The sequence below is a fragment of the Mycobacterium sp. ITM-2016-00318 genome (genome assembly GCF_002968285.2).
GTDB lineage: Bacteria > Actinomycetota > Actinomycetes > Mycobacteriales > Mycobacteriaceae > Mycobacterium.
The window spans coordinates 4,442,678-4,499,475 of record NZ_CP134400.1; the positions used below are offsets into that span (position 1 = coordinate 4,442,678).

The window sequence follows — 56,798 nt, forward strand, 5'->3', positions numbered from 1 at the left end:
TGCTGCACGCGACGAGCCTAGTCGTCAGCCCTGCGGCTCTTGTCGCCGATGGGGCCCGGCGTGGCGTCGTCGTCGTCGATGTATTCGAACTCCTCGGGATCGGGCAGGTCGTCCTCGAAATCCGGGTCCGAATCGGGGTCAGGATCCGGGTCGGGATCGGCTGGCGCGGTGCGGACGATCCGCGGGGGCCGCACGTCCGCGGGCTCGTCGTCGAGCAGCGGCTCGACCTCGGGCACTAAGGCTTCCGGTTCTTCGGGCCGGTGTGGCTCGGGTTCCTGCGGTTCGAACGCGGATTGGAGGTCGGGCTCGGGCTCGAATGCGTCCTCGAACTCGGGTTCGGGCTCGATGTCGTCGTCGAGATCGACGTTCTGGCGGGAACTACTCGCACTTTCCCGCCCAGTTGTCGGTTTGGGCGCACGGAGTGGGCGGGCGATCCCGCCGGCCATCGCGATCGTCAGACCGCCGATCGCCATGAACCATAGGAACACGGCCGGTGCGAACGTCGCCTGGTCGACACCGACGTGGCCGAAGTTGCCCAGCTCGCCGCCGCCCGCGTGGCCCAGCAGTGCCATCGCCACCGCCGCGAGCGCCGACGCCAGCGTCAGCTTGCCCAGAGCGGGCAGCAGCGGAAGCGGCCGTCGTCCGCACTGTTGACCGACCACCACGCCTGCCGCCGCGCCGATGATCAGCAGCACGACCCAGATCGGGCCGAGCGGCGGCGTCGGCACCGCGGCGAGCACCGGCAGCGCGGGGATGTCACCACCGAACACCGTGAACGAGCTGAACGTCGCAATCCCGACGTGCGCGCTCGACCCGACGGCGACGGCCGAGGTGCCGACGATGACGTTGGGCGCGTACAGCGCCGACAACGCCGTCAGGCTGAACTGGCCGAACACCGAATCGGTGATCGCGTACAGGTCATGCATCGTCGACCAGTGCACGACCAGCGACAGCGCCGTCACGGCGCCGGATAGCCCGAGCAGCGCCAGCACACCGGCGTATGCCGGCCGCCCGGCGTCGGCCACCCACTGCGGCAGCCCGGATGCGGTGAGCAACCGCCTGCCTGCGCGTGACCCGACGCCGATCACGGCGCCGATCGCATGCACCGCCAACACACCGGTGAACGCCCGCAGCGCGTTGGGTGTCTGCAACTGCGTCAGCACCGAGGAGGCGTCGTGGATCACGGCCAGCGAGATCGCGGCGATCAGCAGCGGACCGCCGAGCGCAGACGCGACGATCCACCGGATGAGAAACCAGGAGCCCTGCGGCGGAGTGGCGGCCGCAGTGGTGCGCGCGGTGCCCCACACCATCGCGAGCACCGGCAGCAGCGGCATCACGCCCAGCTCACGGCCGCCGATCGAGATCGGCACCTGGTGCACGCCGAGCCACATGGTGGCGATCGCACCCGGCGCCCCGAACATGTCACTGTTCGCGATCAGCAGCTGCAGCAGCACCACCGCGGCGATGACCACCAGCGCCACGGCCGACGGGCCGAACGCGACGCGGAACAGGTCGCGTGCCTGGCGACTGCCGACCGACCTGTTCTCCACCACTAGCGGTATAGCAGTTCTTTGCTCACGCGCGCGGTATTCACGCGTGTGAGGTTTGGACTACGACGTCGAGTTGCCGGACTGGTTCGACGACGACGGCGGCTGCTGCTGCGCCGGCTGGCCGCTCTGCCCCGACTGCGACGACTGCGGCTGGCTGTAGGTCGGGAAGCCGGTCGGAGGGGTCGGCGGGCCGCCGTGCTGACCGATCGCGGAGAAACCGCCCGTCGAGGAGCCCGCGCCGGAGTAGCCGCCGCTGTACTGGCCCGGATAGGGCGGACGCTGCTGCCCCGGGCCCTGGCCCTGCCCCTGCGGGGCGGCGTGCTGGCCGTAGTACTGGTTCGGCTGGCCGTAGGGGCCGTAGTTCGGCTGCTGCTCGTGCTTCGGCTTCGGCACCGGCGCCTTGATGATGCCCGAGTCGAGCAGCAGGGCGCCGATCGCGACTGCGGACTGCAGGAGCGTCAGCAGGACGACGACGTAAAGCGCCCAGCCGATGCTCACGCCTTCGGGCTTCTGGATGATCTCGGCGAGCACGAGCAGGAACGACAGCACCGCGACCGCGGCGATGACGCCGATGGGCGCCTTCTGCCTCGGCAGCAGGCTGGCGGCGGCGATCAGGCCGGAGACCAGCGCGGCGACGACGGCCATCACGACGCCCTGCGAGGTGCCGCTGGCGCTGCCCATCTGCGGGAAGTCGCTGCTTTCGATCGTGAACACGTCGCCGAAGCTGAACAGGTACACGAGCAGGCCGAGCACTGCGACGGCAGTGAGCAGGATGAACGGCAGTCTGCTCGGGCCTGAGGGCGTGATAGCGGCGGGCGTCTGAACCGACCCCTGCTGATGCTGCTGCTGCTCGACCTTGCCGAACTGCTGGGTCGGAGCGCTGAACTGAGTCGTGGGCTGCTGGCTGGGCGGATATCCCGAGCTACTGGGCGGGTAGGTCATGACCTCTCCTGCTTTGGGTTGGACGCCGCTTCCGGCGACGCTGCGTGCGCTCACGAACCGATGAACTCATGAACGGCGACCGCATAGGCGAATCGACAACCACGCTAGCGCACGCTGCGTTATGCGGACACGAGCACAGTAGCGTCGGCCCCCTTATCTTCGGCGTTCTCGATCTCGCGGACGAGTGGAAGCACCCGCGAACCGAAGTAGGAGATCTCCGCTGGAAGTGCAGGAAGCCGCCGAGAATCAGGTCAACACCTCGTTTGCGGTACGCCGCAATGCGTTCCGCGATCTGCTCGGGCGTGCCGATCAATTGTGTGCGGAACCCGTCGTTGTACTGCACCAAGTCGTCGAACGAGGAGTCCGCCCACATGCCACGTTTGTCCGCGGTCGAGTTGCCAGCTTGTTGTACGGCGGCTTTGAACCCCTCCACAGCCGGGCGGTTGGCCTTGGCGACGATTTCGCGCAGCGTCTCCTTCGCCTCGGCCTGGGTGTCGCGGGCGATGATGAAAGCGTTCAGCCCGAATTTCACTTCGCGGCCTGCGGTGCGCGCATGATCGCGGACGTCGACGACCTGTTCGGTCACGCCGTCGAAGTCCTTGCCGTTCGAGAAGTACCAGTCGGCGTAGAGGCCGCCGTTGCGCCGCGCCGCCGTCGAGTTGCCGCCTTGGAAGATCTCCGGATTCGGGCGGGCGGGCGTGTTGACGGGCTTGGGCTTGAGCGTGAAGTCGTGGATGCGGTAGAAGTCGCCGCGGAAATCCACGTCGTCCTCGGTCCAGATCTTGCGCAGCACCTGCAGGAACTCCGCGCTGCGGCGGTACCGCTCGTCGTGTTCCAGCCACGGCTCGCCGAGATGGGTGAACTCGTCCTTGAACCAGCCCGACACCACGTTGACGGCGAAGCGGCCGTTGCTCAGCTGATCGGCGGTCGCGCCGAGTTTGGCGAGCACGCCTGGCTGCCAGAGCCCGGGGTGGACGGCGGCGATCACCTTGAGTCGTTGGGTGGCCAGCAGCAGCGCGAGGCTGAAGCTGGTCGACTCGTGCTGGTACTCGGCGCCGTAGCTGGCCTCGTAGCGGACCTGGGACAGCGCGTAGTCGAAACCGTTGTTCTCCGCCGTCTGGGCGAGCTTGACGTTGTAGTCGTAGCCCCAGTCGGTGCGCTGTTCGATGTCGCTGGTGACGAGTCCCCCGCTGACATTGGGCACCCAGTACGCGAATTGGATGTTCTCTGCGATGCGTTCAGTCGTCATGGTCTGCACCCAACATCGAGCGCGGTCGATCGTCGCGGGTAACGCTCTCGGTGACGGAAAGTCAGACCTCGATGATCGGCGTCGCCGGGATGCCGTTGAAGCGTGACGACGTCACCGACGTGTAGGCGCCCATCATGGGGCTGACGACGACGTCGCCGACGTTCAGAGTCGGCATCGGGTAGTCGCGTGCGATCACGTCGGCGCTGTCGCAGGTCGGTCCGGCCAGCGTCACGGGATCGTGGCCGGTGACGTCGTCGACGATCTCGCGCAGCGCAAGGATCGGCGGGTGCACGTCCTCGGTCATCACGTTCGAGTAGCTGCCGTAGATGCCGTCGTCGAGGTAGTGCCACTGGCGGCCGTCGCGCACAGCGCTGCCGACCACGCCGGTCAACAGCGTCATGCTGTCGGCGGCCAGGAAGCGGCCCGGCTCGGCCATCAACGTGAACTCGTCGCGCCGGTCCCCGAGCTCCTCGTCGACGACGGCCGCGATGGTGTCGATGGCCGGCATCGTCTCGCGATAGGTGAGAGGGAAGCCGCCGCCGATGTCGATGATTCGCGTTGGCATACCGTTTGTTTCGTCGATGTGGTCGATGAGGTCGAGGGTGCCGCGCAGAGCGGCGCGGTACGGCTCGGCGGTCGTGCCCTGGCTGCCGACGTGAAAGCTGAACCCGGCGAACTGAACTCCGCTCGCCAGTACGTGTTTGACGACGAGTTCCGCGTCGGCGGGATCGACGCCGAACTTCGTCGACAGATCCGACTTCGCGCTCGGGTTGCGGAATGCGAGCCGCACGAGCACCTGGATGTCGGTGGGCAGGCCCGCGAACTTCTGCGCCTCCGCGGCATTGTCGACGACGAACGTGCGGATACCCGCGATATAGGCGTGGTCGATGTCGGTCAGCTTCTTGATCGGGTTGGTGTGGAGGCAACGCTCGACGGGAAGACCAAGCGCGGCAATGAGATCGGTCTCGCCACGCGTGGCCACGTCGAACCCGCACCCAGCGGCGGCGACAGCCCGCAGCACCGCCGGGTGGGACGATGTTTTCGCCGCGTGATGCAGCCGAAAACCCGTCAGCTGCGAGGCGAGGAGCCGGGACTGCTCGACGACGCGATAGGGGTCGAGCACCAGCAGCGGGGTGCCGTGCTGCGCGATGAGCGAGCGCCAGCCCTCGGTTTCGCATCGGATGCGCAGGTCCTCACGCAACCGCGACCGCAGCGACGGGTTCACCGTCGACCTCCTCGATTGGCTGGCTGCGGACTGCCAACAGGTGTGCGGCGTACGAACAGCGCACCCCGTTGACGTAGGCGGTTGCGGCGCCGAGTTCGCCTGCTGCCCAGCCCGCGAGTTCGTTGGGCAGGTAGCGCCGCACCCACTCCATGAGCTTCTGGCGGTTGGTGCGCGTGGCCTCCATGTCATGGAGTTTCGCGAGCACCAGCCCGCACGTCGCGAGTAGCCCGCTACCTCAGTTGTCAACGTCGTGGCACCCCGGCCTTGCCCCCCAGACTGGAACACGTTCTAATTCGGGGTATGGATTATGGGCTCGTACTCTTCACCAGCGATCGTGGGATCGCCCCTGCTGCGGCGGCCAAGCTCGCTGACGAGCACGGCTTCACGACGTTCTACGTGCCCGAACACACCCACATTCCGATCAAGCGCCAGGCCGCTCACCCGACCACCGGCGACGAGTCGCTGCCCGACGACCGCTACATGCGCACCCTCGACCCGTGGGTATCGCTCGGCACCGCCTGCGCCGTCACCTCGCGGGTGCGGCTGTCGACGGCAGTGGCCCTGCCCGTCGAACACGACCCCATCACGCTGGCCAAGTCGATCGCCACGCTGGACCACCTCTCCGGCGGCCGCGTCAGCCTCGGCGTCGGATTCGGTTGGAACACCGACGAACTGGCCGACCACAACGTGCCGCCGGGCCGTCGGCGCACCATGCTTCGTGAGTACATCGAGGCGATGCGCGCGCTGTGGACGCAGGAGGAAGCCGAATTCGACGGCGAGTTCGTGAAATTCGGGCCGTCGTGGGCATGGCCCAAGCCGATCCAGTCGCACATCCCCGTGCTGGTCGGCGCGGCGGGCACCGAGAAGAACTTCAAGTGGATCGCGCGCTCGGCTGACGGCTGGATCACCACGCCACGCGACTTCGACATCGACGAACCCGTAAAGCTGCTGCAGGACACCTGGGCTGCCGCGGGTCGCCACGGCGCACCGCAGATCGTCGCCCTTGACTTCAAGCCCGACCCCGACAAACTGGCTCACTGGCGCGAACTCGGCGTCACCGAAGTCCTGTTCGGCCTCCCCGACAAGACCGAGGACGAGGTCGCCGGTTACGTCGAACGGCTCGCGGGCAAGCTCGCCGCGCTGGTCTGAGCAGCGCGCAGCAGTTCGACGAACGCCGCAGCGGCGGCGTCGACGCCCTCGTCGTCCTCGGTGGCGACCAGGTCAAGCAGCAGCCCGCGGATGACCGCCAGCCCGAGCCGGACAAAAGCGGGATCGGCTGTCGTCGCGTCGACCTCCGCCAGCCACGACTCGACCGCGCCCGGCACCATGCGCGCGTACGGCTGCTCGCCCTGGGCGCCGCGGGCGTAGCACTCGAAGAACAGTCGCTCGAACGGGCGCAGCTCGGGCCTGCGAACGTCGGCCCACATCGCCGCCACCGCATCGGCGGGCTCGGTGTCGGCGTCGGGCAGCGTCGACATCTGCCTGCGCTCGATCTCGTCGACGATGGTGAGCAGCAGCTCGTCACGTGACCCGAAGTGATGCAACAGCATTCGATGACTGGTGTCGACGGCTTCGGCAATCTCGCGCAGTGAGCGGTCGCCGATGCCGCCGCGGGCGAAGTCGTCGATGAGGGCGTCGAGCAGGTGCTGTCGCCGCTCGAGGTCAGGAGGTCGAGCCACGCAGTTGCTCGCTGCGCGCCTTGAGCCCCTTGGCCTCGAGGTCGAGGTAGCGCTTGGTGGTGCCGCGCATCAGCCGGGCAACGAGCCCACCGACCGGGCCCTGCTGGTCGAGGCGCTGCTTGACCTGTGCCCGGTCGCCGTCGGGATGGACCTCGTGCATGGCGATCGTCCGGCCGCCGGGTGAGCGCTGCTCCCACGTCCACGACCGGCCTTCGTCGAGCGCGGTGACCGTCCACACCAGCCTCGGCAGCCGCGGTTGCTTGATCTCGAACCGCTTACCGACCGCAAGACCCGGCCCGTCGAGCGCCTTCAGGCTGGTCACCGATGCCGTCCAGGCAGGCCAGCGCTCCACGTCGGAGAAGACGTCCCAGACGAGGTCCGCGGATGCGTCGATGTCGATGCCGCACTCGGTAATCATGTACCAAATGGTACATCACGGCCCGGCACGACCGGCGCGTCAATCGCACCCGTTTCGAGTCCAGAGGACGTGTGGCCAAACGTCGGTGACGGTGACGCGGGCCCCGCGACGGTCGATTTCGACTCATCACTGCCTGCGTGGGATTGGCTTAGGTCAGGCGCGCGCGGTTGCCCTGCTCGGCCGACGTCACGACGATGCGCGCACCGAGCGGATCTCCATCGGACATCAGCCCGACGAGGTCATCGTCTTCCGTGAGAGCCATGAACCGGGAGCGATCGGCGTCGAGCCTGCCGATGATGACACCGGTACGCACCGGCCAGTCGTAGCGCACAGAGTAAGTCTCGATCGTCGCGGGGCCGTCAGCGCGCTCCGTCACCGAAATCGTTGGTAACGAGGCGACCTCGTCGTTGAGTTCGGTGCTGCGATCAGATCGCCAATCGACCGGCAGAGTCGAGTAGATTCCCACCGAGTACTTGCTCATCGTTCCGCCGTTTGCGCCGACGAAGCCGAATTGACCCGGCTTGTCGCGCATCTCGGCCACCGTCTCGGCGATCGCGTGCAGCGAGTAGCTGTTACCGGGTCCGCCGAAATAGGGCAGCCCGCCTGTCAGCGTCAACCCGCGCGGGTCGTCGCCGTCGATCCCCAGCGCCTCGCACATGACGAACACCGGGAACGGGAAGCAGCTGTACAGATCGAACGTTGAGATGTCGTCGACACCGATATCCGCCACCTGCAACGCTTCCCGCGCGGCGTGCACGGTCGCGGGGCTCGCGCCGAGGTCGACGCGATCCAGCAGCGGCTGTTCGACCATGTCGGAGTGTCCGTGGACGTACACCCACTTCTCCTCCGGCACTCCGAGTCGCCGCGCGGCATCCACCGACATCATCACCACCGCCGCACCCTGATTCACCTGATCGCGCGCGACGAGCAGACGCGGATACGGATCGCAGATCATCCGGTTGTCGTCGGTGACGGTCACGACCTCGTCGACCGAGCGCTCGACCGGCGATGACGAGAACGGGTTCTTCGCAGCGACTTTCGACATCGGCGCGAACAGCTTGGCCATGTCCGCCCGGTAGTCCGCGACACTGCGCCCGAGCCGGCTGCGACGCGCGTTGTCCAGCAGCCCGTACTGCACGGGGGCGCCGGTCAGCCCGTGCTTGATGGTGTACTCGCTGATGTAGTTGAAGATCTGGTGGCCACGGTCTTCCATCTGGCCGTCGATGTGCTCGCTGTGGTCGGGCTTGTCGTCCCGCTTGGCGAAGGTCCGCAGCGTCGACCCGTTCTCCGAGCCGATGATCACCACCACGTCCGCCGTGCCCGCGGCGATCTCGTTGCCGAATTCCGTGACGAGCTTCTGCGGGCCCTGTCCGCCGACGGGTTCGATGACCGACCGCCCGGGCTGCACACCGAGGCGCTGCATCACCGACCGCGGATAGTTGTTGGACTTGCCGAGCAGAACGGGCATGCCAGCCGAGATCTCGAACTGCCGCAGGCCGACGACCGCGTCGACCGCCTCGGCGACGGCGTCGGCGTCCGCGCCGGTGTCGGCCAGCGCGGCCCTGACCGCCTCGGCGGCCAGTTCGACCGCGGACATGCCGCGATAGCGGGGATCATCGATGTTCTCGGTGAACTGGCCGACACCGACGATCACCGGGGTGCGCGGATCAACCATCACAGACCTCCTGGCGACTGTTAATTCGTCAGGCTAACTGAATACTGGAACGTGTTCCTAATCGACAGCGGCGTCCGTCACATCCGTGACAGCTACTGGCCCTGCAGGATCTCCCGAGCCAGGTTCGCGGTCTCCGACGGCGTCTTGCCGACCTTGACGCCCGCGGCCTCCAGCGCTTCCTTCTTGGCGGACGCGGTACCCGACGAGCCGGACACGATCGCGCCAGCGTGCCCCATCGTCTTGCCCTCCGGCGCGGTGAATCCCGCGACGTAGCCGACGACCGGCTTGGACACGTTGGCCTTGATGTAGTCGGCCGCGCGCTCCTCGGCGTCGCCGCCGATCTCGCCGATCATCACGATGACCTTGGTGTCGGGATCCTTCTCGAACGCCTCGATGGCGTCGATGTGGGTGGTGCCGATGACCGGGTCGCCGCCGATGCCGATCGCCGTCGAGAAGCCGAAGTCGCGCAGCTCGAACATCATCTGATAGGTCAGCGTGCCGGACTTCGACACCAGGCCGACCGGGCCGGGGCCGGTGATGTTGGCAGGTGTGATGCCCGCCAGCGCCTCGCCCGGCGTGATGATGCCCGGGCAGTTCGGCCCGATGATCCGGGTCTTGTGACCCTTCTCGACGTTGTAGGCCCACGCATATGCACTGTCCTGCACCGGAATTCCCTCGGTGATGACGACCAGCAGCGGGATCTCGGCGTCGATGGCCTCGATGATCGCGTCCTTGGCGAACTTCGGCGGCACGAAGACGACCGACACGTCGGCGCCGGTCTCCTTCATCGCCTCCGCGACGCTGCCGAACACCGGCAGCTCGACATCGTTGCCGCCGGAGTCCTTGTGCGACACCGTCGTTCCCGCCTTGCGGGCGTTGACGCCGCCGACGAGCTGGGTGCCTGCCTTCAGCATCAGCGCCGTGTGCTTGGTGCCCTCGCCACCGGTGATGCCCTGGACGATGACCTTGGAGTTCTTGTTCAAGAAAATAGACATGTCAACAGTCCCTTACTTGCTCGCCAGCTCGGCGGCTTTGTCGGCGGCTTCGTCCATCGTGCCGACCTCGGTCACGAGCGGATGGTTGGCTTCGGCGAGGATGCGACGGCCTTCCTCGACGTTGTTCCCGTCGATCCGGACCACCAGTGGCTTGTTGGCTTCGTCGCCGAGGATCTTCAGCGCGTTGACGATGCCGTTGGCGACGGCGTCGCAGGACGTGATGCCGCCGAACACGTTGACGAACACGCTCTTCACCTGAGCGTCGTTCAGGATCACGTCCAGGCCTGCGGCCATCACCTCGGCCGACGCCCCGCCGCCGATGTCGAGGAAGTTGGCCGGCTTCACGCCGCCGTGCTTCTCGCCCGCGTAGGCGGTGACGTCGAGCGTCGACATGACAAGGCCCGCGCCGTTGCCGATGATGCCGACCTCGCCGTCGAGCTTGACGTAGTTGAGGTCGTGCTCTTTTGCCTTGAGCTCCAACGGATCTGTGGCGTCGCGATCCTCGAACTCCGCGTGATCGGGATGCCGGAAGTCGGCGTTCGCGTCCAGCGTGACCTTGCCGTCGAGCGCGAGGATCTGGTCGTCGGGGGTACGCACCAGCGGGTTCACCTCGACCAGGGTGGCGTCCTCGGCGACGAAGACCTCCCACAGCTTGGCGATCGTCACGGCGGCGGCGTCGAGCACCTCGGCGGGCAGGTGACCCTTCTCGGCGATCTCACGGGCGAACGCCTCGTCGACACCCTTTGTCGCGTCGACCGGCACCTTGGCCAGCCGGTCGGGTTTGGTGGCGGCGACCTCTTCGATCTCCATGCCGCCCTCGACCGAGCACATCGCCAGGTAGGTGCGGTTGGCGCGATCCAGCAGGAAGGAGATGTAGTACTCCTCGGCGATGTCGCTGGCCTCGGCGACCAGGAGCTTCTTCACGACGTGGCCCTTGATGTCGAGGCCCAGGATGTTCTGCGCGTGGGTGAACGCGTCGTCGGCGGTGGCCGCGTACTTGACGCCGCCCGCCTTACCGCGGCCGCCGGCCTTGACCTGGGCCTTCACCATCACCGGCTTACCGATCTCCTCGGCGATGGCCTTCGCATCGTCGGCGGATGTGGTCACCCGGCCGGGCGTGGTGGGAACGTTGTGCTTGGCGAACAGCTCCTTCGCCTGGTACTCGAAAAGATCCATCAGCTCGCTGTCTGTTAGAAACCACTGTCTATTTGACTTTGACTCGTCCACCCGACGGGCTCGGGGGAACTTTATCGACACCAGTTGAGATCGCCGACATCGCCCACCGCTCATGTGGCAGATGTCACCGGGGGCCGCAGGGTGATACGAGTCACAATCGGCGATGGAATACTCTCTCCGGTTGCAACGGGCATTGGGATTTGGTTAACGTCGTCCGGTCTAGATCACGTTTAGGTCACGACTAGAAGGATATTTCAGCTTGGCGGGGCAACGGGCGTTCACATCTCCACACGGAGGCGCGACGAACGCTCGGCTCAGGTGGGTAGATCCCGAAGCCACTGAAATCACCGACATCATTCCGTTCAACGAGTTCGGGAAGCTTTCTGACCTGGAGTTTCATCACAGCTCCGCATTCGATCGCGAGGCTCAGGTCGTTCACGCCCCCGAGCTGGACGACATGCACCACACCGACGATCTGATCCCGTTGCGGCTCGCCGTGCCGTCGCGGTTCCGGCCGGAGGCCCGCGACGAGCGCCGCTCTTCTTCCTCGCGCGGTGCGCGAAATGCAACACACGCTTACCGCGACAGCAATACCGATGTCAGCAATGGCGTCGCGGCCACTGACATCTTCGACCTGAGCACCCGTCGCGCCGCCCAGCACCGCAAGGAGACCGCCGGCGCGGTCAAGGGCAGGCTGATGATCGCGGCGATGGCCGCAGGCGCCACCGCGGCGGCCGCGCACTCCGTGATCAACAACGACGACACCGCGACCGGCGACACCGTGCTCGCCGCCGACCAGTCGGCCATGGCGGGCGGTGCGATCACCGGCTCCTCCGACGGCATGCAGGTCGTCACTGTCGCGTCGGCGGTCGACTCAGTGGTGCACGCGGAGGAGATCACCAAGGCCGCCGCATTCGCCCAGGAGCGGGCCGATCGCGAGGCCCGACTGCAGCGGCCGATGTTCGTGATGCCGACGAAGGGCGTCTTCACATCGGGCTTCGGTTACCGCTGGGGTGCGCTGCACGCCGGCGTCGACATCGCCAACTCGATCGGCACGCCGATCTACGCGGCCGCCGACGGAGTTGTCGTCGACGCGGGCCCGACTGCGGGCTACGGCGCGTGGGTCAAGCTACGGCACGCCGACGGCACCGTCACGCTCTACGGCCACGTCAACACCTGGAACGTCAGCATCGGTCAGCGCGTGTGGGCCGGTGACCAGATCGCCACCATCGGCAACCGCGGCAACTCCACTGGTCCGCACCTGCACTTCGAGGTGCACCAGAACGGCACCGACCGGATCGACCCGGTCGGATGGCTGGCCAAACGGGGCATCAGCCTCGGCGGCTACTCTCCGTAATGTGAGTGACGCGGACCTTCCCGACAAGTCCGTCGAGAAGTCGTCTCCGTCATCTGATGGGCTCGCCGCGCCCAAAACGGGCATCATCCGGCGTACGCCAACGGGATCGTTGCCGACGCTCGACGAGCCGCAGACCACTCACATCGGGACCCACACCCATCCGGAATCGCAGACCACCTATATTCCGCAGGCCAAGCCGGTTTCGATCCGGGGCCGCAACGCAATGCGGCCGAAGATGGCCGCCACGACAGCGGTCTCTGCGATCCTCAGCGGATGGGCGACCGCCGTCATCGCCACCGACCTCATCACCGGCTGGTGGGCGTCTGACCGGCTGTTCTGCGTCGCGGTCGGCTTCCTGACGCTGGTGTCGGCGGGCGCGCTCATCGGCGGGGTGATCGCGCTGCTGCTTCGTCGGCGGATGGCCAGGGTTCTCGTCGTCGTCGGTTCGGTGATCGGGCTGTTGATCTTCGCGAGCCTGTTCGTGGCGGGCGCCAAGCTGGCGCCGGTGGTCTATGCGATCCCCGCGCTGCCGGTGATCACGATCGTGCTGGCGCTGCTTCCGGCCACCGCCCGGTGGGCCCGGTCCTAGAGCTTGCTGATCGGCGCGTGGTTGTGCATCAGCTTGACGCGGCCTGCGCTGCCGAAGTCGATCAGCGACATCGCCGATTCGCCCATGCCGGACACCTCCTCGACGCGGCCGAGGCCGTACTTGTCGTGGGTGACGCGGTCGCCGGCCTCCAGCACGATCAACGGGCGCTTACCCGCCGACGAACGCGCCGGCGACGGCCGGGGCGTGCCGAAGCGGCCCGCACCGCTGAGCGGTGCCGACAAGGACGGCGCCGGGTCGGTGCGACGCCAGTTGATGAGCTCCTGCGGAATCTCGCGGAGGAACCGCGACTCGGGATTGAGCATCGGCTGACCCCACGACGACCGGACCTTCGCCCGGCTCACGTAAAGGCGTTGCCGCGCACGGGTTATACCGACGTAGGCCAGCCGCCGCTCCTCGGACAACTCGGCGGGATCGCCGAGCGCCCGCATGTGCGGAAACATGCCGTCCTCCCAGCCCGTCACGAACACGACGGGGAACTCCAGGCCCTTGGCGGTGTGCAACGTCATCATCGTCACCACGCCCGCACCGTGCTCGGGTAGTTCGTCGGCGTCGGCCACCAGCGATACCCGCTCGAGGAACTTCGCCAGCACGCCCGTGTCGGGGATGTCCTCATCGTCGAGGTCGGTGCCCAGCGCCTCGGCGTTGGCCAGGTCGGTGCTGAACTCGTGTGCGACGCTGACCAATTCGTTCAGGTTGTCCAGCCGTGCGAGATCCTGCGGATCGCTGGACGCCTCCAGCTCCGCGCGGTAGCCGGTGCGGTCCAGCACCGCCTCGACCAGTTCCCCCAGCTCGCCGTCGAGACGGCCCCGCAGATCGTCGAGCAGTTCGACGAAGCCAGCGATGCACTTCTCGGCGCGGGTGTTCAGCATCGGCACCCTGCCCTCGGCGGCCGCCTGCAGCGCATCGTTGAAGCTGCCGCCGGTGTTCTCGGCATAGACCGCGACGCACGCCTCTGCGCGGTCGCCGATGCCGCGTCGCGGGGTGTTCAGGATGCGTCGCATGCTCACCGAATCGCCCGGATTGTCGAGCACCCTCAGATAGGCGACGATGTCGCGGATCTCCCTACGCTCGTAAAAGCGAACGCCGCCAACAACTTTGTAGGGGATGCCGGCGCGGATGAACACCTCTTCCAGCGCACGCGACGAGTTGTTGGTGCGGTAGAACACCGCGACGTCGTTGTACGTGATCTCCTTGCGGTCGGCCAGCGCGTCGATCTCCTCGGCGACGAACCGCGCCTCGTCGTGCTCGTTGTCGGCGACATAGCCGACGATCAGCTCACCCTCGCCCGCGTCGGTCCACAACCGCTTCTCGCGGCGCCCCGCGTTGCGGGAGATGACGGAGTTGGCCGCCGACAGGATGTTCTGCGTCGAGCGGTAATTCTGTTCGAGCAGAATCGTTCTGGCATCGGGGAAGTCGCGCTCGAAGTCCTCGATGTTGCGGATGGTGGCGCCGCGGAACGCGTAGATCGACTGGTCGGCGTCGCCCACCACGCAGAGTTCGGCGGGCGTGATGCCGTCGATGGTGGTCTCTGTGCCGACGAGCTCGCGCACCAGCACGTACTGCGCATGGTTGGTGTCCTGGTACTCGTCGACGAGGATGTGCCGGAAGCGGCGCCGGTAGTACTGGGCGATCTGCGGAAAGGCTTGCAGCACAGCGACTGTCTCGCCGATGAGGTCGTCGAAGTCGAGCGCGTTGGCCGACCGCAGCCTGCGCTGGTACTCCCCGTACACCTCGGCGATGATGCGGGCCAGGTCGTCCTCGGCCTCTGATGCCTCCGCGGCGGCCTGCTCGGGCCCGATCAGCTCGTTCTTCAGGTTGGAGATCCCGTTGGCCAGCAACCGCGGGGAGTGCCGCTTGGTGTCCAGGCCCATGTCCTTGCCGATCATCAGCAGCAGCCGCCGCGAGTCGTCGGCGTCATAGATCGAGAAGTTGGAGTTCAGCCCCGGCAGCAGCGAGGCCTGGTTGCGCAGGATCCGCACGCAGGTCGAGTGGAACGTCGACACCCACATCGCGCGGGCCCGCGGACCGATCAGCCCCACCACCCGCTCGCGCATCTCGGCGGCGGCCTTGTTGGTGAACGTGATGGCCAGCACCTGGCCGACGCCGACGTCGCGGGCGGCCAGCAGGTAGGCGATCCGGCGGGTGAGCACGGCCGTCTTACCCGAGCCCGCCCCGGCGACGATGAGCAGCGGCGAGCCTTCATGCAGCACCGCCTGGCGCTGCTGGGGGTTGAGCCCGTCAAGAAGCTCGTCGGCCTGCGAATCGGTCACGTGCACACTCATGTCTGCCCCAACTTACCGCTGCGATGGGACATTCTTTGCGCTGGCGGCGGGCCGGATGGCACACTTATTTCGTGCTCATCACGCAGCGTCGATTTTTCTACGGGTACCGGCCAGCGGTGCCCGTGGTCTAGCTGCTTCGTCAGAGCCCCGCGGTCCGCTTCCGGATCCGGGGCTCGTCTCTTGTGTGAGGCCCGAAACCGGATGGATCGCAGCCCACACAATGAGGAGTCCAACAATATGTCTATCGAAACGGAACCCGTGGCCGACATCGACGATCTTCGCCAGGAGATCGACCGACTCGACGCCGAGATCCTTGCCGCAGTGAAGCGTCGCACCGAGGTGTCGAAGCTCATCGGCAAAGCCCGGATGGCCTCCGGCGGCACCAGGCTGGTGCACAGCCGCGAGATGAAGGTGATCGAGCGCTTCAGCGAGCTCGGCCCCGAGGGCAAGGACCTGGCGCTGCTGCTGCTCCGCCTGGGCCGCGGCCGCCTCGGCCACTGACCGTTCGCGATTTCGGCGCGCTGGCGTGCGCTGAGCGTCGATTACCGCGCCGAAATCGCTATTTGCGCAGCGCGTCCTCGAGCCACGGCGTCAGCCACTCCACCGCTTCCGGCGTCGGGTGAAGGCCGTCCATCCGCATCTTGATGCCGTCGACCCGGTTGGTGTAATAGCCGTTGGGGCACAGCTTCTCGTTGAGGTCGAGCACCGTCGCGTTCTTGCGGCCTGCGACGGTGCGCCGCACCAACGTGTTCCACGCGTCGACGCGATCGGGCTCGTCCTCCGGGTACAGCGATCCGTCGGGTTGTTCGCCGCGCCGGTTGTACGGCGTCGTCGTCACCACGACGGGGGCGCCCGTCGAGCCGAGGATGTCGATGGCACGCCGGAGTTCACCGCCGAGGTACGCATTGAAGGCCTTGTCGCCGACATGCGTCCAGTGCCCTTCGTTGACGCGGTCGACGGTCTCCCAGCGGCCGATGATCAGCAGCGCGACGTCGGGCTTGGCGTGGCTGATCCGCTGCGCCCAGCGGGAAGGCCAGCTCTCGCACTCAGGTTTCTGGGTCAGGGTCTCGCCCGTCGACCGGTACGGCCCGCCGCGCGCGACGCCGCAGCCGATGGTGGTGAAGTCGACGAACTTGAAGCCCGGCGTCGGCGGCAGATAGCGCATCATCGTCCACGCCATCGAGTCCCCGAACACCGCGACGGTGCGGGTGCCCGGCGTCAGCCGCGCGGTGCCGCCGATCTCGACCGGCACCTCCGGATGCGCGGCAGCGGCGAGCACGTCGGGGCCGATGGGACGCTCGCCGTCCTGCCTGATGCCGACCGGGACGACGACCATCGTCGCAACCGCCGCGGTGGCCAGCGTCGCGGCGGCCAGCCGCAACTGCGGCACGTGCACGGGGCGCCAGCGCTTGATCGGCTGCTCGATCAGCCACCACGAGATCGCCGCGACGGTCACCGTCGCCACCGCCCGGATCGCGAACAGCGACATCCCCGTCAGCCCGGTGCGCTCGCCGTTGAGCGCCAGGAAGATCGGCCAGTGCCAGAGGTAGACGCCGTAGGAGATGACGCCCAGCCAGACCAGCGGCGGGAAAGCCAACACGCGCGCCACCAGCCCGCGCTGCTCAAGCGCGACCGGGGCGACGATGAAGATCGCCGCGAGCGCCACCACGATCAGCAGGCCGCGACGGAACTCCGGGACGCTGCCCGTCGCGAAGTGCGCCACCACGCCGAGCATCGTCAGCCCGATCACCGGGAGGATCTGCGCGATCCAGCGGCCCCACCGCGCCCGAATCTGCGAGCCGTAGCGCGCCAGCGCGGGCCAATCCTGGACCAGCAGCGCGGCCGCCGCAGCACCGACGAGCAGCGCCTGCACGCGGGTGTCGGTGCCGAAGTAGACACGGTTCAGCGAGTCCTCCGACACCATCAGGCATGACGCGACCGCTGACGCCGCCGCACCCGCGAGCGCGACGCCGACGACGACCATGCGGACCGTGCGCAGCGTCGGCTCGCTGCCGCGGCGCCTGACGAGCAATGCGACTGCGACGGCGACGGCGAGCAGCACCAGCGGCCATAAGACGTAGTACTGCTCCTCCACCGCAAGCGACCAGGTGTGCTGCAGCGGCGACGGCGGATCGCCCTGGGTGAAGTAGTCGGTTTCGCGGAACACGAAGACCCAGTTGGCCACCCAGAAGAAGGCGCCGACGGCGTCGTCGCGCACCGCGGCGACGGCATTCGAAGGGAACAGCTCGCGCAGCACGACGACCGCCAGCACCATCACGATCAGCGCGGGCAGCAGCCGCCGGGCCCGACGCACCCAGAACCCCGGCAGATCGATCGTGCCGGTGCGGCCGAGTTCGTCGAGCAGCAGCGACGTGATCAAAAATCCGCTCAGCACGAAGAACACGTCGACGCCGATGAAGCCGCCCGAGACACCCGGGATGCCAGCGTGATCGGCCAGCACGAGCCCGACGGCCACCGCGCGGATACCGTCCAGCGCGGGGATGCCGTTACCGCGCCGGGGCCGCGCAGATGCCCTCGGCGCGCCGCGGTCGATGGCGCGTTCGGGCGCCGCGACCCACCGGTGGCCACTCACCGATTGAATCTTTCCCGCGCGAGCAGACGCAAAAGTCCCCGACACGCCGGGCGCCGGGGACCTTTTGCGTTCCCCAGCTTCGCGTGGGCCCAGCTCGCGGGCGACTATTTAGTCAGCGCGATGTACTTCGTGTCGAGATACTCGTCGATGCCCTCGAATCCACCTTCGCGGCCGAAACCGGACTCCTTGACACCGCCGAACGGCGCAGCGGCATCGGAGATGACCCCCCGGTTCACACCCACCATGCCGGAGGCGACGCCCTCGGCCGCGCGCAGCGCCCGGTCGAGGTCGCGGGTGTAGATGTAGGCGGCCAGGCCGTACTCGGTGTCGTTGGCGGCCGCGATGCCCTCCTCCTCGGTGTCGAAGCCGGTGATCGGCGCGACGGGCCCGAACACCTCCTCCTTGAGGATGCGCGCGTCGACGGGCACGTCGGCCAGCACGGTGGCGGGGTAGAAGTTGCCGGGCCCCGAGGGGGCGACGCCGCCGACGGCGACCGTGGCACCCTTCGACACCGCGTCGGACACCAGATCCGACACCGTGGCCACCTGCTTGGCGTTGATCAGCGGCCCGAGGGTGGCCGACTCGTCGATGCCCTTGCCGAGCTGGAACTCACTCATCCGCTTGACCAGCTTCTCGGTGAACTCCTCGCGCACGGAGTTCGCGACGTGGAACCGGTTGGCGGCCGTGCATGCTTCGCCACCGTTGCGCATCTTGGCAAGGATCGCGCCTTCGACGGCGGCGTCGACGTCGGCGTCGTCGAATACGACGAACGGCGCGTTGCCGCCCAACTCCATCGAGGTCCGCAGCAGCGCGTCCGATGACTGCTTGACGAGCGCCTTGCCCACGCCCGTCGACCCGGTGAAGGTCAGCTTGCGAAGGCGCCCGTCGTCGATCAGCGCTGTGGTGACCTCGCGGGGGTTGTTGGTGGGCAGCACCGACAGCACGCCCTTGGGCAGGCCCGCGTCGTCCATCAACTTGGCCAGCAACAGCATCGTCAGCGGGGTCTCCTGTGCCGGCTTGACGATCATGGTGCAGCCCGCCGCGACCGCGGGCCCGATCTTGCGGGTGCCCATCGCGAGCGGGAAGTTCCACGGCGTGATCGCGTAGCAGGGGCCGACGGGCTGCTTGGTGACGATGATGCGGCCGGTTCCGGCGGGGCTCGGGGTGTAGCGGCCGTGGATGCGCACCGCTTCTTCGGCGAACCAGCGGAAGAATTCCGCGCCGTAGGTGACCTCACCCATGCTCTCGCGCAGCACCTTGCCCATTTCCAGGGTCATCAGCGTCGCGAGATCTTCGGCGCGTTCGGTGATCTTCTCGAAGACCGCCCGCAGCACCTCGCCGCGCTTGCGCGGCGCCGTGTCCGCCCACTCCTCCTGCGCCGCGGCGGCAGCGTCGAGTGCGGCGATCGCGTCCTCGGCGGTGGCGTTGGCCACCGACACCAGAACCGAGTCGTCGGACGGGTCGAGGACGTCGAACGTCGACGAACCCTTGCGCTCCTCACCGCCGATCCAGATGCCGGTGGGGACGGATTTCAACAGAGCGGAGGTATCCATGACTCTCTCTTACACCTTTGTTCAAATGGCCGCACTAGGGTCGGAGGAATGACCGCCGACGAGCGCTCGCGCGAGGAACAGACGAGCACAGTAACCGAGCAGATCCCCGACATCTCAGCCATTCCAGCATGGCAGGCCCTGCAGCGGCATCACGATCAGATCCGCGACAAACACATCCGAGATCTCTTCGACGAGGACCCCGCCCGCGGAACCGAACTGGCGCTGACGGTCGGCGACATGTACATCGACTACAGCAAGCACCGGATCACCCGCGAAACGCTGACACTGCTGGTTGACCTGGCGCGAGCCGCACATCTGGAACAGCGCCGCGACGCCATGTATTCCGGTGTGCACATCAACACCTCGGAGGATCGCGCCGTCCTGCACACCGCCCTGCGTCAGCCGCGCGGAGTCGGGCTGACCGTGGACGGCCAGGACGTCGTCACCGACGTGCACGAGGTGCTCGACCGGATGGGCGAGTTCACCGACAGGCTGCGCAGCGGCGAGTGGACCGGTGCGACGGGCCAGCGGATCGCATGCGTGGTCAACATCGGTATCGGTGGTTCCGACCTCGGCCCGGTGATGGTGTACGAGGCGTTGCGGCACTACGCCGACGCGGGCATCGCGTGCCGGTTCGTGTCCAACGTCGACCCCGCCGACCTAGTGGCCAAGCTCGACGGACTCGACCCGGCCACAACGCTTTTCATCGTCGCATCGAAGACGTTCTCCACCCTGGAGACGTTGACGAACGCGACCGCGGCGCGGCGCTGGCTGACCGAGACGCTCGGCGACGCGGCGGTGGCCAAACACTTCGTCGCGGTGTCGACGAACAAGAAACTGGTCGACGACTTCGGCATCAACACCGACAACATGTTCGGCTTCTGGGACTGGGTGGGCGGCCGCTACTCCGTCGACTCGGCGATCGGGCTGTCGGTGATGGCCGCGATCGGCAAGGAGCGGTTCGCCGAATTCCTCGCAGGCTTCCACATCGTCGACGAGCACTTCAAAACCGCGCCGCTGGAGGCGAATGCGCCTGCGCTGCTTGGCCTCATCGGCCTCTGGTACAACAATTTCTTCGGCGCGCAGTCGCGGGCGGTGCTGCCGTACTCGAACGACATGTCGCGTTTCGCCGCCTATCTGCAGCAGCTGACGATGGAGTCCAACGGCAAGTCCGTGCACGCCGACGGGTCACCGGTGACCACCGACACCGGCGAGATCTTCTGGGGCGAGCCGGGAACCAACGGCCAGCACGCGTTCTACCAACTGCTGCATCAGGGCACGCGGTTGATCCCCGCCGACTTCATCGGGTTCAGCCAGCCCACCGACGACCTGGCCACCGCCGACGGCACCGGCAGCATGCACGATCTGTTGATGAGCAACTTCTTCGCGCAGACGCAGGTGCTGGCGTTCGGCAAGACCGCCGAGGAGATCGCCGCGGAAGGCACACCGTCAGAAGTGGTGCCGCACAAGGTGATGCCGGGCAACCGGCCGTCGACGTCGATCCTCGGAACACAGTTGACACCGTCGATCATCGGCCAGCTGATCGCGCTCTACGAGCATCAGGTCTTCACCGAGGGCGTGGTCTGGGGTATCGACTCGTTCGACCAGTGGGGCGTCGAGCTGGGCAAGACGCAGGCCAAGGCGCTGCTGCCGGTGCTCACCGGTGACGCGTCGCCGCCGAAGCAGTCGGACAGCTCGACCGACGCCCTTGTGCGGCATTACAGGGCGGAGCGCGGTAGATCAGCCTGAGAAACCTCGCCCGCGAAATGGCATTCCGGCAGACAAATGTCGAGAGGGGGCCTGCCGGTATGCAATCTCGCGAGAAAGACTAAGCGAAAGGCTTCGTGAGCCGGGGCGGCAGCACCTTCATCAGCTGCACCAACGGCGCCCACGGCCAGAAGGGCACAGCGGCGCGGCCGCTCTCCTTCTCGATCGCATTCACCATCGCCTTCGTGCCGGATTCGTTGTCGACCATCAACATCGTCGACGCCGACTTCGCCGTCATCTCCGACTCGATGTATCCCGGCTCGAGCACCGTGATCTTGACGGGGCCACTCGGGTACTCGGCGCGCAGCGATTCGCCGAGCGACGACACACCCGCCTTGCTGGCGGCGTAGGCGGCCTTGACGCCCGGCACCCCTTTGTTGCCCAGCACCGACGAAATCAGCACCAGATGTCCACCACCGGAGTTCTTGAACATCTCGATGGCGGTTTCGATCTGCACAAGCGCCGCCACCAGGTTCGTCTCGATCGTCTGCTTGTTCGCCCACAACTTGCCCGACCCCAGCGGCGCACCCTTACCGATGCCCGCGTTGACGATCACGCGGTCGATGCCGCCCAGCTGGTCCTCCAGCTCGGCGAAGACCTTGGGCACCTGGTCATGGTCGTTGACGTCCAGTGCCGCGACGGCCACGGTGATGCCCTGGTGTCGCGCGGTCAGCTCGGCCTTCAGTTCGTCGAGGCGGTCGACGCGCCGGGCGCACAGCGCGAGGTCGCGCCCCTTGGCGGCGAACGCCCTTGCCATGCCCGCACCAAGGCCCGAACTGGCGCCCGTGATCAAGATTTTCTGCCGTGTCACCCGGACAGCCTAAGCATGATGGACGAATGAGCCGTAATCGAAGTGCTGCCGTGCTGGTAACCGGGTCGCTGCTGGTGGGCGCGCTGCCCGTGGCCGCAAGCGCCGAGCCCGCCAGCCCGCTGTACCTGCTGGTGGACACCGCCGCCCAGCGGCTGGCGACCGCGGACCCTGTCGCGGCCACGAAGTGGATCAACCACGGGCCGCCGATCGACGATCCGCCGCGAGCCGCCGCCGTGCTGGACAGCGTCGGCGCCGACGCCACCGCCCACGAGATCGACGCCGGCTACGTGCGGAGGATCTTCACCGACCAGATAGACGCGACCGAAGGCGTCGAGTACACGCGATTCGCGCAGTGGAAGTTCGACCCCTCAACCGCCCCGACGACCGCGCCCGACCTGTCCGAATCGCGAAGAGCCATCGACGGGTTCAACAAGACCATGGTTAACGAGATTGCGCTGCACTGGAATTCGCTGCGCGGGCCGTCCTGTCAGGCTGAGATTCAGGAGGCGACGGACGCCGTCGCCTCTGCCCGTGCCCTCGACCCGCTGTACCGGCAGGCGCTGTCATCGGCGACACGGTCTTACTGCCTCACGTGAGCAGCCGCGGCATCCGCAGCGCCGCTGGTGCGCTGTCGGGCACCACGGGATCCGTCGGCATGACGGGCGCCACCGGCTCGTAACTTTGGCTGAGAGCCGGCCGGTTGTCCGCGGATCCCTTGTTCGGCCAGAAGGCGACGGCCCGTTCGGCTTGCGCGGTGATCGTCAGCGAAGGGTTGACACCGAGATTCGCCGAGATCGCCGAGCCGTCCAGCACGTGCAGGCCGGGATGGCCGTACACCCGGTGGTAGGGATCGATCACGCCTGTCTCGGGCGAGTCCCCTATCACCGCCCCGCCAAGGAAGTGCGCGGTCATCGGGACATCGGCGATCTCGCCCAGGCTGCTGTAGGGCAGTCCGTCGATGTCCTCGGCGAGCCGGCGCACGGCCTCGTTGGCCGCCGGTATCCACGTGGGGTTGGGCACCCCGTGACCCTGTTTCGACGTCAGCTTCATGCCGCCGAGGCGTTTGCGCTTCAGGAACAGCGTGAGCGAGTTGTCCTCGGTCTGCATGACCAGCGCGATGATGGTGCGCTGCGACCAGTCGGTGAGCCCGATGTAGAGGGACGCCGCCTGGGCAGGGTGCCTGACGATCTGCCCCAGCCACTTCACCCAACGCGGCACGCTGCCACCGCCGTCGGTCATCACGGTCGTCAGGAGCCCCATCGCGTTCGACCCCTTGCCGTAGCGAACGGGTTCGATGTGGGTGTTCTCGTCGGGGTGTATCGACGAGGTGATTGCGATGCCCTGGTGAAACGCCGCCTGTTTGCGGTTGCGCAGTTTCACGCTTGCGCCGCACAGCGCTTCGGAGTTCGTTCGGGTGAGCACGCCAAGGCGGTCGGAGAGACGCGGAAGGACGCCATCGTGCTTCATTCGGTGCAGCAGGCTCTGAGTCCCCCAGGTTCCCGCGGCGAAGACCACCTGCTCCGCTGTGACCGTCTTCGCAGATTTCTTGGCTCGCCACGCCCCGGTTCGCACCGTCTCGACGGCGTAGCCGCCTGCGTCCAGCGGGCGGACCGCGGTCACGGTGGTCAACTCGTGGATGCGCGCGCCCGCCCGCTCAGCCAGATACAGGTAATTCTTCAGCAGCGTGTTCTTCGCGTTGTGCCGACAGCCGGTCATGCACTCACCGACCTCGATGCAGCCTCGTCGCCGCGGCCCGACGCCGCCGAAGTACGGATCGTCGAATTCGACACCGGGCGCCTTGCGGTTGTCCGGCCCGAAGAACACGCCGACGGGGGTGAGCCCGAAGGTGTCCTGGACGCCCATCTGTTCGGCGACCTTGTGCAGCGCCCGGTCCGACGGCGTCATCGTCGGGTTGGTGACGACGCCGAGCATCCGCTTGGCCTGGTCGTAGAACGGCGCCAATTCTGTTTTCCAGTCGGTGATGTGCGCCCATTGGGCATCCCGGTAGAACGCGTCGGACCGCGGCTCGTAGAGCGTGTTGGCATACACCAGCGACCCGCCGCCCACGCCTGCACCAGCGAGCACGATGACGTCGGGCAGTACGTGGATCCGTTGAATTCCCGTGCAGCCCAGCTTCGGTGCCCAGAAGAACTTGCGCGCCTGCCAGCTGGTCTTGGCGAAGTCGGCGTCGGCGAACCGCCGCCCCGCCTCAAGGACGCCTACCGAATAGCCCTTTTCGGTCAACCGCAGCGCAGCCACAGACCCACCGAATCCGGAGCCGACGATGACGACGTCGTAATCGAACACGGCTCGCCCCTACTTCACACCGGGGATGCGGCGAAGCGCCCGCAGCCCCGTCGTCATCACGCGGGCGTACCGGTCTGCCCGGATCCACGGCGGTGCGCCGACGGGCAGCACCCGCTCGGTGGCGATCGTCTGCGACTCCGTGTATTTCGTGATCCCGTGCTCGCCGTGGCGGCGGCCCACACCGGAGTCCTTCATGCCGCCCATCGGCGCGTCGACCGACGCCCAGGCCGCAGCGTAGGCCTCGTTGACGTTGACGGTGCCCGCGTGCAGTCGCGCGGCGACCCGTCTCCCGCGCTCCCGATCCGAGGTCCAGACACTGAAGTTCAGCCCGAACCGGCTGTCGTTCGCCTTCGCGATCGCCTCCTCCTCGGAGTCCACCGGGTAGAGCGACACCACCGGTCCGAACGTTTCGTCCTCGTAGACGTCCATCCCCTCCCGGACGCCGGACAGGATCGTCGGCTCGTAGAAGTACGGACCGATGTCAGGGCGGGCGCGACCGCCTGCGAGCACCGTCGCACCCTTGCCGACCGCATCGTCGACGTGCTGGGTGACGGTCTCGAGTTGCTTCGCGTTGATCAGCGAGCCCATGTCCGCCGAGTAGTCGAGCCCCGCAGCCAGTTTCATGGCCTTGGTGGCGGTGACGAAGCGATCGACGAAATCGTCCCACATCGCCGTCGGCACGTAGATGCGTTCGATCGAGATGCAGAGCTGCCCTGAGTTCGAGAAGGCAGCCCGCACGGCACCTCGAGCGGCCTTGCCGACGTCGGCGTCGTCCAGCACGAGCAGCGCGTTCTTCCCGCCGAGCTCCATGGAGTAGTCGATCAGCCGCTCCGCGGCCTGCTTGGCGACTGTCCGACCGGTGCTGGTCGAACCGGTGAACATCAGGAAGTCGGATTCCTCGATGATCGGTGTGCCGAGCTCCGATCCCGGCCCGGTGACCGTCTGCACCAGACCGGGCGGCATCCCTGCCCGCTCGAGCATGCGGACGGCCCACAGATGCGAAAACGGTGTCCGGTCATCGGGTTTGGCCAGCACCGCGTTGCCTGCGACGATCGCGGGCAGCGCGTCGCTGATCCCGAGGGTGAGCGGATAGTTCCACGGCGAAATCACGCCGACCAGACCCTTCGGGTGATGGTGTTCCCACACCTCGGTCAGCATCAGCTGCACACCCTGGCGACGCTTCGGGCGCAGATAGTCCTCGGCCGTGTGCGCGTAGTACCGCGACGTCAGGGCGACGTCGATGACTTCTTCGAACGCGTGCCTTCGCGCTTTCCCGTTCTCCAGCTGGATCAGGTCGAGCACCTCGTCTTGATGCTCCAGCACGAGGTCGTGCAGGCGCAGCAACACTTCGGCGCGTTCGGCCACCGGCCTGGCCGCCCACTGCGCCTGTACTTCTCGGGCGCGGCGCGCCGCCGCGGCGACGTCCTCGGCGGTGCAGTGCGGCACGTGTCCGAGCGGTTGCCCGGTCATCGCGTCGGTGACCTCACGGCGACGGGAGGCGTCTGCCGCCTCCACTCGCCGCCCCAAGTCGTTCAGCAGCGGGGCGAGGCGGGTGCTGTTATCGACCGCCTGCAGTGTCGTCATGGTGTTGCCTTCCAGCTAGGGCCGGTTCGGGTGTCGACGCGGCGTCTGTGGTGAAGTGGACGGGATCGAAATAGCGGGTCTGGCGGCGGTATTCAAACGTGAAGCCGGGCCAGTTGTTGGTGTTCTTGCCGGCCTCGGTGACATACCAGCTGTCACATCCGGCCTGCCACACCGTCTGCTTGAGACGCTTCTGCATGTCTGTGTTGAACTCGGCGTGCGCCTGTTGGCGAACGTCGAGCCACCGTGCCCCGTGGCTGGCGGCATGCCTCAGCGCTTCGAGTACGTAGTCGGTCTGGCTCTCGATCATGTAGACGATCGAGTTGTGCCCGAGGTTGGTGTTCGGCCCGTACAACATGAAGAGGTTCGGAAAGCCGGGGACCACAACACCTTTGAAGGCCTCCGCACCACCACGGTCCTGCCAGGTCTCGTGCAGGCTCTGCCCGCCGCGGCCCGTGACGGCGACCGGTGCGAGGAAATCGTTCGTGACGAAGCCGGTCCCGAAGATGATGGTGTCGACGTCGCACGTGGTGCCGTCAGCAGCGACCACACCGTCGGGCCGGACCTCGGTGAGGCCGGCGGGGACCACCTCGACGTTCGGCCGGTTCAGCGCGGGATACCAGTCGTTCGAGATCAATACCCGTTTGCAGCCGATTGGATAGTCCGGCCGCAGTATCCGGCGCAGTCCCTCGTCGTGCACTGAGGAGTTCAGGTAGCGTTCCCACGCCCGTTCGACGGCGCTGACACCGATGCCCTTGGTCAGGGGAAGGACGCGGGCCTCGCAGTACATGTACTGCCGGGTCCGGCTGGCCACCAGCGTGGCAGGGAAATGTCGGTAGATGTACTTCTCCAGCCGGGTGTACGGTCGATCGGGTTTGGGCAGCACATAGGGCGCCGACCGCTGCAGCACGTACATGTGATCGACCAGCGGGGCGATCCTCGGAACGAACTGGATGGCCGACGCCCCTGTCCCGACGACGGCGACGCGCCGACCGCGCAGGTCGATGTCGTGGTCCCAGCGGGCCGAGTGAAAGGCGGTACCGGAGAACGAGTCGAGGCCGGGGTAGTGCGGCTCGGCGGGCAGGCTCAGCTGCCCCATGGCCGCGACGAGGAACTGTGAGGTGACGTCGTCGCCGCCCCGCACGCCGATCGTCCACGACCCTGAGTCTTGGTCGAAGTCCGCTCGCGTCACCTCCTGTCCGAACCTGATGTGCTCGTCGATCCCGTACTTGCGGCTGCACTGGGCGAGGTAGCTCTGGATCTCGGGTTGTGTGCCGTATTTACGGGACCAGTCGTGGCTGGGCTCGAAGGAGAACGAATAGAGGTGCGACGGGATGTCGCAGGCGGCGCCCGGATAGGTGTTGTCTCGCCACACCCCGCCGACGCGGTCGCCCTTCTCGAGGATGGTGAACGGCACACCGGCGCGCCGCAGCTTGATCGCCATGCAGATGCCCGAGAACCCTGCGCCGATGATCGTGACGCCGCCTCCGACCCGTGGTGCCATGGTTGCGGGTTGCCCGAATCTCCTCGCCCTAAGCACCGATTTCGGTGCGCCGCGCTGCTACTTGAGCAGCCGCGACATCCGACGGTCGGCGAGTACCTTGCCGCCGGTCTGACAGGTCGCGCAGTACTGGAACGACTTGTCGGCGAACGACACCTCGCGCACCGTGTCGCCGCACACCGGACACGGCAGCCCGGTCCTTGCGTGCACCCGCAGGCCGGACCTCTTCTCCCCCTTCAACGTCGCCGCCTGCTGACCGACAGAGCGCGACACCGCGTCGGCGAGCACCGAGATCATCGCGTCGTGCAGCGCCGCCAGCTGGGCCTCTGTCAGCTTGCCCGCGGTCGCGAACGGCGACACCTTGGCCACGTGCAGGATCTCGTCGCTGTAGGCGTTGCCGATCCCCGCGACCACCTTCTGGTCGGTGATGACGGTCTTGATCCTGCCGGTGTTGCCCTTCAACGCTTCGGCCAGCCCGTCGTGGTCCAACGACAGCGCGTCAGGCCCGAGCGATGCGATCTGCGGCACCGCCATCGGGTCGTGCACCAACCAGACCGCGAGCCGCTTCTGGGTGCCGGCCTCGGTGAGGTCGAATCCCGGAGCCGGTCCGCCGGCGACATTGGACCCCGGAGCCGGTCCGCCGGCGACATTGGACCCCGGTGCCTCGCCCGGCGTTCCGAGGTGGACGCGCAGCGCGATCGGACCCTTGCCCGGCTTCAGTGGCGCCGCGGCCAACTGGTCGGACCAGCGCAGCCACCCCGCGCGGGACAGGTGGGTGATGAGGTGCAGGTCGCCTGCCTGCAAGCCCAGGTACTTGCCCCACCGGTTCGCGCCGGTGACCTCGACGCCGTGCAACGCGGTCGGGGGCGGATCGAACGTCTTGAGCACCGAGAGCGCGGCGACGTCGACGCGTCCGACGGTGAGACCGACCGCGTGCCGACGGAGATGGTCGGCCAGCGCCTCGACCTCGGGCAGTTCCGGCATGAATCCAGTCTGCCTTAACCTTGCGCAGATGACGTCTGACGGCATGAACGTCGCCGAACTGCGCGCTCTCACACCTGGTTGTCACCACCGCGCTCACCTCAACAATGCCGGCGCAGGCCTGCTCAGCGCCCCGACGATCGCCGGCGATGACCCACCAGTTGCAGCTCGAGGCACAGATCGGCGGGTACGAGGCGGCAGAAGCGGCCACCGGCCAGATCCAGGACACGTATCGAGCGCTCGCCGAGTTGGTCGGCGCATCGGCGCAGGAGATCGCCCTCTTCGACAACTCGACGCATGCCTGGAACGCCGCCTTCTACTCGGTCCCGCTGGCGGCGGGCGACCGCATCCTGACCGGCCGCAGCGAGTACGGCAGCAACGTGCTTGCCTATCTCCAGGTTTCGCAGCGCACGGGCGCCGACGTCGTCGTCGTCGGTGATGACGACAGCGGTCAGATCGACGTCGCCGCGCTGGCCGGTCTCGTCGACGAGCGCACGAAGCTGATCGGGCTGAGTTGGGTGCCGACGGCGGGCGGGCTGGTGAACCCCGCCGCCGAGGCCGGCCGGATCGCTCGCGAGGCGGACGCGCTGTTCCTGCTCGACGCCACCCAGGTGGTGGGGCAGTTCCCGATCGACGTCAGAGCCGTCGGGTGCGACATGCTGACCGGCACCGGCCGCAAGTTTCTGCGCGGACCGCGCGGCACCGGGTTTCTGTACGCCGGCCCGCGCGCGATCGACCGACTCGAGCCGTTCGTCGCCGAGATCCGCTCGGCCACATGGGATGGCGACCGATCGTTGCGCTGGGCCGACGGCGCGCAGCGATTCGAAACCTGGGAGAACAGCTACGTCAACGTCGTCGGCCTCGGCGCAGCGGTGCGCCAGGCGCTCGATCTCGGGCTGGCCGAAATCTACGGGCGCAGCGGCGCCCTCGGAGCACGGCTGCGAGACGGCCTCGCCGCCACCGACGGCGTGACCACCCACGATCTCGGCCGCGAGCGGTGTGCCATCGTGACGGCGAAGGCCGCGAATGTCGACAGCGCGACCGTGGCGGAAGCGCTTGCGGCGCAGCGGATCAACGTCAGCACGACGGTGGCCGAGCACAACCAGTTCGATACGCGCGGCGTCCATCCGCTTGTGCGTCTTTCGCCGCACTACTACAACACCGAGGACGAGATCGACAAGGCGGTCGAGGTCGTCGCAGCGCTCACCCGCTAGCGAAAGCTCATGCGCGCGTGAGGCGCTTGGTGTCCCCCACGATCAGCGACAACAACCAGCTCACGACCGACAGCACGATCGCCGCCCAGATGGCCGTCCACCAGAAGTCGTCGATGTAGAGGCCCCAGTGTGTGGTGTGCTCGGTGATCCACGAGGTGATCGACAGCATCAACGCGTTGATGACGACGTGGATCAGGCCGAGCGTGAGGATGTAGAGGGGAAACGAGATGATCTGCACGATCGGCTTGATGATCGCGTTGACCAGACCGAAGATCAGCGCGACGAACAGGATGATCCCGACCCGTTGCATGGCGGTGTCGCCTCCGACGAAGTCGATACCGGAGACGACCAGCGTGACTATCCACAGAGCGAACCCGGTCAGCGCCACACGCAGCAGAAATGCCATCCGTAGATGCTATGCCAACCGCAGTAGATAGGTGTCCATGATCCAGCCGTGGCGCGCCCGCGCCTCGGTCCGCAATGTCACGATCTGCTTGCCGACCTCACCCACGGTGCCCGACACCAGAAGCTCGTCGGGGGTGCCGAGGTAGGCGCCCCACCAGATGGCGGTGTCCGGTGGGCAGGAGCGGAAGGCGCAGTCGCCGTCGAGCATCACCACGGCACTGCCCGTCAACCCGTCGGCGGACAGCCGCCTGCCCGTCGTGATCAACACCGGTTCGCCGATATCGTTGAGCGGTATGCGATGTCGGGCCGTCAGCGCCTGGATCGCGGTGATGCCGGGGATGACGTCGTACGAGAAGTCCACCCGCTGTGCCACCGCGTCGAGGATGCGCAGCGTGCTGTCGTACAGGGACGGATCGCCCCACGCGAGGAAGGCGCCGACACCGTCGAGGCCGAGTTCGCGTTCCAGGGCCTCGGCCCAGACGGCGGCCCGCGCGGCGTGCCAATCCGTGACGGCCCGGCGGTATTCGGTGTCCTTGGCCCGTGGTGGGTCGGTCAGTTCGACGAACCGGTAGCCGGGCTCGCGGATGAACCGCTCGCAGATCTGGCGCCGCAGCGCCACCAGATCGCTTCCGGCTTCACCCTTGTTCATCGCGAAGAACACCTGGGTTTCGTTGAGCGCCTTGACGGCCTCGGCCGTGACGTAGTCAGGGTCGCCCGCCCCGATGCCGATGACGTGGATCCGCCGAGTCACGCCCGTGAGTATGCGCTAAGCCTCTTTGCCCTTGTTGCGCCGGAGTTCCTCGGCGCGCTCGATGTCCTTCCGATCGGCCGCCTCGTTCTTGTCGACCACACGGGTGTCGCGTGGCGGCAGTTGAAGGTCGCGTTCGGCTCGCAGCCCGGCCTGCAGCTGCCGCCCCCGTTCGAGCTCGGCATCCAGCTCGGCGCCGAACAGCAGCGCCAGGTTCGTGATCCACAGCCAGAGCAGGAACACGATCACGCCTGCCAGCGCACCGTAGGTCTTGTTGTAGCTGCCGAAGTTGGCGACGTAGAAGCCGAACAGCGCCGAGGCCGCGAGCCAGGTCACGATCGCGAAGCCGGCGCCGACGCTGATCCAGCGGAACTTGGGCTGTTTCACGTTCGGGGTGGCGTAGTACAGCACGGCGACCGCGAGGACGACGCAGACGAAGATGACCGGCCACTTCGCGATGTTCCATGCACTGACGGCGATCGACCCCGCCCCGATCGCGCCGCCGACGGTTTCGGCGACCGGACCGCTGACCACGAGCATCACCGCCGTCGCCGCAGCCAAGAGCAGGCCTGCCAGCGTGAGGAGCAGTTGCAGCGGTCGCAGTTTCCATATCGGCCTGCCTTCGTCGATCTCGTAGATGCGGTTCATCGCCCGCCCGAAGGCTCCGATGTAGCCCGACGCCGACCACACTGCCCCGAGCAGGCCGGTGACCAGTGCGATGCCGGCCGACGGCGACTGCACCAACTGCTCGATGGTCGGGCGCAGCAGGTTCATCGCGTCACCCGGCACGACTCCGGACGCGGTCTCGAGTACCGCGTCGACGGTCTTGCGCCCCTGACCGAACACGCCGAGCAACGACACCAGAGCCAAGAGAGCCGGAAACAGCGACAGCACTGCGTAGTAGGTCAGCGCCGCGGCGAGGTCGGTGCACTGGTCGTGGCCGAACTCGCGCAACGTTTTGCGCAGCACGAACAGCAGCGAGGGCTTGGTGAGGTCGGTCGGCGAGTCCGGCTTGCGGGGATCGTCGGGGTCCGGCGGACGGGTGTCGACTGTTCTCTCGGTGGTCATACCGACCGTTACCCGGTGACGTCGTCGTCAAACGGGCCGTAAGCGAAAGTATCCGGTACCGCGGGTATTGACATCTTTGCGTTCGACTCCTTTACTTTGAGACAGGAGCGTCTACGCACAAGGGAGTCGCGGATGACCGCCTCGATGAGGCAGCAGCCAGCACCCACCACCCGCCAAGAGTTCGCAGAACGCCTGCTCAAGGGGTCGGTGAAGAAGTCCTACGCGCCCGTCGTGGACATCGACTGGGATGCGCCACTCGACCAGGACAAGTTCTTCCTGCCGCCGCGGTGCGTGTCGCTCTACGGCACCCCGATGTGGGACGAGATGACGCGCGAGCAGCAGATCGAGCTGTCGCGACAGGAACTCGTCAACACGCTGTCGGCGGGCATCTGGTTCGAGAACATCCTCAATCAGGCACTGCTGCGCAAGATGATGCATCAGGATCCGACGGCCCGCTCGACGCATTACGAGTTGACGGAACTCGGCGACGAAACCCGTCACATGGTGATGTTCGGCAGGGCGATCGAGCACCTCGGCGCCAAGCCGGTGCAGCCTCGCCGCTGGCACCGGATGATCATCAACACGCTGCCGTTCGCATTCGTCGGCTCCGTGTTGTGGGTGGCGGCCCTGATCGGCGAGGAGATCTTCGACTCGCTGCAACGGCAGATGATGGACGACGACGACCTGCAGCCGGTGGTGCAGCGGCTCATGCGTATTCATGTCACCGAGGAAGCGCGGCACATCCAGTTCGCCCGCGACGGCCTGCGCAAGCGCACGCCGACGATGGGCCGTATCCCCCGGCTGTACGTGCGCAGCATCAACGGGTTGGGCGGCTACTTCTTCCGCTTCCTGTTCACCAACCGGGTGCCGTACCACCGCATCGGACTCGACGCCGACCGCGCCCGCCACCTCGCTCGCACCAGCCCGCACCGTCACGAGGTTCAGATCAGCGGCTTCGCGCCGCTGGCGGCATTCCTCACCGAGGTCGGCCTGATGGGCCGCATCTCGCGCTGGATGTGGCGTCGCACCGGCTTCCTGCCCCAACAGTGACGGAGCACGTCTACGACGTCGCGGTCGTCGGGGTGGACTGCGCCGCACAACGGCTCGCCAAGGCCGGGGTGACCGACGTCATCGTGCGCGACGGCGTCGACCTGACCCGGGCCGTGTTCGACGAGGCCGCCCACAGCTGGACACTGCCGTCGTGTCGAGCACGGATCGTCATCACCGATCAATTACGTTCCGGCCGTGAAGATCTCGTACCCTATCTGGGCGTGGCCGTCCATGGTGCGCCGAACTACTTCATGGTCAACGGCAGCGACGCCGTTGCCGACGCGCGACTGGACTACATCTGCGACTGCCTCGCTCTCATGCGACGCTCCCGGAGCACCCGCATCGAGGTGCTGTTCAGCACCCAGCGCACGTTTCATCTGCGCGGCGCCGACAAGGCCGACCGCGCGGATGCGTCGTACTGGCAGCGGATGGCGAAGGCGGCGCCGACGGCGTTCGACCTCGCCTCTCACATCGGTGTCGCCGACGAGGTCTACGACGGACCGGCGACCCTGTGTCTCGGCGACGACGAGCGCGACGTCCGGGTGCGGCTGTCCGGCCGCCTGGATCCGATCGACGGCCGATACCACTGGCAGGGAACCATTCTCGATGCGCTGCCCGACGAAACGCGGCCGCAAGCGGTGACCTTGACGATCGGCGAGCAGAGCGCCGAGGGCCGGATCACCGAGCGCACCCAGCAGGGTGGCTACTCGGTGGCGGGTGTCGGGATGCCGCCCTATGCGCTCGACGACGTCGAGGTCGTCGTGCCGCTGCGATAACGCAGGGACGCACTCAGGACCGCGACGGCGAACACCGCGCCCGCCACCCCCGAGATCAGCAGCGGCAGAGTGCCGTCGGCGCCCCACAACAATCCGGCCCACACGCCGGCGATCAGGATCGCGAAGCCGCTGGCGCCCTGGAAGACGCCCTGTGCGCTGCCCTGCAGATCCGATCCGACGAGCGACGAGATCCACGCCTTGCCAACGCCGTCGGTGCATCCGGTGAACAGGCCGTAGACCCCGATCAGTATCCACGCGGTGACGGTGTCCGTGGTCAGGCCGAGGCCGAGATACCCGACCGCGAAGAAGATCAGCCCGATGCCGAACACGGCGGGTCTCGGCAAGCGGTCGGCGAGCAGTCCCGCCGGATAGCTCGACAGCGCGTACACCAGGTTGTAGCCGACGTAGGCCAGGATCACCTCGACGACGGAGAAGCCGATCTCGTTGAGCCGCAACAGCAGCAGCGCATCGGGGAAGTTGACGATGCCGAAGGCGACCAGCAGAGTCGTCGTCCGCCAGTACCGACGCGGTAGCTCCTTCACCCGCGCGAAGATCGCCGTGCGCTGTGCGGGCCTCACCCGCCGCACCTCCCGCGACAGGAAGACCAGGGCGACGCTCAGCACCGCGGGGACGACGGCCACCCACAGCAGCGGCGCGATCTGATGGTCGAGAAGCTCGTAGCCCGCCAGGCCCAGCAGCGGACCGACCACGGCGCCGAGAGTGTCCATCGCCCGGTGAAATCCGAACACCCGGCCGCGGGCCGCGTCGTCGACTCCGTCGACAAGAAGAGCGTCGCGTGGGGCCCCACGAACCCCCTTGCCGAGGCGGTCCACCACGCGTCCGGTCAGCACGCCGGGCCACGCCGCGGCGGCCGCGACGATGACCTTGCCGAGTGCCGCCATCCCGTAGCCGACAGCGATCAGCGGGCGCCGCGAGTAGTGGTCGCCGAGCGGGCCCGCCGCGAGCTTGGTCAGCGAGCCTGCGCCTTCGGCGATTCCCTCGACGGCTCCGACGACCGCGGCGGGCGCACCGAGCACCGAGGTGAGGTAGATCGGCAGCAGCGGGTAGAGCAGTTCGCTGGCGGTGTCCTGCAGGAAAGAGACGGCGGACAGCACCCGCACATTGCGGGTCAGCCAGGTCGACACCGGTCCATGGTGCCCGACGAAAGCTAGCTGAGGTCCTCGTCGGTCAGCGCCGCAAAGCCCTTGGCCTGGCCACGCGCCAGCACCGCCCGCACCAGGCCGACAATGACGCCCTGTACCGCGGCGGCGATGAACACCTCACGCGCCGAGCGACTCAGGTCCTTGGGATCGGGCTCCTCGTCGTCCGGGTTCACCCGCTGCCAGATCTCGGTGAAGATCTTGCCTGCGATCAGCCCGCCGAGGACGCTCATGCCGATCGAGAGGGGCTTGTACAACGATTTCGACGCGCTCATGGCCAACGACGTTCCCGCGCCGGTCGCCGCCGAAACACAGCGGCGCCGATTAGAACGCGTTCTAGTATCCGTTTCGTGAGGTTCACTTATGCGGAGGCGATGACCGACCCGACCTACTACCTGCCTCTGGCGAAGGCGGCCGAGGCGGCCGGCTACCACGCGATGACGGTCGCCGACAGCATCGCCTACCCGTTCGAGTCGGACTCGAAGTATCCCTACACCCCCGACGGCAATCGCGAGTTCCTCGACGGAAAGGCGTTCGTCGAGGCGTTCGTCCTCGCCGGTGCGCTGTGCGCGGTGACCACACGGCTGCGGTTCAACTTCTTCGTGCTGAAGCTGCCGATCCGGCCACCGGCGCTGGTGGCCAAGCAGGCCGGCTCGCTGGCGGCGATCTTCGGCAATCGGCTCGGGCTTGGCGTCGGCACCAGCCCGTGGCCGGAGGATTACGAACTGCTCGGTGTCCCTTTTGCCAAGCGCGGCAAGCGGATGGACGAGTGTATCGACATCATCAAGGGTTTGACGTCCGGCGAATACTTCTCCTATCACGGCGAGTTCTACGACATCCCGAAGACCAAGATGACGCCCGCCCCTTCGGAACCGATCCCAATCCTCATCGGCGGGCATGCCGAGGCCGCACTGCGCCGCGCCGTCCGCTGCGACGGCTGGATGCACGGTGGAAGCAGTCGGCGCGAACTCGACCGTCTCATCAACCGGCTCAACGATATCCGCGCGGAAGAGGGCCGCACGGGACCGTTCGAGATTCACGTCATGTCGGCCGACGCCTACAGCCCCGACGGCATCAGACAGCTCGAGGACAAGGGTGTCACCGACGCGATCGTCGGCTTCCGCAACCCCTACATCATGGGGGCCGACACCGAGCCGCTCGAGGCGAAGATCCGCAACCTGGAAACCTTTGCGGAGAAGGTCATCGCCAAGGCCTGAGGGCCTGCCGTCGATCGTGAAAGAAGCGTAGCGTCAAGGACAACTTGACGCGCCCGGCGCCAAGTCGCCCGAGGACAGGAAGGGTTGCCCGAGCGTGGCATGGGTAACCAGGTCACAATGGCGGAGAGCAGTGGTCTCAGCAACGGCGTACCGCGCGGAGTCGTTGTGGTCGGCGCTTCGGCGGGGGGCGTCGAGGCATTGACCCAGTTCGCGGGTGGGCTGCCCGCGGATTTCTCCTACTCGATCCTGGTCACGCTGCACATGCCCGCAAGTGCACCCAGCGTGCTGGGCAAGATCATCGACAGGCATGCACCGCTGCCTGCGAGTACGGCCATCGACGGCGAGCCCCTGCAGGCGGGCCGCATCTACGTCGCGGTGCCGGATCGCCACCTCCTGCTGTCCGACCACAAGGTGGTGCTGTCGGAGGGACCCACCGAGAACAGTCACCGGCCCGCCATCAACGCCCTGTTCCGATCCGCCGCGCTGCACTTCGGGCCGTATGCGATCGGACTGGTGTTCTCCGGCGTGCTCGACGACGGCGTTCTCGGCGCGGCCGCCATCCGTTCGAGGGGTGGCATCACCGTCGCCCAGCGGCCGGACGACGCACTGTTCGCGACGATGCCGAAGAACGCGATAGAAGCCGGCGTCATCGACCACCAGGTCGCCGCCGCGGACGCAGGCACCCTGATCAAGCAGCTCACCGAGCGCGATATCGAGGAGCGGGAGATGGAGCGCGATATCAGCATGGAACTGGAGAACCGCATCGCCATGGGTCGCAAGTACTCAACGGCGTTCGACTCCGAGGGGCTTGGTCCGCCGTCCGGATACACCTGCCCCGACTGCAACGGCTCCCTGATGACGTTGAGCGAGAAGAGCTTCCGCTGCCGGGTCGGCCATGCGTGGACCGCGGAGGCCCTTTTGCAGGCACGTGACGACGAGGTCGACAACGCGCTCTGGATCGCACTGCGCAGCCTGCAGGAGAAGGCCAGGATGACACGCCGGTTGGCAGACAACGTCGGCCCTGGCAGGCTCTCGGCGCGGTACACCCGATTGGCGGAAGAAGCCGAAGCGGCTGTGACGGTGCTCGGCAGGCGGTTGGCCGAGCCGATGCGTCCGACGTCGGGAACGGATGAGCGTGGTGGCTGACCGGTCCTGCACGCTTACTGTCACCGCAAGCGCGGTGGCCGACTTCAGCGTGCTCACGGCGCACGGAGTACTGGACACCACCACCTACCAATTGTTGCGCGACATCATCATCAAGGCGGCCCTCGAGGTGCCCGCTGCAGTGGTCATCGACATCAGCGATCTCGACGTGCCCGCCCCGTCGGCGCTGGCCGTCTTCACCAGCGCCCGCTGGCATGTCGGGCGATGGCCCGAGGTGCCCATCCTGCTGGTGTGCGAGCATCGCGCCGGGCGCGACGCCATCACCCGCAACGGTGTGTCCCGCTACGTTCCCGTGTACTCCGACGTCGGCAGCGCCACCGCCGCGCTGGACGACGACATCCCGGCACGGCGACGGCGGCGCGCCCGCGCCCATCTGCCCGCGGACGTCTCCAGCCTGCGCCGGTCCCGCGAATTGGTGAACGACTGGCTGACTGCGTGGTCGCGGGACGACCTGATCCCGGCAACGAAGGTCGTCGTCACCGAGTTCGTCGAGAACGTGCTGCAGCACACCGATAGCGCCCCTGAGGTACGGCTCGAGACCGACGGGTCGGACGTGACGGTGGCGGTGCAGGATTGCAGTCACCAGCCGCCGGCTCTGAACGAATTCTCGACCGTGCGCCACATCCCTTCCGGGCTTGGTCTGGTGGCGGCCATGTGCCGCATGTGGGGAAATGCGCCGACCTCGACGGGCAAGACCGTGTGGGCGGTGATCGGACCCGAGAACCGGCTTTGACGCGAGTATGTTCGGTGCACGGGTTTAACCAGGGAACGGACGAACTTTGAGCGAGACGACGGACGAGGCGTTCGAAGCCCTGTTGCACTACATGCGAGATTCCCGAGGTTTCGATTTCACCGGGTACAAACGCACGTCGCTGATGCGCCGGGTTCGGCACCGGATGGACCAGGCCGGGTACGCCACGTTCGAGGAGTACCTCGACGTGCTGCAGGCCAGTTCCGACGAATTCGCCGCGTTGTTCAACACCATCCTGATCAACGTCACCGCGTTCTTCCGGGACCCGGAGGCGTGGGAGTTCGTCCGCGACCACGCGATCCCGGAGATCCTCGCCACGCACGGGCCCCACCAGGCGATCCGGGTGTGGAGCGCCGGTTGCGCTTCGGGCGAAGAGGCCTACAGCCTGGCCATGCTGTTCTCCGACGCCCTCGGCTCAGACTCCTTCCGGCGCCGGGTGAAGATCTACGCAACGGACGTCGACGAGAATGCGCTCGCCCAAGCCAGGCTCGGGTCCTATGACGAACGGGCTGTGGAAGCGGTGCCCGACGATCTGCGCAGCAGGTATTTCGAACAGAACAACGGTCGATTCGTCCTTCGGAAGGAACTGCGCCGCGCGGTGATCTTCGGCCGCAACGATCTGGTCAGGGACGCTCCGATCTCGCGGGTGGACCTGCTCGCCTGCCGCAACACGCTGATGTACCTCAATGGCGAGACACAACGAAATGTTCTGCGCCGGCTGCATTTCGCGCTGGCCCCAAGCGGCGTGATCTTCCTCGGGCATGCCGAGATGCTGTTGAGTCACAGCGACAAGTTCTCCCCGATCGACATGAACAGTCGCGTGTTCCGCAAGACGGCCGGCTCGCACACCAACCTCGATCGCTTCGACCCGTCCACTCCGTTGCTCCGACATGGGGACCTGGCCGGCTTGAACCCGATTCGCGATCTGGCGTTCCGCGCGAGTCCTGTGCCTCAGATCGTGGTCACCGGCGACGACACGGTCGCGATGGTCAACGAACAGGCCGAGCGCGTCTTCGGGTTGTCAGCTCGGGACATCGGCAGGCTGCTGCGCGACCTCGAGGTGTCCTACCGGCCGCTGGAGCTGCGGTCGTATCTGGACCAAGCGAGGGCGGAGCGGAAGTCGGCGCTGATCCAAGACGTTCAGTGGCAGCGCACCGGGGCCGATCCGATGTGGTACGAGGTGCACGTCAACCCGCTCGTCGACACCGACGACGAATTGATCGGCACCTCGATCGCCTTCTTCGACGTGACGGCTACCCGAAACCTGTTGACGCAGGTCGGTCAGGCCAACAGCCAGCTGGAGTCCGCCTACGAAGAGCTGCAGTCCACCAACGAAGAGTTGGAGACCACCAACGAGGAGTTGCAGTCGACGGTGGAGGAACTCGAGACCACCAATGAAGAGCTGCAGTCCACCAACGAAGAGCTCGAGACGATGAACGAGGAGCTGCAGTCCACCAACGACGAGCTGCACACCATCAACGAGACCCTGCGCGACCGCAGTCGGGAACTCGAAGAGACGAAGGGTTTCCTCGACGCCCTCGTCGACTCCGTCAAGCTCGGGATAATCGTCGTGGATCGCGAGATGCGAATTGTGCTGTGGAATCGCGGTTCCGAGGACCTGTGGGGATTGCGCTCCGTCGAGGTGGTCGGGGCGCCGCTGGCATCGCTCGACATCGGCCTGCCCCTGACCGAAGTCAACCCGCTGATCGGCAGGATCCTCGTGGAGCCGGGCACCGTCGAGAACACCGCGCTCGATGCGGTAAACAGGCGCGGCAAGCAGGTCAGAATTCGGGTGACGTGCAGCGCGTTCGGATACAACGGCAATTCGGCGTCAGGTGCACTGCTGGCGATGGACGCGGGCGCCTAGCTGCGGTTGGCGATGTCGAAGGCCTCGGCCGCCGACTGTTCGACCGCGGCAGCGTCGTGGCGCGATGCCTCCTGCCGGTGGTGCTCCGCGGCGCTCTGATGGGCATCGGCTCCGACCTCGTCGGCCCGCAGCGCCGCCTGCTCGTGAGCCGCTGCCGCCCGCCGGTGCGCCTCGCCGGCGTCGCCGTGACGTTCGGCCGCCGCCTGGTGCGCGGAGATGGCCCGCTCCAGAGCCTCATCTGCCCGTGCTTTCGCGCGCTGGGCCGTCTGCTGCGACGATCGGGCACCGTGCGCGAGTTCGCTCTGGCGAATTCTCAGCTCGTCGGCCCGCGCCCGCGCCAGCGCTCCACGTGCCATGGCGGGGTCTTCGGTCGGATCGGCTCCGGTGTTCACTCCGGTCAGCTTCGCAACGTCGTGTGCGGGCTCTGGCCGAAGTGCTGCCTGTAGAGCACCGCGAAGCGGCCGGTGTGCGCGAAGCCCCACCTGGCGGAAATCGCGGTCACCGTGTCCTTCATGCGGTCGGCCGCGAGCAGGTCGAGATGGGCGTACTGCAGTCGCTGCCTTCGCAGATATTGCAGGGGCGTGGCGTCGAGGTGCCTGCGGAACATGTACTGCACGGCGCGCGGCGTGACGTGGATGGCATCGGCGATGTCGGCCAGCGATATGTCTTCGGCGACATGCGAATCGATGTAGGCGATGGCGCGACGGAGCAGCACCGGATGGGAATCGACGCTGTCGAACTGCGTCGAGTCACTGGCCACGGCGCTGGGGAAGGCCGCCAGCGCGACGGAGGCGAGCAGGCGGCCGAGGTGGCCCACGACCAGCGGGGTGACGACGGTCTCGTCGGCGAGGACGGCGTTCTTCACATAGATGACGGTGTCGCGCCAGGCCTTCGCCGCGCCCGAAGTCACGGGTTCGAAGCTGGCGAAACGCAACGGCGCAGGCGCCGCGCCGACGGGTACGCCAGCGGCGACACTGGCCACCGTCGCCGGGTCTATCAGCACCGACGTCAGCCGGACGTCCTCCGTGCTGGCGAAGCACGGCAGGTCGGGCTGCGCCACCAGAGTCACCTCACCGGCCACCGCCTCGCCGTCGAGGCCGCCGCATCTGCTCCGCACCTTCCCGTGGGTCGCCCACACGGCGGCCACCCTGCCCAGCGGGTCGGGTGAATAGTCGACCTCTCCGGGCATGTTCACGTCGTCGATGACGAACGGGCCGCAGTCCAGGCGTACGTGGGTCAGCTTCTGAGCCTCTCTCGGGCGGCTGTCCTGCACACGCAGGCGCGTGCCGTAGGTGTTCTCCAGGAATTGGCGAATTTTGACAGCACCCGACACCTCGGCCCGCACGCGTTCGGGCCGCTGGACTTTGGTCTCACCGTTTGCGATGTGGATCACCTCTTCAGGTGACGCTACGTCGGGGCTTGAGCCTCAACCCCCGGATACGACCACGGTACCCCGTGCCCCCGACTTCGGGTGCGGGTTGACCTCAGGGTGTCCGATTCGCCCCGGTAGAAGTGGCTAGGGTGATCGAGTGGGGCTCAGTACGGTGATCTCCCAACTCGCGACCGAACCGCCCGGACTGCTGCCGGCCCGACAGCAGATGGCGGTCTCGCTGGGGTGGCACATCATCCTCGCGTGTTTCGGTGTCGCGTTTCCGACCATCATCTATGTCGTGCACCGGCGCGGCATCGTGCGCGACGACCCGGTGGCGCTCGGTCTCGCGAAGCGGTGGGCGAAGGTGTCGGCCGTGTTGTTCGCCATCGGGGCGGTGTCGGGTACGGTGCTCAGCTTCGAGATGGGCCTGCTGTGGCCGGGCCTGATGGGCAGGTTCGGCGACGTGCTCGGCCTGCCGTTCGCGTTCGAGGGGCTGTCGTTCTTCGTCGAGGCGATCTTCCTTGGCATCTACCTGTACGGCTGGGGCCGTCTGCCGCCACGGCGGCACCTGGCCATGCTGATCCCGATGGGCGTCTCCGGTGTAGTGGGCACCTTCTGCGTGGTCTCGGTCAACGCGTGGATGAACACTCCCGCCGGTTTCGTCATTCGTGACGGCGTGGTCACCGACGTCAACCCGTGGCGCGCGATGTTCAACGGCGGCGTGTGGCTGCAGTTCCTGCACATGTGGCTGGCGGCCTTCATGGTGGTCGGATTCGTGGTCTCCGGGGTGTATGCGGCGGGCCTCCTGCGCGGCCGCAACGACGCCCACCACCGCCTCGGCTTCACCGTGCCGTTCATGTTCGCGACGGTGGCCGCGCTCGCGCAGCCTCTTGTGGGCCACGTGCTGGGCATGCGCATCCACGACACCCAACCCGCCAAGCTCGCAGCGTTCGAACTCGCCGAGACGACCGAGGGTCCCGCCCCCTTTCGGCTGGGCGGGGTGCTGATCGACGGCGAGGTGCACGGAGCACTTGAGATCCCGCGGCTGGGCTCGATCATCGCCCGCAACTCGTTCGACGCGCCGGTGCCCGGTCTGGACACCGTGCCGAAGGAGGACTGGCCACCGGTCAACATCACACATCTGGCCTTCCAGTCGATGGTGGTCATCGGCACCATGCTCGCCGCGGCTGTCGTCGCGTACTGGCTGTTTCGCTGGCGCGGCCGCGATCTGCTGAAGAACCGTTGGTTCCTGCGGTTCTCTGTCATCGCGGGTCCGCTGGCGATCCTCGCGGTCGAACTCGGCTGGGTCGCCACCGAGGTAGGCCGCCAGCCGTGGACGGTGTGGCAGATCCTGCGGACCAGCGACGCCGCGAGCATGAGTCCCGGGCTGTGGTGGAGCTACACCGTCGTGCTCATCGTCTATGCCGGCATGACGGCCGGAGCATGGATTGTATTGCGCTCCATGGCACGACGCTGGCGCGCCGGCGAAGCCGATCTGCCCAGTCCGTACGGACCTCCTCGAGAAGAAACCGTGTCGTGACGCTGGCAACGGTGGTGGCCATGGCGATGTTCCTCGGCGTTGTCGTGTACGCGTTGTTCGCCGGAGCCGACTTCGGCTCGGGTTTCTACGATCTGACCGCAGGCTTCGACGGGCTTGGCAGCGAGATCCGCACGCTCGTCGACACCAGTATCGGGCCGGTATGGGAGGCCAACCACGTCTGGCTGATCTACGTCCTCGTCATGTGGTGGACCGGATTCCCCGCCACCTTCGCCGCCGCGACCACGACGCTGTTCATCCCGCTGAGCCTCGCGCTGACCGGAATCGTGTTGCGCGGCGCCAGTTTCGCGTTCCGAAAGTATTCCGGCACCTTTGCTCAGGCCCGGCTGTTCGGGGCGGTGTTCGCAGCGTCGTCGGTGATCACCCCGTTCTTTCTCGGCGCGGTGGCAGGCGCGATCGCGTCGGGTCGGGTGCCCGCGGAGGGCTACGGCGATCTCATCGGGTCCTGGGTCAACCCGCCCTCACTGGTGGGCGGCTGCCTGGCGGCGACGACGTGTGTGTTCCTCGCCGGGGTTTTTCTGACCGCTGACGCGGCGCGTGCCGGGGCCACCGCCCTTGCCGAACGTCTGCGCAGCCGCACCCTGGCGGTCGGTGTGGCGGCGGGCGTCGTCGTGTTCGCCGGGCTGTACCCGGTCGCCCAAGACGCCCCGACATTGAGCCACGGCCTGCTGACCGCCGCATCGCCGCTGTTGGTACTCGCCGCGCTCGCCGGGGTCGCGACGCTTGTGCTGCTGTATCGCAGGCGCTTTGCGGTGGCCCGCATCCCGGCGGTGGCGGCCGTCGGTTCGGTGATCATTGGATGGGGCGTCGGCCAGTACCCGTGGCTGCTGGTCGATCAGGTGACCATCGAGGACGGCGCGGGCGCCGACTCCACGCTGATCGGCCTCCTCGTAGTGGTGGCGCTGGCCGGCGTCATCGTGCTGCCCGCCCTGGCTTATCTGCTGCGGCTGACACAGCAGTGGACCCGCGCCTGAACTTTCGCTTCCCGTTACTCGCATCGAGTGACTCGTCGATGAGACGCGGGCTCAGCACGTGGTCGAGGACCATGGTCGCGCTGCCGATGACACCCGACTGGTCCGCGTAGGTGGTCGGCACGACTTGGAGCACACGGGTCGCGAGCGCGGTCGCGTTGCGGTACAACGTTTCCCGCAGGCCGGCAACGAAGATGTCGTACGCCCTGGCCATATCGCCCGCGACGACGAGCAGCGCGGGGTTGAGCAGGTTCACCGCGCCGGCGACAACCTCGCCGACGTGACGACCGCTATCGCGGATCAGCCTGCGCGCTTCGGCGTCACCGCCGTTGGCCAACTCCACGACGTCGCGGATGTGACCGACCGTGCGGCCCTGTTGCGTCAGCGCCCGCACCAGCGCCCAACCGCCCGCGACCGCTTCCAGGCAGCCGGTGTCGCCGCAGCGGCACGGCACCCCGGCGGCGGCGGGTGTCTTGTTGTGACCGAACTCCCCTGCCGCCTGCACCGCGCCGCGCTGTAGCGAGCCTCCGGCGATGATGCCCGCTCCGAGACCCGTCGACGCCTTGATGACGAGCACATCGTCGACGGCGTGGCGGTCACCGCGCCGCTCGGCCAGCGCAATGACGTTGACGTCGTTGTCGATGATGACGGGCGCATCGGTCAACTCGGCGAAGTAGGGCGCCAGCGGGACCCCGTCCCAGCCGCTCATGACCGGCGAGTCGAGGCTGCAGCCTCGCTGCTGGTCGACGGTCCCGGGTAGGCACAGCCCGACGCCGAGGATGCGCGCACCGCGGTGCCCGTCGAGGAGTACGTCGAGCCTCTTGACCACGTCGGGCATCAGCTCGTCGGGACCGATGCCGATCTCCTGGTCGATGTCACCTGCAGCAAGGATCTCGCCTGCGAGATCGCATACCGCCAGCCTCGTCCTGCTGCGCCCGATCGCGGCGGCGAGCACGACACCGGCGTCTTTATTGAAGGTCAGCAGCGCGGCGGGGCGGCCACCGGTGGACGGCGCCTGTTGACGTTCGATGACCAGATCCTGGTCCACCAGCGCGGCCGCCCTGGCGGCCACGGCGGTGCGGGACAACCCGGTCAGGTCACCGAGTTCGGCACGCGTAGTGGCACCCGCTGTGCGGATCAGGCCGTAGACACCCCCGGCCGAGGTCGCCGTCGAAGTGCGGGAAAAAGCCATGTCATCGATTCCGTTAGGGCCGATCGGAGGTCATCTCCAATCGTAACCTGCCTCACTTTTACCGCAAAAATGCCTAAGTCAGTTTGCCGAGTCCCGAAAGTCTCGTTACCGTTGCGCACGTCCGACCACAGGAAAGGTCCAACGTTTGTGACCACCGCGCTTGACCGTCCCTCGACGCCCGTCTCCGTCGTGGCACCCGCTCCATCGGTGCGGTGGCTCGCGGTGCTCGCGCTTGCCCTGGGCGGGTTCGGCATCGGAACCACCGAGTTCGTCGCGATGGGATTGCTGCCGGATATCGCGTCCAGTTTCGCGATCTCCGAACCGACTGCGGGGCATGTGATTTCGGCATACGCACTCGGCGTGGTCGTCGGGGCACCGCTGATCGCCGCCTCCACCGCGCGAATGTCCCGAAAGGCGGTGCTGCTTGGACTGATGGCGATATTCACGATCAGCAACCTGGCCAGCATGTTCGCGCCGTCGTACGAGATGCTGATCGTCGCCCGGTTCGTCGCCGGTATGCCGCACGGGGCGTTCTTCGGCGTCGCCGCAATGGTGGCGTCCTTCCTGATGGGACCGAAGAAGCGGGCCAAAGCCGTAGCGCATGTGATGACGGGTCTCACCGTTGCGACCGTTGTCGGTGTGCCGATGGCGTCGTGGCTCGGCCAGGCCCTCGGCTGGCGCAGCGCGTTCGGTCTCGTCGTCGCTGTCGGGGTGATGACCCTGACCGCGATCGCATTCTGGCTCCCGCCGCTACGGTCGATGCACGTGACCAGCCCGCTCACGGAGCTCGGCGCGCTCAGGCGCGTGCAGGTGTGGCTGGCGATGCTGGTTGGCGTGGTCGGATTCGGTGGAATGTTTGCGGTGTACACCTACATCAGCACGACGATGACCGATGTCGCGGGGATGCCCCGTGCACTGGTTCCGTTGGCGCTCATGGTGTTCGGCCTCGGCATGGTGGTGGGCAACCTGGTCGGCGGCAAGATGGCGGACGTTTCGGTGGTTCGAAGCCTGTACGTGACGATGAGCGCCCTCGGCGTCGCACTGACCATATTCGTGTTGGCCTCCCACAACCCGTGGACGGCGCTGCTGGTGTTGTTCACGATCGGCGCTGCCGGGTCGGCGATGGGGCCTGCACTGCAGATCCGGCTGATGGACGTCGCGCACGACGGCAGAACGTTGGCGGCCTGCCTCAACCACTCGGCCCTGAACATGGCCAACGCGATCGGCGCTCTGCTCGGCGGGCTCGTCATCGCGGCCGGGTACGGCTATATCGCACCCGCAGCCGCAGGGGCGGTGCTCTCCGCCGCGGGGATGCTCGTCCTCACCGGCTCATTGGTGGTGCAGCGAAGGACCAGCGCCTAGCCGCCGTCGGCGGCGACCCTGGCGCGCTCGGTCATCGACGCCACCACCCCGCCGTCGTTGAGGATGTCGGTGCCGGTGAGATAGCCGGCCTTGTCGCTTGCGCAGAACGCCAGCAGGTCGGCCATCTCCTCCGGTCTGCCCCAGCGCGGTATCGCAGCGTCGGCGACCATGGCGCCTGCGCCGGCCTCCGCCTCGATCAGGCCCATCTCGGTCTCGAAGGATCCCGGTGACACCGAGAGGATGCGCAGGCCCTTGCCGTTGAAGCGCTCGCACTGCGAGCTGCTGTACCACCGCACGAAGCTCTTGCTGACGGCGTAGGCGATGCCGGATCGCATCTCCTCGGGAGCGATGGCACAGGCCGCCAGCATGTCCGTCATGAAGGCGTCCTCGTCGGTCAGCGCCTGCGGGAAATGCTCTGTCGGAAGCATGGTTTCGGGCATCAGGTGAGCGGCCACCGACGCGATGTTGACGATGGCGGCGCCCTTCTGCGCGCCCGCGAAGAAGCTCTCGTTGACGTTGAGCGTGCCGATCGCGTTGGTCCGCATGACGTATTCAGCCGAGCCCATGCTGGGGCTGACGCCCGCGGCGTGGATGACCGATGCGAGATCGCCAAGGCCCGAGGCGGTTTCGAGCAGCGCATCGACGGCGCTGCGGTCGGTGACGTCACAGTTGACGGCCGTGACCGTGACGCCGAGACCGTCGAGCGCGGCGGCCGCTTCGTCGAGGCGGTCCTGCCGGACGTCGGCGAGGACGACGGTGTGGTCGCGCCCCACGACCTTCGCCGTCGCAATTCCCATGCCTCCCGCACCGCCGGTGATAACCGCAACTCTGCTCATGATGGCGATGCTATGCGACTGCCTAGCGCTAGCGGTCAGCCGATCGTGTTGAGCATCGCGGCCACCACATCGGCGATCGCGTTGCGCGCAGGCGCGAGGTACTTGCGCGGATCGGTGACGCCGTCGTCGGACTCCAGGAATCCGCGCACCGCCCCGGTGAAGTGGACGTTGAGCAGAGTCCCGACGTTGATCTTGGTGATGCCCACGCCCACGGCCTTGCGCAGGTCGTCGTCGGCGACGCCCGAGGATCCGTGCAGCACCAGCGGCACCGGAACGACCGACCGCAGCCGGCCGATGAGGTCGAAGTCCAACGTGGCGGTCCGCTCCGACATCGCATGCGAGCTACCAACGGCCACCGCCAGCGCGTCGACTCCCGTCGCGGCGACGAACGCGGCCGCCTCCGCCGGGTCGGTGCGCACTCCCGGCGCATGAGCCCCGTCCTTGCCCCCGACCTCGCCCAGTTCGGCTTCGAGAAACATTCCGCGGTCGTGCGCCCAGTCCGCCGCCGCCTTCGTGGCCGCGACGTTCGCGTCGTACTCCAGCTTCGATGCGTCGAACATCGCTGAGCTGACGCCGGTTTCGGCGCCGGCATGGAGCAGCTGCTCGTCCTCCACGTGGTCGAGGTGGACCGAAACCGGAACGGCGGCCGCAGCGGCGACAGCGGTCGCCGCGGCGGCGATCGGCGCCAGCCGGCCGTTGTGGAACTTCACCGCGTTCTCGCTGATCTGAAGGATGACGGGCCGGTTGGCCGTTTCGGCGCCCGCGACGATCGCCTCGGCGGACTCCAGCGTGATCACGTTGAACGCGAGCAGCCCCGAACCGGCGCGGTACGCAGTGGAAACCAGGTCAGCCGTACGGGCGAGCGGCATCGGATGTCCTTCGGCGATTGCTTGACACGACCCCAACAAAGCGCAACTATATCCATCAGTTTCCAAATCAACAAGATTCTCCGCCCGGGAGGGCCATGCACGGCACGCTGTTCGTCGGCCTCGACGTCGGGACGACCACGAGCAAGGCCGTGGTGTTCACTCAAGACGGCGATCCGGTGGCTTCCGGACGCGCCGCCACGCCGTGGACGGTGACGGCGACCGGTGCCGAACTCGATGCGACCGACCTGCTCGACGCCGCCAAAGCCGCAGTGGCGGAGGCCCTCACGGACTGTCCCCCCGGACACATCGGCGGCCTAGGGGTGGGGAGCCTCGCGGAATCCGGAGTGCTCCTCGACGCGCGCGGCGAGTCGGTGGCCCCGGTGATCGCCTGGCATGACACCCGCGACGACGCACAGTTGGAAAGCCTCCGTGAAGTGATTGGGGCACAGTTGTTCTCGGCGACAACCGGTCTGCCGCTCCGGCAGCAGTGGTCGCTCACGAAGCACCGGTGGCTGCTCGACAACATCCCTTCGGCGGGTAGGGCCGTGCGCCGACTCAACGTCGCGGAATGGATCGTGCGCGGACTGGGTGGTGAGGAGGCAGTCGAACAGTCGCTTGCCTCTCGCACCGGATGGCTGCGCCTCGCGCAGCGCGAGTGGTGGGAGGACACACTGGACTGGTCGGGCGCCGGCCGTTCGCTGATGCCGCAATTAGTCACTGCGGGAACCCCTTTGGGTCATGTCTGCGCCGACGTCGGGATCGCGCGACTGACCGGGGCGGTGCTGACCGTCGCCGGCCACGATCACCAGGCCGCGGTGGTCGGCGCGGGCGCCGACGGACCCGGTGACGAACTGGACTCGTGCGGTACGGCCGAAGCACTCGTCAGGACCATCCCGCCGGGCTTGTCCGCCGACGTCGTCGCCGACCTCGCCGAAGCGGGGATCACCACCGGTTGGCACGCCGTCGCCGACCACTGGTGTCTGCTAGGGGCCACGCAGGGCGGGCTTGCACTGCAACGCACACTGGCCCGACTCGGCAAGGACAGCTCAGACCTGCCCGGGCTGGACGCCGATGCCACCGCCTTGCCGAGGCGCGACGACGGCGACAGCCCCGCCCACGTATGGCGCGCAGCTCTCGAAGACGTCACGGAACAGGCCGCCGAGATCCACGACGCCATGAGCACACGCAGTGGAAAGCATCGACGGTTGGTCGTCACCGGCGGCTGGTCGCGAAGCACGGGACTTCTCGCGGTCAAGCGCCGAAGGTTCGGCGCACTCGTCCTCGCCGACGTCGACGAGGCCGGTGCCCGCGGAGCGGCGCTGCTGGCGGCCAAGGCGGCTGCCGCCGACGCATCGATGTCATCGGCGGTGGTGCCATGACAGACGGTCTCGACGCCCGTACGCCCTACGCCGACCAGCGCAAGAATCACATCCTCGACCGCCTGCTCAGCAGCGGCCGAGTCGACGCCATGGAGGTCGCCGATGCTCTTGGCGTGACCGGGGAGACCATCCGCAAGGACCTCATCGCCCTCGAACGCCAGGGACTGCTGCGCCGGGTGCACGGCGGCGCGGTGCCCGTGCAGGCGCTCGCCTTCGAACCCGCGGTCGAGACGCGAACACAGTTGGCGTCGGAGAAGATCCGCATCGCGGCGGCCGCGCTGGCCCATCTGCCCGTGGCGGGCTCGGTGCTGATCGACGCCGGTTCCACGACCGCCAAGCTGGTCGAGCTCTTTCCCGGCGACCGCGACCTGACCGTGTACACGAACACTGTCCCGCTTGCGATGTCGCTGCTGACCCGGCCCCGGCTGACCGTCTTCACGCTGGGCGGACGGCTGCGCAACGTCACCTTCGCCGAAGTCGGCGACTGGGCTGCGCGGGCGCTGGCCGAGATCAACGTCGACGTCGCGTTCCTGGGCACCAACGGCATCTCGGTCGAACGCGGATTGACCACGCCCGACCCGGCCGAGGCGGCCGTCAAGCGACTGATGCTGGGCTGTGCCGCCAAGCGAATCGTGCTCGCCGACCACAGCAAATTCGGGGTCGTCAAGGGCATTAAGCATGCCGATCTCGACGACATCGACGTGCTGATCAGCGATACCGGGCTCAGCGACGACCACTATGCGCAACTATGCAGCGCCGGAATCGAAGTGGAGCGAGTGTGATCGTCACCGTCACACCGAACCCGAGCGTGGACCGCACCGTATTCCTCGACGACGTCGTACTCGGTTCGATCAACCGCAGCCGACGCAGCCGCAGTGAGCCGAGCGGCAAGGGCGTCAACGTCGCTCTTGCACTGCATGCACTTGATGTGCCGACGCGTGCTCTCGTGACCGCAGGCGGTTCGGTTGGCGCACAGTTGCAGCAGATGCTGGCCGACGCAGGCCTGCACACCCTCGTCGTACCGATCGCTGGGGAGATCCGCAGCAATATCAGCCTGACCCAGCCGAACGGCCGCGTCACCAAGATCAACGAGGCGGGCCCCGCGCTGAGCCTCGACGAGACGGACCGCCTGCTGGCTGCGGTCACCGAACAGGTCCGCGACGCCTGCTGGCTTGTGTGCGGGGGCAGCCTGCCCACGGGTATGCCGGTCGGCTGGTACCGCGATGTCGTCGAGGTGGCGCACACAAACGGTGTGCCGGTCGCTGTCGACACGTCAGGGGACGCTTTAGCCCAAAGCCTCATTGCAGCACCGGATCTGGTCAAGCCGAACGTTCAGGAGCTGGCCGAGCTGACCGGCCGTCTGCCGCACACCCTCGGCGACGTGATCGACGCCGCGCAGGAGGTGCGCCGCCGCGGCGCTCGCACCGTACTGGCCAGCCTCGGGGGTGACGGCGCAGTCCTCGTCGACGCGACGGGTGCAATATGGGGTCATGCCCCTGTCGAAAAGGTCGTCAGCACCGTCGGCGCCGGAGACGCCATGCTCGCCGGATACCTGAGCTGCCCGCACGGGCGCGGCGAGGCGTTGGCGACCGCCCTGCGGTGGGGCGCGGCCGCCGTCCAGAACGAGGGAACGTTGTTCTCGCCCAATGTTTCCACCGCGCAGGCGACTACGACCGCCGCAATCGATCTCGAGAGGAGATTGGGTTGAGTTCGACTATGCAGGCAGTCGTGATTCACGGCCGCGAGGACTACCGGCTCGAGCGGATTCCCGTGCCGACTCCGGGACCGGGTGAGGCGTTGGTGAAGGTGCAGGCCGTCGGGATCTGTGCGAGCGACCTCAAGTGCTATCACGGCGCGCCGATGTACTGGGGTGACGGACCCGTCCCGCCGAACGTCGACCTGCTGGTGACCCCGGGGCACGAGTTCGTCGGCGAGATCGTGGCCATCGACGATCTGGGCCGTCAGCGGTGGGGCGTCGACACAGGCGACCGTGTGGTCGCCGAGCAGATCGTACCGTGCTGGAAATGCCGGTTCTGTCGCCGCGGCCAGTACTGGATGTGCGCGCCGCACAACATCTTCGGATTCCGGCGCAAGGTCAACGGGGCGATGGCGGAGTACATGATCTATCCCGCCGACGCGATCGTGCACAAGATCTCGGCCGACGTACCCGCCGCGCACGCGGCGTTCGCCGAGCCGCTGTCCTGTGCGTTGCACGCGGTCGAACGCGCGTCGATCGCCTTCGGCGACGTCGTCGTGGTCGCGGGCTGCGGCCCGATCGGGCTCGGCATGATCGCAGGCGCACGCGCCAAGAGCCCGGCGCACGTGATCGCACTCGATTCGGTGCCGGCCAAGCTTGATCTGGCCGCCGCGTGCGGGGCCGATGTCACCCTCAACATCGCCGATGACGACGTGCAGTCGGTGGTGCTGGACATGACCGAGGGCTATGGCGCCGACGTCTATCTCGATGCCACCGGCCATCCGTCGGCGGTCCCGCAGGGCCTCGACATGTTGCGCAAACTGGGCCGCTACGTCGAATACGGGGTCTTCGGCGCGCCGGTCACCGTCGACTGGACGGTCATCAGCGACGTGAAGGAACTCGACGTGCTCGGCGCACATCTCGGGCCGTACTGCTGGCCGACGGCAATCTCGATGATCGAGGCGAAAGCGCTTCCGCTGGAACGCATTTGCACGCATCGACTACCGCTTCACGAGTTTCGCGACGGCATCGACCTCGTCGGCCGCGGGGACGCGTCCGTCAAGGTCAGCCTGATACCCGAGCCATGACCGTCAGCGTTGACGGATTCGAGGTCGCCGACCCGGCGGACGCGTGGAGGCGGGCCGGGTTCAGCGTGGACTCCGACGGTGTCTGTCGGGTCGACGGCGTTCGCATCCGGCTGATCGGCCATGAGCGCGGAGCCGCACCGGCGGCGACATCACGCACCGGCAGCGGCATCGTCGGGTGGTCACTGCGCGGGCTGCCGCCGGATTGGTCGCGTGACGACCTCGACGGCGTTCCGACCACGCGGTCCGACGCGGCCGCTGCCATGCCTGCCGAACATGTGAACGGTGTCACCGCGATCGACCACGTTGTGCTGCTGTCGCCCGACCTGGGACGGACGGTCGCGTCGCTGGCCGCTGTCGGGGCGGAGCCGCGCCGAGAGCGGGACGGTGAACTCGGCGGACGGCCGATCCGCCAAATCTTCTTTCGCTTCGGGGAGGTGATCGTCGAGGTCGTCGGCTCGCCGGGAGCGGCGGGCGACGGTCCGTCCACGCTCTGGGGCCTCACGTATGTCGTGGCGGATATCGACGCGACCGCCGCGTTCTTCGGCAACCGCACGGCGCCGGTGAAGGACGCGGTGCAGCCGGGACGCCGGATCACGACACTTCGACATGGCGACCTCGGAATGTCCGTCCGGACGGCGATGATCTCGGCGCGTCGTTTAGGCGACCGCTGACCGCCATGCCTATCCTCTGCGCATGACCGACCGCGGCCCCGTCTTCGACGGGATCCGGATCGGCAGGTCCGCCTCAGGGGCACTCATCGATGCCGGCTATCGAACGCTGGCGGACCTGCCCACAGATCTCGACGAGCTGCTCGCGCTGCACGGCGTCGGGCCGAAGGCTGTGCGGCTCCTCGGCGAGGCACGGGGGCAATGAGAGATGAGCGAGTCCGCGCGAGACGAAACAGTGGTCATTCACACCGACGGCGGCTGCAGGCCGAATCCGGGACCCGGCGGCTGGGGCGCGGTGCTGCGTATGCGCGAGCACGTCCGCGAGATGTGCGGCGGTGAGCGCGGCCAGACAAGCAACAACCGGATGGAGCTGACCGCGCCGATCATGGCGCTCGAAGCGCTGACGAGACCTGTTGTGGTGCACCTCTACACCGACAGCACCTATGTCAGGAACGGCATCACCAAGTGGGTGTTCGGCTGGGAACGCAACGGCTGGCTGACCGCCGCCAAGCAACCGGTGAAGAACGCCGACCTCTGGCGGCGGCTCCGGCTTGCGTGCGAACGACACCAAGTCCAATGGTTCTGGGTGAAAGGGCATTCGGGCATCACGGACAACGAGTTGGCCGACGTGCTCGCGACCCGGGGCATGCAGGCGGCGATCGACGGCTCTCACTCCCAGACGACCTCGTCGGGCGTCTTGTCGGGCCTCAGCCCCCGCCAGCTCGGCTGACGCAAGCGGTCATCCGACGTCCGCTCGCTGTAGCGGACCTCGCCGACCAGTTCCGGCCGAACGAACGTCACTCCCCTGGCGTCCTGCGTGGAAAGCCGCGCGTTGAAGGGTGATTCATCGGTTTCGAGCGGCTTGAGGGCGGCCTTGAGACTCTTCAGCGCCTTGTCGGTGAAGCCGGTGCCGACCCGGCCGACGAACTGCAGGCCGCCAGCCGGGTTGTCTGGGTCGGGAATGCCGAGCATCAGCGCGCCGATGCCGCTGGACCGCCCGCCTTCGCCTTGGCGCCAGCCGCCGATGACGACCTCCTGAGTGTTCCAGATCTTGTCTTTGACCCACGACGCCGACCGTCGGCCCGGCTGATAGGTCGAGTCGCGCTTCTTGGCGACCACGCCCTCCCAGCGTTGCTTGCGTGCGTACTCCAGCGCCTCGGGCCCGTCGCCGGGAAGTTGGTCGGGAACGATGAGACCTCCGCCCTCGGCCAGCGTTTCCAGGATGCGCCTGCGGTCGGAGTACTTCGCCTTGAGCAGTGACCGCCCGTCGAGGTAGAGCACGTCGAAGGCCCAATACTCGACGCGCGTCGAGCGTGCGCGGTTCTGCATCTCGCTGAAGCTGGGCACTCCATCGTTGTCCAAAGCCACCGCCTCGCCGTCGAGGATCACGTGGTGATCGGCCAGATCAGCTGCGAGCGCGGCGAATTGGGGAAATTCGCCAGTGACGTCACGCCCGCGTCTCGAGCGCACGTTTAGCCTGCCGTGATCGGCGTCGACCAGTACCCGGTAGCCGTCCCACTTGCCCTCGAACGCCCACTGAGTCTTCTTCAGCTTCTGGACCGAGCCTTCGGTCGAGAGCATCGGCGAGAGGTCGCCGGCCTGCGGCTCGGCCTGCTCCTTCATCCGGTGCGCCAACCAGTTCTTGCCGTTCGTCTGGATCAGCGCATACCGGCCGGCGATCCTCCTGCCGTGCAGCGTCACGATCACCTCGCCTTTACCGCCGAGGGGTTTCTCTCCGTTGACACCCGGGTCGCGGAACTTCTCGGCCTCGTAGGTGCCGGAGTCCCAGACGATCACCTTGCCGCCGCCGTACTCGCCCTTCGGGATCTCGCCTTCGAAGGTGCCGTATTCGAGCGGATGATCCTCGGTGTGCACGGCGAGGTGATTGACCGACGGCGTATCCGGCAGATTCTTCGGCACCGCCCAGCTGACCAGAACCCCGTCCCGCTCGAGGCGGAAGTCGTAGTGGAGACGCCGGGCGTGGTGTTCCTGGATGACGAAGAAGTTGTCGTTGCCCGTGACGGGCGCAGTGTTCGGAACCGGCTCGGGTGTCTTCCCGGCGTCGCGCATGCTGCGGTAGGTGGAGAGCGCGTCGGCCACTGGCGCGTCTTCGTCCATCGCCGCCAGCAGGTCGCCGTCGCGCTGCAGGCGCTCGAGCACTTCGGTGAAGTGCAGATGCCGCAGATCGGGATCCTCGACCTCGTCCCAGGTGCGCGGCGCCGCGACCGTCGGCTCGTCGCGACCACGTAGCGAGTACGGCGCGATGGTGGTCTTGTTGCCGTTGTTCTGGCTCCAGTCCACGAATACCTTGCCGGTGCGCTGGCTCTTGGTCATGGTGGCCGTCACCCGCTTGGGCATCGACTTCTCGAGTTGTACCGCGATCCGCTTGGCCAGTACCGAGGCGCCGTGCGAGCTGATCGGCTTCTCCAGCGGCACATACAGATGCACACCCTTGCTTCCGCTGGTCAACGGGAAGGTGGAAAGGCCGATGCCGGTGATGAGTTCGCGCACCTCGTGCGCCACCTCGCAGAGCTGGCGGAAGGTGACGCCCTCGCCGGGGTCGAGGTCGAAGACCACGCGGGTGGCCAGCCCCGGTATCTGCTCGGCCCCTCCCTCGCGACTCCACGAGTTGACGAAACGCCATTGCGGCACATGCACTTCCAGCGACGCCTGCTGCGCGATCCACGCCAGCCCTTCGGCGGTGTTGATGATCGGATACGTTGTGGTGCCGGACTTGTGAGTGATCGACGCCCGGTCCAGCCAGTCGGGCGCCGAGCTTGCCAGTTGCTTCTCGAAGAACGACGGCTCGTCGACCCCGTTGGGCCAGCGCTTACGGGTGACGGCGCGGCCTGCGATGTGCGGAATCATCGCCTCGGCGACGTTGATGTAGTAGTCGAACACCTCGGCCTTGGTCGTGCCCGTCGCCGGGTACAGCACCTTGTCCGGGTTGGTCAGCTTGACCCGGCCGAATCGTTCCACCACGCCAACGTAATACCCGTTGTACCGTTAAGTGATGAGGCGAATTCTCGCTGCTTGCCTGATGGCTGCCGCCGCGGCGGCGCTGGGCAGTCCAATCGCATCCGCGGACCCCGCTGATCTCGTGCCCTATTGCTCGGGCGATCAAACCCCCATGGACAACAACTGCAGGCTGATGCCGAGCCAGGTGTTCACGCACGACTCGTCGGGCGCCAACCCGCAGGTCGGCTTCGGGACCAACCCCGGCGAGGAACCCGTCACCTAGGCTTGCCGCGCGAGCTTGCGTCGCGACTTCTGCACCAGGGTCGCGATCGCCGGTTATCCACAACCCTCGCGCAGAACTCGCTGCTCCAGGCCTGTTTCGTCGGGGGCCTCCTCGACGATCTCGGCATGCGGGATCCATTCATCGGCACCGAGGCGATCAGCGAAGGGCGGCTGACGCGAGGTCAATTGCGCTGGCGACACACGTTGGTACAACGCGGTGTCTATCTCCCGAACGACGCACAGGCGACTCTCCACACGAGCACACTCGCGGCCTGGCTGTGCACGGGCCGCAAGGGAGTGATAGCCGGGCGGGCCGCTGCCGCCCTCCACGGCGCCAGGTGGGTCGACGCATCGACGCCGATCGAGATCATCGCCGAACACACACGCCGCCGAGCGGGTGTCATCGTCCACGAGGAGCGGATCGCTTCAGACGAGATCACGTACCTCTGCGAGCTACCCGTGACGAGTCCTGTGCGCACGGCACTCGACATCGCCCGGCATCTGCCACGCGATATCGCGGTACCGCACTTGGACGCATTGGCCGCCGCGACGGGCGTGACGTTCGACGAGGTGATCGCCTTGGCGGAGCGATACCGCGGCGCCCGCGGCGTCCGGCGTGCGCGGGTGGCCCTGGCACTCATGGACGGTGGCGCACAGTCTCCGGGCGAAACGCGCCTGCGTCTGCAGCTGATCGACGACGGGTTGCCTGCGCCCCGAACGCAGATCAGGGTCAGCGACGGGTTCAATGAAGCGTTCATCGATATGGGATACGACGAGCCGAAGGTCGGTCTGGATTACGAAGGGTCGCACCATAGCGAGAATCGGCGTCAATACGTTCACGAAATCGGCCGCGCGGATCTGATCGACGGCGAGGGCTGGATCGATATCCGCGTCG

Annotated in this window: 54 protein-coding genes and 2 pseudogenes (2 of these 56 running past the window's edge); 25 read left to right on the plus strand and 31 right to left on the minus strand. The window is 67.2% G+C overall.

The window, feature by feature from the left end:
• The 6 genes and pseudogenes from purN to C6A82_RS21770 all read right to left on the minus strand — a co-directional run.
• Positions 1 to 8 carry the beginning of a phosphoribosylglycinamide formyltransferase gene (gene purN, locus C6A82_RS21745; RefSeq protein ID WP_105347940.1) on the minus strand. It extends 622 nt beyond the left edge of the window, so only the first 8 of its 630 coding nucleotides appear in the window; it begins with the start codon at positions 6 to 8; the stop codon falls past the left edge of the window.
• Positions 9 to 17: 9 nt separating this feature from the next.
• Positions 18 to 1,550, minus strand: a complete 1,533-nt coding sequence (locus tag C6A82_RS21750; protein WP_105347955.1) for a DUF6350 family protein — start codon at positions 1,548 to 1,550, stop codon at positions 18 to 20.
• Positions 1,551 to 1,610: 60 nt separating this feature from the next.
• Positions 1,611 to 2,492 carry a DUF5336 domain-containing protein gene (locus tag C6A82_RS21755; RefSeq protein WP_105347939.1) on the minus strand — a complete coding sequence of 294 codons (882 nt, stop codon included), beginning with the start codon at positions 2,490 to 2,492 and terminating at the stop codon, positions 1,611 to 1,613.
• A gap of 119 nt (positions 2,493 to 2,611) precedes the next feature.
• Positions 2,612 to 3,741 (minus strand): annotated as a pseudogene (sfnG, locus tag C6A82_RS21760) (dimethylsulfone monooxygenase SfnG).
• A gap of 61 nt (positions 3,742 to 3,802) precedes the next feature.
• Positions 3,803 to 4,966 (minus strand): type III PLP-dependent enzyme, encoded by a 1,164-nt coding sequence (locus tag C6A82_RS21765; protein WP_105347937.1) that lies wholly within the window; start codon positions 4,964 to 4,966, stop codon positions 3,803 to 3,805.
• Positions 4,935 to 5,150 carry a hypothetical protein gene (locus tag C6A82_RS21770; protein WP_142406033.1) on the minus strand — a complete coding sequence of 72 codons (216 nt, stop codon included), beginning with the start codon at positions 5,148 to 5,150 and terminating at the stop codon, positions 4,935 to 4,937. Before C6A82_RS21770 ends, C6A82_RS21765 begins: the two co-directional genes overlap by 32 nt.
• A 116-nt stretch (positions 5,151 to 5,266) precedes the next feature.
• Here C6A82_RS21770 and C6A82_RS21775 point away from each other — a divergent pair, with 116 nt between their 5' ends.
• On the plus strand, positions 5,267 to 6,115 hold the full coding sequence (locus C6A82_RS21775; protein WP_105347933.1) for an LLM class F420-dependent oxidoreductase: 849 nt from the start codon (positions 5,267 to 5,269) through the stop codon (positions 6,113 to 6,115).
• On the opposite strand, the gene C6A82_RS21780 is transcribed toward C6A82_RS21775, so the two are convergent.
• The 5 genes from C6A82_RS21780 to sucC all read right to left on the minus strand — a co-directional run bounded on the left by C6A82_RS21780 (position 6,073) and on the right by sucC (position 10,909).
• Positions 6,073 to 6,645, minus strand: a complete 573-nt coding sequence (locus C6A82_RS21780) for a TetR/AcrR family transcriptional regulator (protein WP_105347932.1) — start codon at positions 6,643 to 6,645, stop codon at positions 6,073 to 6,075. The two genes, C6A82_RS21775 and C6A82_RS21780, sit on opposite strands and share 43 nt — an antisense overlap.
• The gene (locus C6A82_RS21785; protein WP_105347930.1) at positions 6,629 to 7,063 is read right to left on the minus strand and encodes an SRPBCC family protein; all 435 of its coding nucleotides are present in this window, start codon (positions 7,061 to 7,063) and stop codon (positions 6,629 to 6,631) included. Before C6A82_RS21785 ends, C6A82_RS21780 begins: the two co-directional genes overlap by 17 nt.
• A gap of 148 nt (positions 7,064 to 7,211) precedes the next feature.
• Positions 7,212 to 8,738, minus strand: a complete 1,527-nt coding sequence (locus C6A82_RS21790; protein WP_233217106.1) for an acetyl-CoA acetyltransferase — start codon at positions 8,736 to 8,738, stop codon at positions 7,212 to 7,214.
• 92 nt (positions 8,739 to 8,830) lie between these two features.
• Positions 8,831 to 9,733 (minus strand): succinate--CoA ligase subunit alpha, encoded by a 903-nt coding sequence (gene sucD, locus C6A82_RS21795; RefSeq protein WP_105347927.1) that lies wholly within the window; start codon positions 9,731 to 9,733, stop codon positions 8,831 to 8,833.
• Between the two features lie 12 nt (positions 9,734 to 9,745).
• Positions 9,746 to 10,909 (minus strand): ADP-forming succinate--CoA ligase subunit beta, encoded by a 1,164-nt coding sequence (gene sucC, locus C6A82_RS21800; protein WP_105347925.1) that lies wholly within the window; start codon positions 10,907 to 10,909, stop codon positions 9,746 to 9,748.
• A 259-nt stretch (positions 10,910 to 11,168) separates the two neighbouring features.
• Here sucC and C6A82_RS21805 point away from each other — a divergent pair, with 259 nt between their 5' ends.
• Together C6A82_RS21805 and C6A82_RS21810 are read left to right on the plus strand one after the other, a co-directional pair.
• The gene (locus C6A82_RS21805; RefSeq protein WP_105347924.1) at positions 11,169 to 12,266 is read left to right on the plus strand and encodes a M23 family metallopeptidase; all 1,098 of its coding nucleotides are present in this window, start codon (positions 11,169 to 11,171) and stop codon (positions 12,264 to 12,266) included.
• Position 12,267: 1 nt separating this feature from the next.
• Complete coding sequence (locus tag C6A82_RS21810) at positions 12,268 to 12,855, plus strand: hypothetical protein (protein ID WP_396836489.1); 588 nt, start codon at positions 12,268 to 12,270, stop codon at positions 12,853 to 12,855.
• Here C6A82_RS21810 and pcrA read toward each other — a convergent pair.
• Positions 12,852 to 15,158 (minus strand): DNA helicase PcrA, encoded by a 2,307-nt coding sequence (pcrA, locus tag C6A82_RS21815; RefSeq protein ID WP_105347922.1) that lies wholly within the window; start codon positions 15,156 to 15,158, stop codon positions 12,852 to 12,854. The genes C6A82_RS21810 and pcrA overlap by 4 nt on opposite strands.
• A 201-nt stretch (positions 15,159 to 15,359) precedes the next feature.
• Between pcrA and C6A82_RS21820 the strand changes: the two genes are divergently transcribed.
• Positions 15,360 to 15,659, plus strand: a complete 300-nt coding sequence (locus tag C6A82_RS21820) for a chorismate mutase (RefSeq protein ID WP_105347921.1) — start codon at positions 15,360 to 15,362, stop codon at positions 15,657 to 15,659.
• A gap of 58 nt (positions 15,660 to 15,717) precedes the next feature.
• On the opposite strand, the gene C6A82_RS21825 is transcribed toward C6A82_RS21820, so the two are convergent.
• Both C6A82_RS21825 and C6A82_RS21830 read right to left on the minus strand, forming a co-directional pair.
• Entirely contained in the window at positions 15,718 to 17,751 is a 2,034-nt protein-coding gene (locus C6A82_RS21825) for an acyltransferase family protein (protein ID WP_396836492.1), read from the minus strand.
• A gap of 104 nt (positions 17,752 to 17,855) precedes the next feature.
• Positions 17,856 to 19,304: an NAD-dependent succinate-semialdehyde dehydrogenase gene (locus C6A82_RS21830; protein WP_105347919.1), complete on the minus strand. Its 1,449-nt coding sequence runs from the start codon at positions 19,302 to 19,304 to the stop codon at positions 17,856 to 17,858.
• A gap of 48 nt (positions 19,305 to 19,352) precedes the next feature.
• Here C6A82_RS21830 and pgi point away from each other — a divergent pair, with 48 nt between their 5' ends.
• On the plus strand, positions 19,353 to 21,053 hold the full coding sequence (gene pgi / locus C6A82_RS21835) for a glucose-6-phosphate isomerase (protein ID WP_105347918.1): 1,701 nt from the start codon (positions 19,353 to 19,355) through the stop codon (positions 21,051 to 21,053).
• A gap of 79 nt (positions 21,054 to 21,132) precedes the next feature.
• Here pgi and C6A82_RS21840 read toward each other — a convergent pair whose 3' ends face one another.
• A complete protein-coding gene (locus C6A82_RS21840) occupies positions 21,133 to 21,882 on the minus strand; it encodes an SDR family oxidoreductase (RefSeq protein ID WP_105347916.1) in 750 nt (249 codons plus the stop codon).
• 26 nt (positions 21,883 to 21,908) lie between these two features.
• On the opposite strand from C6A82_RS21840, the gene C6A82_RS21845 reads away from it, so the two are divergent.
• Entirely contained in the window at positions 21,909 to 22,478 is a 570-nt protein-coding gene (locus C6A82_RS21845) for a chorismate mutase (protein WP_105347914.1), read from the plus strand.
• On the opposite strand, the gene C6A82_RS21850 is transcribed toward C6A82_RS21845, so the two are convergent.
• The 5 genes and pseudogenes from C6A82_RS21850 to C6A82_RS21870 all read right to left on the minus strand — a co-directional run.
• Positions 22,471 to 24,189, minus strand: a complete 1,719-nt coding sequence (locus C6A82_RS21850) for an FAD-dependent oxidoreductase (RefSeq protein ID WP_105347913.1) — start codon at positions 24,187 to 24,189, stop codon at positions 22,471 to 22,473. The genes C6A82_RS21845 and C6A82_RS21850 overlap by 8 nt on opposite strands.
• Positions 24,190 to 24,198: 9 nt before the next feature.
• Positions 24,199 to 25,773, minus strand: coding sequence for a succinic semialdehyde dehydrogenase (locus C6A82_RS21855; RefSeq protein WP_105347911.1), 1,575 nt, complete (start codon positions 25,771 to 25,773; stop codon positions 24,199 to 24,201).
• Positions 25,748 to 27,274, minus strand: a complete 1,527-nt coding sequence (locus tag C6A82_RS21860) for an NAD(P)/FAD-dependent oxidoreductase (RefSeq protein WP_311101468.1) — start codon at positions 27,272 to 27,274, stop codon at positions 25,748 to 25,750. Before C6A82_RS21860 ends, C6A82_RS21855 begins: the two co-directional genes overlap by 26 nt.
• A 57-nt stretch (positions 27,275 to 27,331) precedes the next feature.
• Positions 27,332 to 27,805, minus strand: coding sequence for a zinc finger domain-containing protein (locus C6A82_RS21865; protein ID WP_233216690.1), 474 nt, complete (start codon positions 27,803 to 27,805; stop codon positions 27,332 to 27,334).
• A 207-nt stretch (positions 27,806 to 28,012) separates the two neighbouring features.
• Positions 28,013 to 28,300, minus strand: a pseudogene (locus tag C6A82_RS21870) (DNA-formamidopyrimidine glycosylase family protein); the annotation flags it as partial.
• Between the two features lie 101 nt (positions 28,301 to 28,401).
• On the opposite strand from C6A82_RS21870, the gene C6A82_RS21875 reads away from it, so the two are divergent.
• Positions 28,402 to 29,466: an aminotransferase class V-fold PLP-dependent enzyme gene (locus C6A82_RS21875; protein WP_311101469.1), complete on the plus strand. Its 1,065-nt coding sequence runs from the start codon at positions 28,402 to 28,404 to the stop codon at positions 29,464 to 29,466.
• 7 nt (positions 29,467 to 29,473) lie between these two features.
• Here the strand turns inward: C6A82_RS21875 and C6A82_RS21880 are convergent, their stop codons facing one another.
• The 3 genes from C6A82_RS21880 to C6A82_RS21890 are packed head-to-tail and all read right to left on the minus strand — an operon-like array spanning position 29,474 to position 31,687.
• On the minus strand, positions 29,474 to 29,872 hold the full coding sequence (locus tag C6A82_RS21880) for a phage holin family protein (protein WP_105341614.1): 399 nt from the start codon (positions 29,870 to 29,872) through the stop codon (positions 29,474 to 29,476).
• A 9-nt stretch (positions 29,873 to 29,881) separates the two neighbouring features.
• Positions 29,882 to 30,622: a precorrin-6A synthase (deacetylating) gene (gene cobF, locus C6A82_RS21885; protein WP_105341615.1), complete on the minus strand. Its 741-nt coding sequence runs from the start codon at positions 30,620 to 30,622 to the stop codon at positions 29,882 to 29,884.
• A 15-nt stretch (positions 30,623 to 30,637) separates the two neighbouring features.
• Positions 30,638 to 31,687, minus strand: a complete 1,050-nt coding sequence (locus C6A82_RS21890) for a YihY/virulence factor BrkB family protein (protein ID WP_105341617.1) — start codon at positions 31,685 to 31,687, stop codon at positions 30,638 to 30,640.
• 132 nt (positions 31,688 to 31,819) lie between these two features.
• On the opposite strand from C6A82_RS21890, the gene C6A82_RS21895 reads away from it, so the two are divergent.
• On the plus strand, positions 31,820 to 32,737 hold the full coding sequence (locus C6A82_RS21895) for a diiron oxygenase (protein ID WP_105341618.1): 918 nt from the start codon (positions 31,820 to 31,822) through the stop codon (positions 32,735 to 32,737).
• Positions 32,734 to 33,513, plus strand: coding sequence for a DUF4873 domain-containing protein (locus C6A82_RS21900; protein ID WP_311101470.1), 780 nt, complete (start codon positions 32,734 to 32,736; stop codon positions 33,511 to 33,513). The genes C6A82_RS21895 and C6A82_RS21900 overlap by 4 nt, the downstream gene beginning before the upstream one ends.
• On the opposite strand, the gene C6A82_RS21905 is transcribed toward C6A82_RS21900, so the two are convergent.
• Entirely contained in the window at positions 33,471 to 34,658 is a 1,188-nt protein-coding gene (locus tag C6A82_RS21905) for an MFS transporter (RefSeq protein WP_105345319.1), read from the minus strand. The two genes, C6A82_RS21900 and C6A82_RS21905, sit on opposite strands and share 43 nt — an antisense overlap.
• A gap of 23 nt (positions 34,659 to 34,681) precedes the next feature.
• Positions 34,682 to 34,948, minus strand: coding sequence for a DUF4235 domain-containing protein (locus C6A82_RS21910; RefSeq protein ID WP_105345321.1), 267 nt, complete (start codon positions 34,946 to 34,948; stop codon positions 34,682 to 34,684).
• A gap of 75 nt (positions 34,949 to 35,023) precedes the next feature.
• On the opposite strand from C6A82_RS21910, the gene C6A82_RS21915 reads away from it, so the two are divergent.
• From C6A82_RS21915 to C6A82_RS21930, 4 genes are all read left to right on the plus strand, one after another.
• On the plus strand, positions 35,024 to 35,890 hold the full coding sequence (locus C6A82_RS21915; protein ID WP_105345323.1) for a TIGR03619 family F420-dependent LLM class oxidoreductase: 867 nt from the start codon (positions 35,024 to 35,026) through the stop codon (positions 35,888 to 35,890).
• A gap of 117 nt (positions 35,891 to 36,007) precedes the next feature.
• Positions 36,008 to 37,036, plus strand: coding sequence for a chemotaxis protein CheB (locus C6A82_RS21920; protein WP_105345347.1), 1,029 nt, complete (start codon positions 36,008 to 36,010; stop codon positions 37,034 to 37,036).
• Entirely contained in the window at positions 37,026 to 37,787 is a 762-nt protein-coding gene (locus C6A82_RS21925; protein ID WP_396836831.1) for an STAS domain-containing protein, read from the plus strand. The genes C6A82_RS21920 and C6A82_RS21925 overlap by 11 nt, the downstream gene beginning before the upstream one ends.
• 91 nt (positions 37,788 to 37,878) lie before the next feature.
• Positions 37,879 to 39,672: a CheR family methyltransferase gene (locus C6A82_RS21930; RefSeq protein WP_396836832.1), complete on the plus strand. Its 1,794-nt coding sequence runs from the start codon at positions 37,879 to 37,881 to the stop codon at positions 39,670 to 39,672.
• On the opposite strand, the gene C6A82_RS21935 is transcribed toward C6A82_RS21930, so the two are convergent.
• Together C6A82_RS21935 and C6A82_RS21940 are read right to left on the minus strand one after the other, a co-directional pair.
• The gene (locus tag C6A82_RS21935; protein WP_199193776.1) at positions 39,669 to 40,064 is read right to left on the minus strand and encodes a hypothetical protein; all 396 of its coding nucleotides are present in this window, start codon (positions 40,062 to 40,064) and stop codon (positions 39,669 to 39,671) included. The two genes, C6A82_RS21930 and C6A82_RS21935, sit on opposite strands and share 4 nt — an antisense overlap.
• A gap of 5 nt (positions 40,065 to 40,069) precedes the next feature.
• The gene (locus C6A82_RS21940) at positions 40,070 to 41,065 is read right to left on the minus strand and encodes an AraC family transcriptional regulator (protein WP_105345328.1); all 996 of its coding nucleotides are present in this window, start codon (positions 41,063 to 41,065) and stop codon (positions 40,070 to 40,072) included.
• Between the two features lie 136 nt (positions 41,066 to 41,201).
• Between C6A82_RS21940 and C6A82_RS21945 the strand changes: the two genes are divergently transcribed.
• Together C6A82_RS21945 and C6A82_RS21950 are read left to right on the plus strand one after the other, a co-directional pair.
• Complete coding sequence (locus C6A82_RS21945; RefSeq protein WP_233216927.1) at positions 41,202 to 42,584, plus strand: cytochrome ubiquinol oxidase subunit I; 1,383 nt, start codon at positions 41,202 to 41,204, stop codon at positions 42,582 to 42,584.
• Complete coding sequence (locus C6A82_RS21950; RefSeq protein WP_105345329.1) at positions 42,581 to 43,576, plus strand: cytochrome d ubiquinol oxidase subunit II; 996 nt, start codon at positions 42,581 to 42,583, stop codon at positions 43,574 to 43,576. The genes C6A82_RS21945 and C6A82_RS21950 overlap by 4 nt, the downstream gene beginning before the upstream one ends.
• Here the strand turns inward: C6A82_RS21950 and C6A82_RS21955 are convergent.
• On the minus strand, positions 43,515 to 44,765 hold the full coding sequence (locus tag C6A82_RS21955) for an ROK family transcriptional regulator (RefSeq protein WP_105345331.1): 1,251 nt from the start codon (positions 44,763 to 44,765) through the stop codon (positions 43,515 to 43,517). The two genes, C6A82_RS21950 and C6A82_RS21955, sit on opposite strands and share 62 nt — an antisense overlap.
• Positions 44,766 to 44,912: 147 nt before the next feature.
• Here C6A82_RS21955 and C6A82_RS21960 point away from each other — a divergent pair, with 147 nt between their 5' ends.
• On the plus strand, positions 44,913 to 46,127 hold the full coding sequence (locus tag C6A82_RS21960) for an MFS transporter (protein ID WP_105345332.1): 1,215 nt from the start codon (positions 44,913 to 44,915) through the stop codon (positions 46,125 to 46,127).
• Here C6A82_RS21960 and C6A82_RS21965 read toward each other — a convergent pair.
• A complete protein-coding gene (locus C6A82_RS21965) occupies positions 46,124 to 46,963 on the minus strand; it encodes an SDR family oxidoreductase (protein WP_105345334.1) in 840 nt (279 codons plus the stop codon). The genes C6A82_RS21960 and C6A82_RS21965 overlap by 4 nt on opposite strands.
• Before the next feature lie 35 nt (positions 46,964 to 46,998).
• The gene (locus C6A82_RS21970) at positions 46,999 to 47,832 is read right to left on the minus strand and encodes a ketose-bisphosphate aldolase (protein ID WP_105345335.1); all 834 of its coding nucleotides are present in this window, start codon (positions 47,830 to 47,832) and stop codon (positions 46,999 to 47,001) included.
• 95 nt (positions 47,833 to 47,927) lie between these two features.
• Here C6A82_RS21970 and C6A82_RS21975 point away from each other — a divergent pair, with 95 nt between their 5' ends.
• From C6A82_RS21975 to rnhA, 7 genes are read left to right on the plus strand one after another with little or no spacing between them, the layout of a single operon-like run.
• Positions 47,928 to 49,211 carry an L-fuculokinase gene (locus C6A82_RS21975; protein ID WP_105345337.1) on the plus strand — a complete coding sequence of 428 codons (1,284 nt, stop codon included), beginning with the start codon at positions 47,928 to 47,930 and terminating at the stop codon, positions 49,209 to 49,211.
• Positions 49,208 to 49,993, plus strand: a complete 786-nt coding sequence (locus C6A82_RS21980; protein WP_105345338.1) for a DeoR/GlpR family DNA-binding transcription regulator — start codon at positions 49,208 to 49,210, stop codon at positions 49,991 to 49,993. The genes C6A82_RS21975 and C6A82_RS21980 overlap by 4 nt, the downstream gene beginning before the upstream one ends.
• Positions 49,990 to 50,919 carry a 1-phosphofructokinase gene (gene pfkB / locus C6A82_RS21985; RefSeq protein WP_158261635.1) on the plus strand — a complete coding sequence of 310 codons (930 nt, stop codon included), beginning with the start codon at positions 49,990 to 49,992 and terminating at the stop codon, positions 50,917 to 50,919. The genes C6A82_RS21980 and pfkB overlap by 4 nt, the downstream gene beginning before the upstream one ends.
• 8 nt (positions 50,920 to 50,927) lie before the next feature.
• The gene (locus tag C6A82_RS21990) at positions 50,928 to 51,995 is read left to right on the plus strand and encodes an alcohol dehydrogenase catalytic domain-containing protein (protein ID WP_105345341.1); all 1,068 of its coding nucleotides are present in this window, start codon (positions 50,928 to 50,930) and stop codon (positions 51,993 to 51,995) included.
• Positions 51,992 to 52,666, plus strand: coding sequence for a VOC family protein (locus C6A82_RS21995; RefSeq protein WP_105345343.1), 675 nt, complete (start codon positions 51,992 to 51,994; stop codon positions 52,664 to 52,666). The genes C6A82_RS21990 and C6A82_RS21995 overlap by 4 nt, the downstream gene beginning before the upstream one ends.
• Positions 52,667 to 52,688: 22 nt before the next feature.
• The gene (locus C6A82_RS22000) at positions 52,689 to 52,868 is read left to right on the plus strand and encodes a helix-hairpin-helix domain-containing protein (protein WP_105345345.1); all 180 of its coding nucleotides are present in this window, start codon (positions 52,689 to 52,691) and stop codon (positions 52,866 to 52,868) included.
• Between the two features lie 3 nt (positions 52,869 to 52,871).
• Entirely contained in the window at positions 52,872 to 53,393 is a 522-nt protein-coding gene (gene rnhA, locus C6A82_RS22005; protein WP_311101472.1) for a ribonuclease HI, read from the plus strand.
• Here rnhA and C6A82_RS22010 read toward each other — a convergent pair.
• Positions 53,333 to 55,645: an ATP-dependent DNA ligase gene (locus C6A82_RS22010; RefSeq protein ID WP_199193556.1), complete on the minus strand. Its 2,313-nt coding sequence runs from the start codon at positions 55,643 to 55,645 to the stop codon at positions 53,333 to 53,335. The genes rnhA and C6A82_RS22010 overlap by 61 nt on opposite strands.
• Before the next feature lie 31 nt (positions 55,646 to 55,676).
• On the opposite strand from C6A82_RS22010, the gene C6A82_RS22015 reads away from it, so the two are divergent.
• Together C6A82_RS22015 and C6A82_RS22020 are read left to right on the plus strand one after the other, a co-directional pair.
• Positions 55,677 to 55,904 (plus strand): hypothetical protein, encoded by a 228-nt coding sequence (locus tag C6A82_RS22015; protein WP_105345077.1) that lies wholly within the window; start codon positions 55,677 to 55,679, stop codon positions 55,902 to 55,904.
• A 125-nt stretch (positions 55,905 to 56,029) separates the two neighbouring features.
• A protein-coding gene (locus C6A82_RS22020) for a type IV toxin-antitoxin system AbiEi family antitoxin (RefSeq protein WP_105345101.1) crosses the window boundary here: on the plus strand, positions 56,030 to 56,798 show its 5' portion. It continues 95 nt past the right edge of the window; 769 of the gene's 864 nt are visible here — the first part of the coding sequence; the start codon lies at positions 56,030 to 56,032; its stop codon lies off the right edge, out of view.

Excerpts from the sequence above, each read along its gene's own strand:
- C6A82_RS21880 (WP_105341614.1), bottom strand. The coding sequence starts at position 29,872 with ATGGCATTTCTGCTGCGTGTGGCGCTGACCGGGTTCGCTCTGTGGATA.
- C6A82_RS21970 (WP_105345335.1), bottom strand. The coding sequence starts at position 47,832 with ATGCCGCTCGCCCGTACGGCTGACCTGGTTTCCACTGCGTACCGCGCC.
- C6A82_RS21820 (WP_105347921.1), top strand. The coding sequence starts at position 15,360 with ATGGATCGCAGCCCACACAATGAGGAGTCCAACAATATGTCTATCGAA.
- C6A82_RS21910 (WP_105345321.1), bottom strand. The coding sequence starts at position 34,948 with ATGAGCGCGTCGAAATCGTTGTACAAGCCCCTCTCGATCGGCATGAGC.
- C6A82_RS21955 (WP_105345331.1), bottom strand. The coding sequence starts at position 44,765 with ATGGCTTTTTCCCGCACTTCGACGGCGACCTCGGCCGGGGGTGTCTAC.
- C6A82_RS22000 (WP_105345345.1), top strand. The coding sequence starts at position 52,689 with ATGACCGACCGCGGCCCCGTCTTCGACGGGATCCGGATCGGCAGGTCC.
- C6A82_RS21785 (WP_105347930.1), bottom strand. The coding sequence starts at position 7,063 with ATGATTACCGAGTGCGGCATCGACATCGACGCATCCGCGGACCTCGTC.
- rnhA (WP_311101472.1), top strand. The coding sequence starts at position 52,872 with ATGAGCGAGTCCGCGCGAGACGAAACAGTGGTCATTCACACCGACGGC.
- C6A82_RS21775 (WP_105347933.1), top strand. The coding sequence starts at position 5,267 with ATGGATTATGGGCTCGTACTCTTCACCAGCGATCGTGGGATCGCCCCT.
- pcrA (WP_105347922.1), bottom strand. The coding sequence starts at position 15,158 with ATGAGTGTGCACGTGACCGATTCGCAGGCCGACGAGCTTCTTGACGGG.
- C6A82_RS21895 (WP_105341618.1), top strand. The coding sequence starts at position 31,820 with ATGACCGCCTCGATGAGGCAGCAGCCAGCACCCACCACCCGCCAAGAG.
- C6A82_RS21865 (WP_233216690.1), bottom strand. The coding sequence starts at position 27,805 with ATGGCGGTGCCGCAGATCGCATCGCTCGGGCCTGACGCGCTGTCGTTG.
- C6A82_RS21770 (WP_142406033.1), bottom strand. The coding sequence starts at position 5,150 with ATGGAGGCCACGCGCACCAACCGCCAGAAGCTCATGGAGTGGGTGCGG.
- sucD (WP_105347927.1), bottom strand. The coding sequence starts at position 9,733 with ATGTCTATTTTCTTGAACAAGAACTCCAAGGTCATCGTCCAGGGCATC.
- C6A82_RS21875 (WP_311101469.1), top strand. The coding sequence starts at position 28,402 with ATGACCCACCAGTTGCAGCTCGAGGCACAGATCGGCGGGTACGAGGCG.
- C6A82_RS22015 (WP_105345077.1), top strand. The coding sequence starts at position 55,677 with ATGAGGCGAATTCTCGCTGCTTGCCTGATGGCTGCCGCCGCGGCGGCG.
- C6A82_RS21990 (WP_105345341.1), top strand. The coding sequence starts at position 50,928 with ATGCAGGCAGTCGTGATTCACGGCCGCGAGGACTACCGGCTCGAGCGG.
- C6A82_RS21845 (WP_105347914.1), top strand. The coding sequence starts at position 21,909 with ATGAGCCGTAATCGAAGTGCTGCCGTGCTGGTAACCGGGTCGCTGCTG.
- C6A82_RS21860 (WP_311101468.1), bottom strand. The coding sequence starts at position 27,274 with ATGGCACCACGGGTCGGAGGCGGCGTCACGATCATCGGCGCAGGGTTC.
- C6A82_RS21995 (WP_105345343.1), top strand. The coding sequence starts at position 51,992 with ATGACCGTCAGCGTTGACGGATTCGAGGTCGCCGACCCGGCGGACGCG.
- pgi (WP_105347918.1), top strand. The coding sequence starts at position 19,353 with ATGACCGCCGACGAGCGCTCGCGCGAGGAACAGACGAGCACAGTAACC.
- sucC (WP_105347925.1), bottom strand. The coding sequence starts at position 10,909 with ATGGATCTTTTCGAGTACCAGGCGAAGGAGCTGTTCGCCAAGCACAAC.
- C6A82_RS21790 (WP_233217106.1), bottom strand. The coding sequence starts at position 8,738 with ATGGTTGATCCGCGCACCCCGGTGATCGTCGGTGTCGGCCAGTTCACC.
- C6A82_RS21975 (WP_105345337.1), top strand. The coding sequence starts at position 47,928 with ATGCACGGCACGCTGTTCGTCGGCCTCGACGTCGGGACGACCACGAGC.
- C6A82_RS21755 (WP_105347939.1), bottom strand. The coding sequence starts at position 2,492 with ATGACCTACCCGCCCAGTAGCTCGGGATATCCGCCCAGCCAGCAGCCC.
- C6A82_RS21930 (WP_396836832.1), top strand. The coding sequence starts at position 37,879 with ATGCGAGATTCCCGAGGTTTCGATTTCACCGGGTACAAACGCACGTCG.
- C6A82_RS21890 (WP_105341617.1), bottom strand. The coding sequence starts at position 31,687 with ATGACCACCGAGAGAACAGTCGACACCCGTCCGCCGGACCCCGACGAT.
- C6A82_RS21920 (WP_105345347.1), top strand. The coding sequence starts at position 36,008 with ATGGCGGAGAGCAGTGGTCTCAGCAACGGCGTACCGCGCGGAGTCGTT.
- C6A82_RS21965 (WP_105345334.1), bottom strand. The coding sequence starts at position 46,963 with ATGAGCAGAGTTGCGGTTATCACCGGCGGTGCGGGAGGCATGGGAATT.
- C6A82_RS21855 (WP_105347911.1), bottom strand. The coding sequence starts at position 25,773 with ATGACGACACTGCAGGCGGTCGATAACAGCACCCGCCTCGCCCCGCTG.
- C6A82_RS21980 (WP_105345338.1), top strand. The coding sequence starts at position 49,208 with ATGACAGACGGTCTCGACGCCCGTACGCCCTACGCCGACCAGCGCAAG.
- C6A82_RS21830 (WP_105347919.1), bottom strand. The coding sequence starts at position 19,304 with ATGGATACCTCCGCTCTGTTGAAATCCGTCCCCACCGGCATCTGGATC.